At 67.9% G+C, this 57671-nt stretch carries 46 protein-coding genes and 1 tRNA gene (1 of these 47 running past the window's edge); 15 read left to right on the top strand and 32 right to left on the bottom strand.

The window, feature by feature from the left end:
• The coding region (locus tag J3P31_RS15080; RefSeq protein ID WP_210529476.1) for a GDP-mannose 4,6-dehydratase at positions 1-101 on the bottom strand (101 nt) is incomplete at its 3' end.
• Between the two features lie 468 nt (positions 102-569).
• Between J3P31_RS15080 and J3P31_RS15085 the strand changes: the two genes are divergently transcribed.
• Positions 570-2018 (top strand): mannose-1-phosphate guanylyltransferase/mannose-6-phosphate isomerase, encoded by a 1449-nt coding sequence (locus J3P31_RS15085; protein WP_210529322.1) that lies wholly within the window; start codon positions 570-572, stop codon positions 2016-2018.
• A 188-nt stretch (positions 2019-2206) separates the two neighbouring features.
• On the opposite strand, the gene J3P31_RS15090 is transcribed toward J3P31_RS15085, so the two are convergent.
• From J3P31_RS15090 to J3P31_RS15155, 14 genes are all read right to left on the bottom strand, one after another.
• Positions 2207-3685 (bottom strand): lipopolysaccharide biosynthesis protein, encoded by a 1479-nt coding sequence (locus J3P31_RS15090; RefSeq protein ID WP_210529323.1) that lies wholly within the window; start codon positions 3683-3685, stop codon positions 2207-2209.
• A complete protein-coding gene (locus tag J3P31_RS15095; protein WP_246849578.1) occupies positions 3682-5562 on the bottom strand; it encodes a glycosyltransferase in 1881 nt (626 codons plus the stop codon). Before J3P31_RS15095 ends, J3P31_RS15090 begins: the two co-directional genes overlap by 4 nt.
• Before the next feature lie 454 nt (positions 5563-6016).
• Positions 6017-7414, bottom strand: a complete 1398-nt coding sequence (locus J3P31_RS15100) for a sugar transferase (protein WP_210529325.1) — start codon at positions 7412-7414, stop codon at positions 6017-6019.
• Positions 7411-8241 (bottom strand): WecB/TagA/CpsF family glycosyltransferase, encoded by an 831-nt coding sequence (locus tag J3P31_RS15105; RefSeq protein WP_246849563.1) that lies wholly within the window; start codon positions 8239-8241, stop codon positions 7411-7413. The genes J3P31_RS15100 and J3P31_RS15105 overlap by 4 nt, the downstream gene beginning before the upstream one ends.
• A gap of 772 nt (positions 8242-9013) precedes the next feature.
• Entirely contained in the window at positions 9014-10207 is a 1194-nt protein-coding gene (locus J3P31_RS15110; RefSeq protein ID WP_210529327.1) for a DegT/DnrJ/EryC1/StrS family aminotransferase, read from the bottom strand.
• Positions 10204-11208, bottom strand: a complete 1005-nt coding sequence (locus J3P31_RS15115) for an SDR family NAD(P)-dependent oxidoreductase (RefSeq protein WP_210529328.1) — start codon at positions 11206-11208, stop codon at positions 10204-10206. The genes J3P31_RS15110 and J3P31_RS15115 overlap by 4 nt, the downstream gene beginning before the upstream one ends.
• Before the next feature lie 14 nt (positions 11209-11222).
• Positions 11223-12338 carry a DegT/DnrJ/EryC1/StrS family aminotransferase gene (locus J3P31_RS15120; RefSeq protein ID WP_210529329.1) on the bottom strand — a complete coding sequence of 372 codons (1116 nt, stop codon included), beginning with the start codon at positions 12336-12338 and terminating at the stop codon, positions 11223-11225.
• On the bottom strand, positions 12335-13357 hold the full coding sequence (locus J3P31_RS15125) for a Gfo/Idh/MocA family protein (RefSeq protein WP_210529330.1): 1023 nt from the start codon (positions 13355-13357) through the stop codon (positions 12335-12337). Before J3P31_RS15125 ends, J3P31_RS15120 begins: the two co-directional genes overlap by 4 nt.
• Positions 13354-13875, bottom strand: coding sequence for an acyltransferase (locus J3P31_RS15130; RefSeq protein WP_246849562.1), 522 nt, complete (start codon positions 13873-13875; stop codon positions 13354-13356). Before J3P31_RS15130 ends, J3P31_RS15125 begins: the two co-directional genes overlap by 4 nt.
• 257 nt (positions 13876-14132) lie before the next feature.
• Positions 14133-16475: a GumC family protein gene (locus tag J3P31_RS15135; RefSeq protein WP_210529332.1), complete on the bottom strand. Its 2343-nt coding sequence runs from the start codon at positions 16473-16475 to the stop codon at positions 14133-14135.
• A complete protein-coding gene (locus J3P31_RS15140) occupies positions 16472-17629 on the bottom strand; it encodes a glycosyltransferase family 4 protein (protein WP_210529333.1) in 1158 nt (385 codons plus the stop codon). The genes J3P31_RS15135 and J3P31_RS15140 overlap by 4 nt, the downstream gene beginning before the upstream one ends.
• Before the next feature lie 96 nt (positions 17630-17725).
• Positions 17726-18868 carry a glycosyltransferase family 4 protein gene (locus J3P31_RS15145; protein ID WP_210529334.1) on the bottom strand — a complete coding sequence of 381 codons (1143 nt, stop codon included), beginning with the start codon at positions 18866-18868 and terminating at the stop codon, positions 17726-17728.
• Positions 18865-19839: a glycosyltransferase family 2 protein gene (locus J3P31_RS15150; RefSeq protein ID WP_210529335.1), complete on the bottom strand. Its 975-nt coding sequence runs from the start codon at positions 19837-19839 to the stop codon at positions 18865-18867. Before J3P31_RS15150 ends, J3P31_RS15145 begins: the two co-directional genes overlap by 4 nt.
• Before the next feature lie 62 nt (positions 19840-19901).
• Positions 19902-21155: a polysaccharide biosynthesis/export family protein gene (locus tag J3P31_RS15155; RefSeq protein WP_210529336.1), complete on the bottom strand. Its 1254-nt coding sequence runs from the start codon at positions 21153-21155 to the stop codon at positions 19902-19904.
• A 317-nt stretch (positions 21156-21472) separates the two neighbouring features.
• Here J3P31_RS15155 and J3P31_RS21880 point away from each other — a divergent pair, with 317 nt between their 5' ends.
• Positions 21473-22807 (top strand): O-antigen ligase family protein, encoded by a 1335-nt coding sequence (locus tag J3P31_RS21880; protein WP_210529337.1) that lies wholly within the window; start codon positions 21473-21475, stop codon positions 22805-22807.
• Here the strand turns inward: J3P31_RS21880 and J3P31_RS15165 are convergent.
• Entirely contained in the window at positions 22770-23402 is a 633-nt protein-coding gene (locus J3P31_RS15165) for a NeuD/PglB/VioB family sugar acetyltransferase (protein ID WP_368373088.1), read from the bottom strand. The two genes, J3P31_RS21880 and J3P31_RS15165, sit on opposite strands and share 38 nt — an antisense overlap.
• Positions 23403-23988: 586 nt before the next feature.
• Here J3P31_RS15165 and J3P31_RS15170 point away from each other — a divergent pair.
• From J3P31_RS15170 to J3P31_RS15190, 5 genes are all read left to right on the top strand, one after another.
• On the top strand, positions 23989-24735 hold the full coding sequence (locus J3P31_RS15170) for a LuxR C-terminal-related transcriptional regulator (RefSeq protein ID WP_246849575.1): 747 nt from the start codon (positions 23989-23991) through the stop codon (positions 24733-24735).
• A 1091-nt stretch (positions 24736-25826) separates the two neighbouring features.
• Positions 25827-27797: a right-handed parallel beta-helix repeat-containing protein gene (locus J3P31_RS15175; protein ID WP_210529339.1), complete on the top strand. Its 1971-nt coding sequence runs from the start codon at positions 25827-25829 to the stop codon at positions 27795-27797.
• 309 nt (positions 27798-28106) lie between these two features.
• Positions 28107-28286: a hypothetical protein gene (locus J3P31_RS15180; RefSeq protein WP_210529340.1), complete on the top strand. Its 180-nt coding sequence runs from the start codon at positions 28107-28109 to the stop codon at positions 28284-28286.
• 624 nt (positions 28287-28910) lie between these two features.
• Positions 28911-29303 (top strand): H-NS histone family protein, encoded by a 393-nt coding sequence (locus J3P31_RS15185; protein WP_246849561.1) that lies wholly within the window; start codon positions 28911-28913, stop codon positions 29301-29303.
• A 241-nt stretch (positions 29304-29544) separates the two neighbouring features.
• A complete protein-coding gene (locus J3P31_RS15190; RefSeq protein ID WP_210529341.1) occupies positions 29545-29748 on the top strand; it encodes a VPEID-CTERM sorting domain-containing protein in 204 nt (67 codons plus the stop codon).
• Between the two features lie 68 nt (positions 29749-29816).
• Here J3P31_RS15190 and xrtE read toward each other — a convergent pair whose 3' ends face one another.
• Positions 29817-31490: an exosortase E/protease, VPEID-CTERM system gene (gene xrtE / locus J3P31_RS15195; RefSeq protein WP_210529342.1), complete on the bottom strand. Its 1674-nt coding sequence runs from the start codon at positions 31488-31490 to the stop codon at positions 29817-29819.
• 525 nt (positions 31491-32015) lie between these two features.
• Here xrtE and J3P31_RS15200 point away from each other — a divergent pair.
• The gene (locus J3P31_RS15200) at positions 32016-33269 is read left to right on the top strand and encodes a calcium-binding protein (protein ID WP_210529343.1); all 1254 of its coding nucleotides are present in this window, start codon (positions 32016-32018) and stop codon (positions 33267-33269) included.
• 1014 nt (positions 33270-34283) lie between these two features.
• Here the strand turns inward: J3P31_RS15200 and J3P31_RS15205 are convergent.
• From J3P31_RS15205 to J3P31_RS15225, 5 genes are all read right to left on the bottom strand, one after another.
• Positions 34284-34772 (bottom strand): GNAT family N-acetyltransferase, encoded by a 489-nt coding sequence (locus J3P31_RS15205; RefSeq protein ID WP_210529344.1) that lies wholly within the window; start codon positions 34770-34772, stop codon positions 34284-34286.
• Positions 34773-34869: 97 nt separating this feature from the next.
• Positions 34870-36564 carry a calcium-binding protein gene (locus J3P31_RS15210; protein WP_210529345.1) on the bottom strand — a complete coding sequence of 565 codons (1695 nt, stop codon included), beginning with the start codon at positions 36562-36564 and terminating at the stop codon, positions 34870-34872.
• 291 nt (positions 36565-36855) lie between these two features.
• Entirely contained in the window at positions 36856-37236 is a 381-nt protein-coding gene (locus J3P31_RS15215) for a rhodanese-like domain-containing protein (RefSeq protein WP_210529479.1), read from the bottom strand.
• A gap of 223 nt (positions 37237-37459) precedes the next feature.
• On the bottom strand, positions 37460-39595 hold the full coding sequence (locus J3P31_RS15220; protein WP_210529346.1) for a calcium-binding protein: 2136 nt from the start codon (positions 39593-39595) through the stop codon (positions 37460-37462).
• 102 nt (positions 39596-39697) lie between these two features.
• Complete coding sequence (locus J3P31_RS15225) at positions 39698-39895, bottom strand: YjiS-like domain-containing protein (RefSeq protein WP_210529347.1); 198 nt, start codon at positions 39893-39895, stop codon at positions 39698-39700.
• 138 nt (positions 39896-40033) lie between these two features.
• On the opposite strand from J3P31_RS15225, the gene J3P31_RS15230 reads away from it, so the two are divergent.
• Positions 40034-41890, top strand: coding sequence for a winged helix-turn-helix domain-containing protein (locus J3P31_RS15230; RefSeq protein ID WP_210529348.1), 1857 nt, complete (start codon positions 40034-40036; stop codon positions 41888-41890).
• A 563-nt stretch (positions 41891-42453) separates the two neighbouring features.
• Here the strand turns inward: J3P31_RS15230 and J3P31_RS15235 are convergent.
• Positions 42454-42530, bottom strand: a tRNA-Met gene (locus J3P31_RS15235).
• Between the two features lie 116 nt (positions 42531-42646).
• On the opposite strand from J3P31_RS15235, the gene J3P31_RS15240 reads away from it, so the two are divergent.
• Together J3P31_RS15240 and J3P31_RS15245 are read left to right on the top strand one after the other, a co-directional pair.
• Positions 42647-44059 (top strand): FAD-binding oxidoreductase, encoded by a 1413-nt coding sequence (locus J3P31_RS15240; protein ID WP_210529349.1) that lies wholly within the window; start codon positions 42647-42649, stop codon positions 44057-44059.
• A complete protein-coding gene (locus J3P31_RS15245) occupies positions 44059-45303 on the top strand; it encodes an MFS transporter (protein ID WP_210529350.1) in 1245 nt (414 codons plus the stop codon). The genes J3P31_RS15240 and J3P31_RS15245 overlap by 1 nt, the downstream gene beginning before the upstream one ends.
• On the opposite strand, the gene hemC is transcribed toward J3P31_RS15245, so the two are convergent.
• Entirely contained in the window at positions 45251-46177 is a 927-nt protein-coding gene (hemC, locus tag J3P31_RS15250; RefSeq protein ID WP_210529351.1) for a hydroxymethylbilane synthase, read from the bottom strand. The genes J3P31_RS15245 and hemC overlap by 53 nt on opposite strands.
• An 89-nt stretch (positions 46178-46266) precedes the next feature.
• On the opposite strand from hemC, the gene hemE reads away from it, so the two are divergent.
• Positions 46267-47304: a uroporphyrinogen decarboxylase gene (gene hemE, locus J3P31_RS15255; protein WP_210529352.1), complete on the top strand. Its 1038-nt coding sequence runs from the start codon at positions 46267-46269 to the stop codon at positions 47302-47304.
• Here the strand turns inward: hemE and J3P31_RS15260 are convergent.
• Positions 47301-47903: a LysE family translocator gene (locus J3P31_RS15260; protein ID WP_210529353.1), complete on the bottom strand. Its 603-nt coding sequence runs from the start codon at positions 47901-47903 to the stop codon at positions 47301-47303. The two genes, hemE and J3P31_RS15260, sit on opposite strands and share 4 nt — an antisense overlap.
• A 100-nt stretch (positions 47904-48003) precedes the next feature.
• A complete protein-coding gene (hemF, locus tag J3P31_RS15265; protein ID WP_246849560.1) occupies positions 48004-48894 on the bottom strand; it encodes an oxygen-dependent coproporphyrinogen oxidase in 891 nt (296 codons plus the stop codon).
• 88 nt (positions 48895-48982) lie between these two features.
• Here hemF and J3P31_RS15270 point away from each other — a divergent pair, with 88 nt between their 5' ends.
• Entirely contained in the window at positions 48983-49375 is a 393-nt protein-coding gene (locus tag J3P31_RS15270) for a hypothetical protein (protein ID WP_210529354.1), read from the top strand.
• Here J3P31_RS15270 and J3P31_RS15275 read toward each other — a convergent pair.
• Positions 49363-50385, bottom strand: a complete 1023-nt coding sequence (locus J3P31_RS15275; RefSeq protein ID WP_210529355.1) for a class I SAM-dependent methyltransferase — start codon at positions 50383-50385, stop codon at positions 49363-49365. The genes J3P31_RS15270 and J3P31_RS15275 overlap by 13 nt on opposite strands.
• Before the next feature lie 21 nt (positions 50386-50406).
• A complete protein-coding gene (clpS, locus tag J3P31_RS15280; protein ID WP_438270304.1) occupies positions 50407-50751 on the bottom strand; it encodes an ATP-dependent Clp protease adapter ClpS in 345 nt (114 codons plus the stop codon).
• Positions 50752-50843: 92 nt separating this feature from the next.
• On the opposite strand from clpS, the gene J3P31_RS15285 reads away from it, so the two are divergent.
• Positions 50844-51542, top strand: coding sequence for an HAD family hydrolase (locus J3P31_RS15285; protein WP_210529356.1), 699 nt, complete (start codon positions 50844-50846; stop codon positions 51540-51542).
• Between the two features lie 242 nt (positions 51543-51784).
• Positions 51785-53182: a D-alanyl-D-alanine carboxypeptidase family protein gene (locus J3P31_RS15290; RefSeq protein WP_210529357.1), complete on the top strand. Its 1398-nt coding sequence runs from the start codon at positions 51785-51787 to the stop codon at positions 53180-53182.
• Between the two features lie 52 nt (positions 53183-53234).
• Here the strand turns inward: J3P31_RS15290 and J3P31_RS15295 are convergent, their stop codons facing one another.
• The 4 genes in view from J3P31_RS15295 to J3P31_RS15310 are tightly spaced (at most 9 nt apart) and all read right to left on the bottom strand, a layout consistent with a single transcriptional unit that may run on beyond the window.
• Positions 53235-54842, bottom strand: a complete 1608-nt coding sequence (locus J3P31_RS15295) for an ABC transporter ATP-binding protein (protein WP_210529358.1) — start codon at positions 54840-54842, stop codon at positions 53235-53237.
• Positions 54839-56068 (bottom strand): ABC transporter permease, encoded by a 1230-nt coding sequence (locus tag J3P31_RS15300; protein ID WP_246849559.1) that lies wholly within the window; start codon positions 56066-56068, stop codon positions 54839-54841. Before J3P31_RS15300 ends, J3P31_RS15295 begins: the two co-directional genes overlap by 4 nt.
• Complete coding sequence (locus J3P31_RS15305; protein ID WP_210529359.1) at positions 56065-57153, bottom strand: microcin C ABC transporter permease YejB; 1089 nt, start codon at positions 57151-57153, stop codon at positions 56065-56067. The genes J3P31_RS15300 and J3P31_RS15305 overlap by 4 nt, the downstream gene beginning before the upstream one ends.
• A 9-nt stretch (positions 57154-57162) precedes the next feature.
• Positions 57163-57671, bottom strand: partial view of an extracellular solute-binding protein gene (locus J3P31_RS15310; protein ID WP_210529360.1) — the 3' end only. The gene runs 1438 nt beyond the window's last position; the window shows 509 of its 1947 coding nt (coding positions 1439-1947); the start codon falls outside the window, past its right edge; its stop codon occupies positions 57163-57165.

Genomic DNA, 57671 nt, shown 5'->3' on the forward strand with positions numbered 1-57671 from the left:
CGCTTGAGGCCATGCACCTCATAGCCTTTCTCAAGCAGGAACTCGGCCAAATAGGACCCGTCCTGTCCGGTGATCCCCGTGATGAGGGCCTTTCGAGTCAACACCACCCCCCGTCCGCTCCGGCTCCCGTTATCCTGGGTCCATCCTGCGTTGCCGAGGCCGCAGCGTCAGCCACTCCTTCCGGGGGTCGCCTCCGTCGATCGTCGAGGGCACCGCCTTCCGCTCGTCAGAAAGATGAGCCGACCGCTCCGAAAGTCGGAGGCTGCCCCGAGCGGTCAGCCTGATGGAGGGTTGATCGGGTCGGGATCCGGGGAATTGATCGTGACACCCCCCGGAGCTGCGACGTCGATGTTCGATCCCACTCCGCCTTCCCCCTCAACCAACCACCCCTTGCTGGGTGCGTGCGGGGCCGTGGAAGGATCCGGCAGGGTCCGGCAGCGCGCCTGCGGACGGCTGCGGCACCTGGACGAGCCCCGGACATGTCGCACCGATGGCCAAAGGCGGGGCCGGCCAAGGCGGGCCCAAGCCGACGAAACCACCTGCAACTCCATTCATGAGGATCGCATGCGATGACACGAGTCACGCCCGTCCTGCTCGCCGGGGGATCTGGCACCCGCCTGTGGCCGCTATCCCGCAAGAGCTATCCCAAGCAGTTCGTTTCGCTGCTCGGAGAGGAGACCCCGTTCCAGGCGGCAGCGCGACGGCTGACCACTCGAGCCGTCGATCCGGGGAGCGCCCTCGAGTTCCGGCCCCCCGTGGCGGTCACCAACTCCGACTTCCGCTTCATCGTGGCCGAGCAGCTCCATGATGCGGGGATCGACCCCGCGGCAATCCTCATCGAGCCGGAGGGGCGGAACACCGCACCGGCGATCCTGGCTGCGGCCTTGCACCTTCTGGCGCAGGATCCCGACGCCATCATGCTCGTGGCGCCCTCGGACCACGCGATCCCCGACACGAAGGCGTTCCACGACACCGTCGCCCTGGGGCTCGAGGCCGTGGCGGAAGGGCGGCTCGTCACCTTCGGGGTGCGCCCGACCCACCCCGAGACGGCCTACGGGTACCTCGAGGTGCCGGCCATGCCGAACGGCTCCGGCCGCCCCATGCCGCTCCGACGCTTCGTGGAGAAGCCCCGGGCCGAGCAGGCCGCCTTGATGCTGGCCGAAGGCAACTACCTCTGGAACGCCGGGATCTTTCTCTTCGCGGCAAAGGACATCCGGAGCGCCTTCCTCGCCCATGCACCGGACCTGTGCGGGCCCGTCGAGGCATCTGTGCGCGACGCCCGGCCCGACCTGGGCTTCCTGCGACTCGATCCGGCCGCCTGGGCGCGGGCGCGGGACATCTCGATCGATTACGCCGTCATGGAGAAGGCGGACAATCTCTCGGTCGTCCTTTACGACTCGGCATGGTCGGATCTGGGCGGGTGGGATGCGATCTGGCGGAACAGCCCGGCGGATGAGAATGGCGTCGTGCTTTCCGGTGGCGCGACGGCCATCGACTGCCACGACACGCTGCTTCGCTCCGACTCACCGCGGCTCGAGGTCGTAGGCATCGGTCTTCAGAACATCATGGCGGTGGCCATGAACGACGCGGTGCTCGTGGCCGACATGGGTAGGGCACAGGAGGTCAAGTCCGCCGTCGAGGTCCTCAGAGCCAAGGGCGTCCCGCAGGCGACCCAGTTCCCGAAGGACCACCGCCCCTGGGGCTGGTTCGAGAGCCTTGTCGTCGGGCCGCGCTTTCAGGTGAAGCGGATCCATGTCAACCCGGGGGGATCCCTGAGCCTCCAGTCCCACCTGCACCGCTCCGAGCACTGGATTGTTGTCGAAGGGACAGCGCGGGTGACCGTGGGCGACACGGTCAAGCTCGTCGCGGAGAACGAGTCCATCTATGTTCCCCTTGGTGCGGTCCACCGCATGGAGAATCCGGGACGGGTGCCCATGGTGCTCATCGAGGTCCAGACCGGCACCTATGTCGGTGAGGACGACATCATCCGCTACCAGGACGTGTACGCGCGCAGCTAGCGACAGCTTCTGCAGATCGGGCCCCGCGAGCTTGCCCCGTCGTCGGGCCTGCGCCTGCATCGGATCCGGATCGGGGGCAGGCCTCGCGAGCCCTTCCCCCGATCCGGATCCGCCCCACGCCGCAGACGCGCCGCGCCCGAGAGCGGCGATCGCCCGGTGCATGTCCGGCGGTGGGCGAAGTCCCCGGCCTAGCCTGCTCGACCGACCGTCACGGCCCCGCCACGCGGCTTCCGGGCCAGGGCGTGTCGCCAGAGATTCAGGATCTCGTCGCCGAGGGGATGCTTCGAAAGCCGGAGTCCGACCGCCCAGCCAAGGGCGCCGCCAGCGATGGCCGCCACCGTGCGGGACCAGTCGAGGTCGAGCCCCGAGGGCGAGTTCAGGACGATCACGACCGGGATCGCCAAGGTCGCCCCCGAGATGCCAAGGCTCGCGGCCGAGGCGCGGACGAGGTCCCGCCCGTTCAGGCCGATGGCGCGCCGGATGAAGAACAACGAGACCAGCATCTGCATCGGGCTCGTGACCAGGGCGCTTGTCGCGACGGCCGTCAGACCATGCGGGGCCGCAAGGATCAGGATCGCAGCCGAGGGCGGCAGGCTCAGGAGGCTGGCGTAAAGGGTGTAGCGGATGCGCCCTGCCGAGACGAGCAGCGGATAGGTCATGAAGGCCGGAGCCAGCGCGACCATGGCGACCGCCAGCAGGCGCACGAGCGGCGGGACGTCGCCCCATTGAGCGCCGAGGAGCACCCGCACGATCGGATCGGCCAAGATGGCCAGCATGAGCAAGGCGGGCCACTGCACCGCCGACATGACGGCATGGCCGCGCAGGTAGGCCTTTTTCAGATCGCTGCCGTTTCGGGCGCGTTCGGCCATGGCAGGCAGAACGACCGGCTGGAGACCGGACACGACGAAGCGGTCCGGCAATTGACAGATCGTCAGAGCCCGCGTGAAGAGGCCGACTCCGTCGAAACCGATGACCTTGCCGAGGACGAGTTTGGGCAGGAGGTCATAGGCCATGTTGGTGAGGGTCACGGCGGTCGCGATCGTCCCGAAGGACAGGAGCTGCCCCAGGCCGATCAGGGAAGGCCGGAAGATGCCCGGGTCCGGACGCGCCCTGAAGGCGAGCGCCGCCAGCGCCACGCTCGCGCCGACATAGGCCCAGATGTAGCTGACCGCGCCAAAGCCCATCAGGCCCAGGCCGATGGTCAGGACCGACGCGACGACAGCCGCGCTGACATTGACACGCGCCAGCGTCTGGAAGTCCATCTCTCGCTTGAGCAGCGAGACGATGGGACTGCCGAACGGCGCGACGACGAAGCCGAACGCCGCCACCTGCAGCAGCTTGACCAGGTCCGGATCACCATAGAAGCCGGCGATGGCGCTGGCTCCAAGATAGATCGCGCCGCCCATGACCAGCGACAGCAGCATCGTGATCGTGAACGACGTCCGGATGTGGGCCCGCTTCAGGGACGCGGCCTGGATCAGGTAAGTGTTGACCCCGAACTCCCGGACATTCTCGGCCAAGAGGATGAAGGCCTGGGCCACCAGGTAAAGGCCCGTCTCGGTCGGGGTCAGGACCCGGGCCATGACGGCCGTCGTCCCGATAGCCAGCACTTGGCCCAGGTACTTGTCGAGCAGCGAGAAGATCACGGCGAGGCGGAGCGGGCTCATGGCCGGTGGGTCGGCCGCGCCGACCGGGCGTGCAGGGACTGGGGCTCGCCCCGCTCCGGCCCCTTGAACCAGGCTCTCAGGCGGATGAGGTAGGGGCGCAAGGATTTCGGCGCCGCTGCACGGACCACGTTCCGCGCCAGGAGCCGGCCATAGTCGAACTCGGGCAAGGGCGGCACGCCTGGCCGGAGGCCCATGCCGCCGGAGGCCTGCAGGGCGCGGTCCAGGGCACGATAAAGACGGGCGCGCCGGGACCCCGATCGGCGGCGCGGGAGGCGACCCCCCAAAGCCCGGCGCTCTGGAGCCTCGGCCTGCAACCGCTGGGCGAGGTCATCCTGCCCACACCGGGACAGCAAGCGGGCCAGCCAGCACGTCCACTCCTCGGGTGAGAACGAGGGCGCCTCATGGACGCTCGGACGTCCCCGATGACCTGCCCCGGCAAGCCCGAGCTCCTCGCCTGCGGGCCCCCCGAGACGCGCGAGCGAATGCCGCACACGATCGAGCAAGGGATTGGACATCCCGGGGTAGCGGCCCAGCGAAAGCTGCGCCTGCCCGACCTCGCCGGAGGCCATCAGGGCCACAAGGTACCAGGCCAGTTCGACCGGATCCGGATCCTGCGCGCCGTAATCGGAGACGGTCGTCGCGATCAGGGCAGCCAGCCGGCGTCGCGCCGCCGCGGGGTCGCCGTCCGCCAGGTCGCACCGCGCCAGTTCCAGGCGTGCTTCGGGGAGGTAGCCGACCAAGGCCAGGCATGCCTCGAAGCTCTGGCGGGCCGTCCTGACCTGCCCTGCGGCGAACTGCGCGCGTCCGCGTTCAAGCAAGGTGCGGTCCAGCGCAGGACCGCCCGACCAGGTGGCCCGGCGCGTCTCTGCGGCGACCGTCAGGTCGGCGAACGGATGGGGCTGGACGATCCGTTCCCCAGGCCTCAGGCCCGCCTGCAGTTGGTACCATTGCAGGATCTGCGGCCGGTGGCGCAACGTATGGCGGCCATGGACGAGATCGTGACCGGCCTTCGTGATGGCCTCCAGCCGGTCCGGATGGGCAAGCAGGTGATCGACGCGGTCCACGATCTCGGCGGCCTCGGCGAAGACGCAGTTCTCCATGTCGACGAAGCCCGCCGCCTCCAGCACAGGCGTTCTCTGCGTCAGGAGGCAACAGAGCGAGCCGGGGATCTCCAGGTGCTTGCGGACGAACTCATTTCCCATTGTTCCGCACGCCGGCGCCACAAACGAGGCGTTGAGGGCGCGGGCGTAGCTTTCGCCCGACAGCATGCGCCCGGCAGAGCGGCTCTCGTAGCGGAAGGTGGGCGTCACCAGGCAGGCGTAGTGGCCGCTCAGCTCGGGATAGACGGCTTGCCGCCAGGGATAGAGCGGCCCCGCCTGCCCTGTCAGCATCACGGGCACGGTCTTCGGCAGGCCGTAGTCATGGAAGGTCCGGGGGTTGATGAAGTTCGGCCAGACGAAGACCCGGTCGGCGATGGCCGGCGTATAATCAGCCATCCGCGTGCTGATCGTGAAGAAGGTCTCGATGCGCCAATGATCCATGTCGGACAGGAAGCCGGCGCGGCGGTCGCACCACGGGTCGCCGTTATGGAACCCGAGCCGTGGCAGGTGCAGGTTCGCATCGGTGTTGCGCACCTCGATGCGGCGTGACCCATGGGTCCGGTAGCCACTCTCGAACAGGACGAGGTCTGGCTCGTGCCTGTCGCAGATCTCAGCAAAGTCGCAGTCCTCGTTGATCACGACGACGTCGAAGTATTCGCGAAGACAGGCCACATGGTCCTGCATGTGGATCACGAGGAACTGGGACGATTGCGCATTGCCCGCGTGATTCCATTGGAAGAAGGCCAGCTTCGGCCGTCGCGTCCCCGTCTCTGGCATCGTCACGGCGTCCGTTCCATGTGACTGGCCGCCACTTCGCCCCGCCTCCCGGGCCGGCCTTGCCGTGCTGGCGCTGGCTGGCCGTCGAAGCAGGGGATGGCCTGCTTCGGGCCGAGGCGGAGCGGCAGCCTGGGCTTCCAGCCAAGTCCGGCTTCGGCGGCCCGGACCCTGTCGCGCTTGCGGTACGCTGGACCCTCCCCCGCCGAGTCCTTCGGCGAGGCGGCATCACGCTGAGGGACAGCGAAGCGCCAGTCATCGCCGGGGTGCGCGACATCGCGGGGCGTCTCTGCCGGGCCGGCACCAAGGCAGGGCACGACGTGGCCCCACTCCAGAAGAGCCGCACTCGGGACCAACCCCCAGAGCTTGGGGCCCCCTGTCACCCCTATTCTTTCTGACGTGTTCATGGACCTGCCCACCCTTCCCATCTCGGGCTGAACGATCTCGATGCGGAAGTTCAGTAGGCGCCGCCGCGGCCGAGCACGGCGTGAACGGTCCTCAGCAGGATGTGCCAATCGAACCAGAAGGACTGATTGTCGATGTAGAAGTCGTCGAGCTGCTGTTGCCGGGCGAGGTCGGCGTCGCTCCGGTCCGAGACCTGCCAAAGCCCCGTGAGCCCTGGTGGAACGCTGCGGCGCTTGAGACGGAACTCGGCGTCCATGGCCTGGAGGTGGTAGTCCGGGAACGGCCGCGGTCCGACGACGCTCATCTGGCCGACGATGACATTGAAGAGCTGGGGCAGCTCATCGCAACTGGTCTTGCGCAGGAGCTTGCCGACCACCGGAAGGATCCGCGGGTCGTCCCTCAGCTTGAAGTGCGTCTCCCATTCCAGCCGCCGCGCGTCGTCGGATTCGAGGAGATCCTGAAGCCGTCGCTCCGCGTCCTGATACATGGTCCGGAGCTTGATGACGCGCACCGTGCGGCCGTGGAACCCCTCGCGGTCCTGCATGTAGAAGGCCGGCCCGCGGTCGATCAGCCGGATCGTCACCGCGGCGAGCGCCATGAGGGGAAGCGCCACCACGAGCGCGGGCACCGCAATCGCGAGATCCACGACACGGCGGAGCCGCAGCGCACCAAGCGACGGATGCGGCTGTTGCAGCATGAGGCCCACCCGGCCACCAAGGTTCATGGGCTGGAGGCCCGAAAATCTGAGATCGGGCCGATCGGCCAGGACGATCACCGAGCCATGGACCCGCAGGAGCGCATGCAGCTCCTCCCGCGGGGGAATAGAGCCGGTCAGCACAGCAGCGACCGGAGAGCGCATCGCAGGCTCGGTCGGGGACACGGGAACGAGCCCCTGCTTCCAGTTCGCCCGCAGGCTCGCGGCTGCCTTCCTGCTCAGATCAGGAGGACCCAGGACATTGACCGGCAGGCCCCAGAGGCCGCGGCGGTGCAGCTGCCGCACGACGATCGAGCGGATGAGCGTCTGCAGGGCCAGGGCCAGGAGCAGGACGGCAACGGCACCCGAGAGGGCTGGCCCGTCGCTCGAGACCACCTTGGCCACGACCACCGCAGCGAAGGTGGTCGCAACCCCGATCGTCAGGCGACGGCGCAGTTGCTCGTATTCCTGCAGGCCGTAGCCGGGGTAAAGCGATGCCGCCGCGAACTGAACCAGGCAGGTGGCCGCCACGACAGCCTCGAAGCGCCATGCGGCGGGATCGTAGTGGACCAGCCATCCCAGCCGGCGCAGCACGGTGTCGGCCGCGAGATAGCCGAGCACATCGCCCGCCAGCAGCAAGCCCTGGACCGTCCACTGCCGGGCCCGGAATCCCTCCAGGCTTGGCGACCAGCTCTCGGCTGCGGGAAGGGAGGAGGCCGTCGAAAGGTCGATCGCGTCGCCGCCGAAGGAGCTCATGGCATCCTCCCCTGCTGCAGGGGCTCGGCCGGACGGACCCGCGCCAAGGACCCCGAGGAGCCGGATGCCGCCTCTGGACCTATGGGAAATCGTCGAAGGCCCGTACCCTGCGCGACGACCAGCAGGATGAACATCGGAATGGTCACTGCATATCGCCGCCAGAGCCGCCGCGGTTCGCAGGCCAACCGGAACAGCCACTCGAGGCCACTCCGCTGGAGCAGGAACGGAGCCTGGCGGGTCACGCCGGCGTGGAAGTCGAAAGCGGCACCGACTCCGATCAGGAGCGGGGCTTCGAGGTGATCGCGCATCTCGGCCATCCATGTCTCTTGCTTGGGGGTGCTGAGGCCGACCCAGACCACATCGGCTCCTGACGCGTTGATCCGCGCGGCGATGTCACCTTTCTCTTCGGCGGTCAGATCTCGGAACGGCGGCGACCAGGTGCCGACGATGCGGGCCTGGGGGAATCTGGCCCGCAGGCGCGCCTCAAGCTTGCCCAGAGTGGCCGGGGTCGTCCCGTAGAGGAAGTGCCGGGTCCCTGATCGCTGCCCGTTCTCGAACATCGCAAGCATCAGGTCGGGCCCGTAAACCCGGCCCGCGGTGCGATGGCCGGCCGCCCTGAGGGACCAGACCAGGGGCATGCCGTCGGGCGTCACCATGTAGGCCCGGTTGTGGATGTCACGCAGCCTGGCATCCTGCTGGCACCGGACAAGGCCATGAGCGTCGCGAACGCACACGTATCCATGGCGACCGACCCGGATGGCGGCATCGAGAACGGTGACGGCCGTCGGCAGGTCGACCCCGGCCAGGCGAACGCCCAGCAGGTTCATCGATGGAATCCCGGGCGGGTCAACCGCGAGCCCAGCGTCGTGGCGGGTTGCCGGCCGTGGCGTGGAGGCCGGATCGGACTCATTCCGCATAAGCATCGCAGCACCTTCATTCCCAGGTCGAGGCGAGCGTAGCGGCTGTCCTGAGGCGCGGGTCGCTATCTCTCGGGCCACCGGCCGCTATCTCTTTGGGGGAGGGCAACCGAACGGATGAGTTGGAACAGGTTGCCGTGCGCAGACGTCGCAGGGTCTGCCGGGCGGACACGCGATGACTCCCATGCAGGGAAGCTGTTCTCGGTTCATCCGGGGCACTTCGATCGATGGGGTTGGTAGATGTCCGCTGCAAGGCCCTACCCTTAGCCAGGGGTGACAGACGCCCGCCCGCCCTGTTCACGGCGCGGTCCGGCTGTTCCGGCCGCGACGGCGTGCCAGAAGGAAGCCTACGTCGAAAGCAGGACGGACGGCGCAACGATGCCCAGACCTCGATCGGCCGCCCGACCGCAGGCGCATCGTTCTTGATGCCAGCCGGAAACCGGTTCCCCTTTCCGGGAAACGGGTGGACGGTCGTGGGTCTGCCAAAGGTCCTTGGGGCCGACCGGCCCCCCCGCCAGGTCGATCCGCCTTGAACCGCGCCCCGGAACAGGAGCCCGGTCCATCCGTGCGCGGGGGCGCTCGGCAAGGATGCGGAATGCCGTCCCTGGAGGGTCCGACGGCCAGGGGGCCACAGCCCCATCAGGGCGCGCCCCTCATGATCCAGCGGACCGGCGCGCCGCCATCAGGATGCGACCACCATCTTCGCCGGAACCTTCCGGCCAGGACGGGACCGGCCGGAGGAAGCCACCGCCTCGACCAGCGTCGCGACCACCTCGTCCTGCATCTCTCGCGTCATCTGCGTAAACAACGGGAGCAGGATGCAATGATCTCGGGCGTACTCGGATCTAGGGAGCGGATGCCGACGTGGCAGGTCCGCGTGGGCCTCTTCCATGTGGATGCACATGATCCCACGCCGCGTCGCGACGCCCTTTTCCAGCATGCGCTGCATGAGAGCCGGCTGGTCGATGCCAGGATCGAGGCGGACGCAGTAGCTCTGCCAGTTCGACCTTGCCCAAGGGACCTCCTTCGGCGCCTCCACACCCTCCACGTGCTGCAGAAGCGCCGCGTACTGGTCCGCGATGGCACGTCGGCGCGCCACGATGCCGCCAAGCCGCTTGATCTGCTCGCGGCCGACCGCCGCCTGAATGTCGGTCATCCGGTAGTTGAAGCCTTGAACCGGGTAGGTCTCGAACACGACCGAGGTGCTGCGGTGCCGCTGGACGTCCGACACGGACATCCCATGCTGCCGCCATAGACGGAACTTGGAGTCATAGGCTGGATTGCGAGTGGTCAGCATCCCCCCTTCGCCCGTGGTGATGACCTTGCGAGGGTGAAAGGAGAAGCAGACGATGTCGCCCTGAGGCCGCCCGATCTTCGACCAGGCGCCATCGATGAAGATCTCGGACCCGATCGCGCAGGCGGCATCCTCGATCACCGGCAGACGATGCGCCGAGGCGATGGCGCGGATCGCGGCAAGATCGCAGGGCATGCCGATCTGATGGACGCACAGGATGGCCCGGGTGCGCTCGGTGATGGCGGCCTCGATGCTGGTCGGGTCGATGTTGAAGCCGTTCTCCTCGATGTCGACGAAGATCGGCACGCCGCCGCATTGCCGAATGGCGTTGGCCGACGCGATGAACGAATGGCTGACGGTCACCACCTCGTCACCGGGACCGACGCCCACGGCCAGAAGGGCGAGATGAAGCGCTGTGGTGCAGTTCGACACGGCGCAGGCATGCTCCACGCCGACCAGGTCAGCGAATTCGGCTTCGAACGCCGCGACCTGCGGACCCTGCGAAAGCCAGCCGGACAGCACCGCCTGGCTGGCTGCCCTGGCCTCCTCGGGGCCCAGCAGGGGTTGTGCGATCGGGATCATGACACCGCCTCCTCAAGAACCGGCTTCGCCGTTTCGGCCATCCACCAGGAGATGAGGTCCTTCAGCCCGACCTCGATCGGAATGGCCGCGTCGAAGCCCAGTTGCTCCCGTGCCGCCCGTCCCGAGGCGAGCCGGCGCGGCACTGGATTGACCGACCGTTCGGGAAGGTGCTGCGGAACGAGGTCCGGCCGTCCCATGGCCGTCGTGAAGGCCCGGGCGAGCTCCAGCAGCGAGGTCTCCGTCTCGCTGCCCACGTTGAAGACGGCGTCGCTCGAGGCGGCCTTGGCCGCGAGGATGTTGGCTCGCGCGACGTCGCGGACATGGATCAGGTCCATCGTCTGCAGCCCGTTCCCGAAGATGAGGGGGGGCTCGCCTTTGGCGATGCGCTCCATCCAGCGGACCATGACCTCGGTGTAGCGCCCATGGATGTCCATGCGCGGCCCGTAGACGTTGAAGTACCGCAAGGCCACGTAAGGCAGCCCGAACTGATCGTTGAAGGACCGAAGCAGCCCTTCGCCAAACAGCTTGGCGGTGCCGTAGAGCGTCCTGTTGCCGTAGGGGTGATGGGACTCGTCCGTCGGGAAACTGGTGGCCATGCCGTAGATCGAGGCCGAAGAGGCCATGACGACCTTCCGCACGCCGAGCTGTACGCAGGTCCGGATCAGATCGAACGTCGCGTCGACCATCACCTCCATCGCATCCTTCGGCGCCTCCGCGCAGTGCGTGATGCGCAGCGCGGCTTGGTGGAACACGGTGTCGCAGCCGGCCACGAGGTCGTGCATCAGGGCCTGATCCCGAATGTCGCCGCGCACCAGCCTGACCCGGCCCGAGGACCGGGCCTGATCGAGGTTCGCGGGCCGCCCCCGCACCATGTTGTCGATCACGACGACCTCGCGGCAGCCTTCCGCGATCAGGAGATCGACGATGTGGGAGCCGACGAAGCCGGCCCCTCCGGTCACGAGGACCTTTGTCCCGGCCAGGCTGCTGGGCGCGATGGTCATGATGGATGTCCTTTTCAGGCCGGAACCGCCGCGCGGTCGGCGGTCGCATGGTTGACGGCATGGATGACGGTCTGGACGTCACGGTCGGAAAGTTCGGGATAGATCGGCAAGGACAGCGTCCGCCGCGCGATGTCCTCGGTGACCGGGAGATCGCCGGATTGATACCCAAGGCCGGCGTAGGCTGGCTGGAGATGAACGGGAACCGGGTAATGCACATTGGTTGCCACGCCGGCCGCCAGGAGGCGGCCACGCAGGGCATCGCGGTCTTGCGCCAGGATGGCATAGACGTGGTAGGCGTGATCGTCGGCCCCGCTGCGCAAGGCCCGCGGCAGGTCGGGAGAAAGGCCCGCGTCATAGGCGCTGGCGACCCGACGCCGGCCCGCGCTCCATGCATCCATCCGGGCCAGCTTCACGTTCAGCACGGCCCCCTGCAGAGCGTCCATCCGATAGTTGAAGCCTTGACGGACATGGTTGTACTTGCCCGCCTGCCCCCAGTCGCGCAGCGAGCGGATCAGGGCCGCGCAGTCGTCGTCGTCGGTGACCACGGCCCCGCCCTCGCCGCAGGCCCCGAGGTTCTTGCCCGGGTAGAAGCTGAAGCAGCCCATGAGGCCCATGCTTCCGGCGCGCCTCCCCTGGCTTGTGGCGCCGTGGGCCTGACAGGCGTCCTCGATGACGACCAGGCCATGGCGGGCGGCGATTTCGCCGATGGAGTCCATGTCGGCGATCCGGCCATGGAGGTGGACCGGCAGGATCGCCCGCGTGCGGGGCGTGATTGCCGCCTCGATCCTGGCCGGATCCATCGTCCAGGTTGCCGGGTCGATATCCACGAAGACAGGCGTCGCGCCGGCATAGAGGATGGCGGCCGTCGTTGCGACGAAGGTCATGGATACGGTGATGACCTCGTCCCCGGGCCCGATGCCGGCGGCGAGCAGAGCCAGATGGAGGGCCGACGTCCCGGTGTTGAGGGCGATGGCGTGCCGGCTGCCGCAGTAGCGCGCAAAGGCGGACTCGAATCGCTCGACGGGCTCGCCCAGCACGTAGGTTCCGCTGCGCAGCACCGCCAGCACGGCGTCCTCGAGGTCGGCCTCGATGGTGCGGTACTGGGCCGTGAGGTCAAGGAATGGGATCATGAGGCCTCTCTCAGCGGAACGAGTTCGATGGGCTGGCCGCGCAGCCGGACGGACCGGCTGGCGGCGGCCAGGAGATTGACCACGCGCAGGCCGCGCAGGCCGTCAGTGAGCGGGCGCGCCCCGGTCTCGATGCAGCGTACGAACTCCTGCATCTCGGTCAGCAGCGCTTCCTTGGTCGACAGGGCCGGCGCCCAGATGTCGCCCGAGCGGTAGGACACCCGGTGCTCGTAGCCCGGGTCCCCTTCGACCATCGCACCCCGGTCGTAGACCTTCACCTTCTCGCTGGTCTGCATGTCGTCATAGATGACCATGCGGCGGCTGCCGCCGATCAGGGTCTGGCGGATCTTCACGGGCGACAGCCAGTTGACGTTGAGATGCGCCATGGTCCCGTCGTCGTGATAGACCGTCAGATACGCCATGTTCTCGGGGCTGCCGGGCACGAAAGCAGCCGCGCTGGCCGAAATCGCCACGGGATCCGCGTCGAGCAGATGGTCCATGATCGCGAAGTCATGGACCGCGAGATCCCAGATGACGTTCACGTCCCGTTGGAAGAGGCCAAGGTTGATGCGGGTCGAGTCGTAATAGTAGACGTCCCCGATCTCGCCCGCATCGATCAGGGCGCGGATCTTCTGGATGGCCGGGGTGTAGACGAAGGTGTGGTCCACCATCAGGACCCGGTTCCGCCGTGCCGCCTCGTCCACGAGGGCGGCGGCGTGCGCGGAGGTGTCGGCCATCGGCTTTTCGACAAGGACGTGCTTGCCGGCCTTGAGCGCGGCCATGGCAATGTCGAAGTGGGTGTCCACGGGCGTCGCGACGACCACGGCATCCACGTCGGCAGACTTGATGAGGTCACGCCAGTCCGACAGGAGGTGCGCCGAAGGATGCCGGCGGCCGGCCCGTTGCCGCGCCGGGGTGGAATAGTCGGCGATCGCCGTGAGCTCGGTGGTCTCGAGCTCGGCCACGACGCGTGCGATGTTGGGTCCCCAGTAGCCGTATCCAACCAGGCCGATGCGGATCATGACGCTCTCCCTTCGTGGGTGCCGCTGGCCTTGGGAACGGCTTCGCGGACACGCGTGTCGCCCATCACGCGCGCCGGAACGCCTGCAACGATGGCGAAGTCCGGCACGTCGCGGGTGACGACGGCCCCCGCCCCGACCAGGGCGCCGCGCCCGACCGTGACACCACACAGGATGGTGGAGTTCGATCCGAGCGACGCGCCCTTGCGCACCAGGGTCGGCTCGCAATCCCAATCGCCCGAGCCCTTGGGCACGCCGTCCGGGTTGGCGCTCCGGGGCAGTCGGTCGTTCGTGAACATCACGCCGTGCCCCACGAAGACCTCGTCCTCGAGCATGACTCCCTCGCACAGGAAGGCGTGGGAGGACACCTTGCAGCGGGCGCCGACCGAGCAACCCTTCTGGATCTCGACGAACGGCCCCACCCGGCTGTCCGGACCGATCCGGCAGCCGTAGAGGTTGACGAGATCGGGGTGGGTGATGACGACCCCCGTCCCGATGTCGCAGCTGTTGATTGGCACCATTGCCCCCATTCCAGCGGTGTGGCGACCCTGGGGAACGTGGACGCAGCGTCCGGCCTCCAGGGCTCGCCCCGAGGATCGGTGGCCGGCACGGTCGTGGAAACCGCCTCATTGGGTGACGTCCCCGTGCAGGCTCTACGCCGAAGGGATGAAGATGCATCGTCCGGCTACGTCCTGCATCTCCCGGCGGAGCAGGCAACCCAAGGGCGCCCTCGGCGAACGCAGCCGCCGGGGCGCCGGAGATGTGGGGGGATGAAGGTCTAGGCTCGACCGGCCCTGTAGGTCTGCAGGGCTGGGGAGTAGAGGTCCGAGTCCACGAAGCTGTACCGGGCATGCCGCCTTGGATCGACCTGGTTCACCACGACGGCCACGGGGCTCCGGCTCTGGGCGAGCAGGCGATCGAGGGCCAGCTCCGCCATTCGGAGCGGCGTGCGGCCCCAGCGGGCCACCAGGACGCACTGCTCCACGAGAGTCGCCAACTGCGCAGTCTCGGTCGAGGCGAGGATCGGCCGGCTGTCGAAGAGGACCACACGGTCGGTCGCCTGGGCCTGCTCCAGCAACGCGGTCACGCCGGCTGGATCAAGGAGCGGCCGCCCGGGGTCGGCGCCCCGGGCAAGGAACTCGACGCCCGAGATCGAGTCGACCTGGACCGCCGCGTCCAGAGTGGACCTGCCGCACAGGACGTCCGCCAGCCCGGGACCCTCCTGCCCGCGGAAATGCGTGTGGACCGTCCCTCCCCGCAGGTCGGCATCGACAAGGAGCACGCGCTGCCCGGCGGCGGCAAGCTCCAGGGCCAGGGCGACGGCTGTGAACGACTTGCCCTCGCCGGGCAGCGCCGAGGTGAGCAGGATGCTACGCGGCATCGCATCGCCGCCGCCCTGCCGCAGGGAGAGCGCGAGCCAGCGGATGGAGTCCGGGAACGGGCCGTCCTGGTCGAGCCGAAGCTGCTCTGGCAGCGTCGCCGCGCCGCGCATCTTCATCGATGGAACGAGGCCCGCCGTGATGACCCGAGACAGGCCCCAGAACTGCTGCTGGCTCCGCACCGATCGGTCCAGGAGCTCGCGGATGCACGCGGCCGTGGTCGCGAGGCACAAGGCGGCGATGATCGCCACGGCAAGATAGAACTTGCGCCCGCGCCCGTCGGGACCCAGGGGCAGCGACGCGGGAGACAGGATCTCGGCCTCGGCGACCGGCAGGACCGCTTCGCTGTCCAGCCGGCGAAGCTGATCCTCGAGCGCCGCCAGCGTGGCACGCTCGCGGTCCAGATCCCGCAGCATCGCCTCATAGTCGGCGGCCTTGGCGCTGGTGACCAGCGCCCTGCTCCTGGCGTCGTCCATGGCGCTGCTGACATCCAGCCGCTCCCGGTTCAGGACCGAGATCCGGACGCGCACGGAATCGGCCAGATGCTCCGCCTCGGCCTGAACCGCGGCTTCGGTTTCCTCGACCATGGCGCGGTAGCTCACAACTTCAGAGTGGTTCTCGCCATAGATCTGCCGAAGGCGCGTGAGTTCGCGCCGCTGAACCTGAAGATCCCGCCGAAGCTCGGCCAGCAGGGGCGAAGCGACCGCATCGATCGCCGCGGAGGTGGTGTTCCCGGCCTGAAGTTCCGCCAAGGCCGCCATGAGCTCGCCCCGGCTTCTCGTCAATTCGGCAAGGTGGTCCGTCAAGGTGGCGATCTGCGCTCCCGGTCCGGCCTCTGCAGCCTGAAGATCGACGTCGTTCTCGGTCCGGAACCGCGCCGCAGCGGCGTCCATCTCCTCCACGCGGCCGCGTTGAGCGTCCGCCCGGGCGATCAGCCATGTCCGGGCGCGCGCCACCTCGTCCTGCACCTGAGCGCGACGCTGGGCGAGGTACACCTCCACCAGATGATTTGGCACCTGCGCGGCCAGGCTCGGGTCCTGGGAGGTGAAGCCGATCTCGATGACGTCCGAGGAGCCGGTCCGCCGGATGCCGAAGGCCTTGTAGAAGTTGAGCACGACCGGATCCATCTCCTGTTCCGGCTCCCGCTCCTGGGGCGCCGAAGACCCCGCGAGTCGCCGCAAGGCCTCCATGATGGGGGTCAGCGGCCCTGGCTCGGGCGGCGGTGGATTGAACTCCTGAAGACTGGCGAGGTCGAGGTCACGGATCACCTGGCGCACGGTCGATTGCGATTGGAGGCGCTCGATCTCGGCCGCGAGATCCAGCGGACCCGCCAGGGCCGCATCCGGCGACGCCAGGGCAACGGTCTCCGGACGATCGATCAGGAGCCGCATCTGCGCGGAATACGTCCGCTTCATCGCGAGGATGGGCGGCATGAGCGCCGAGAAGACCAGACCCGCCGTCACCAGGATGAAGACCATCCGGCGCCGCAGCAGCCGGCCGAAGGCGCGCAGGTCCACATCCTCGCCCATGGATCGCGCCGGGAGGGTCGAGCCGCCCAGGCCCGGAGCCGAGGGAGAAGGCGCTTCGGGCGGGGGCCGGCCCGCCGCAGCGGCGGGAACAGGCTGCAGACGCCGCTCCGCTCCGAGCGCGGGGATCCCGGTGACCAGCGACGGCTCTCCATCCGCGCGAGGCTCGACGGCAGCGGCACCCCGTGGGCCCACCAAGGGCGCCTTGGCGGTCATCGCGCCTCCAGGACGTTCAGCTTCGGGGCCGTCAGGCTGCGATAGAGACGTTCGAGCCGCCCCATGTAGCCGTCGATGCCGAAGCGCTCCTGGTAGAGGGTGCGGCCCGCGCTGGACAGGCGTGCCCGCAGGGCAGGATCGTCCAGGAGCCTTGCCAGCGCCTGGGCCAGGGCATCCGGGTCGCCGACCGGCACGAACAGGCCCGTGACCTCGTGCTGCAGCACCTCCTCGTGCGCGCCGACCCGCGTGGTCACGACGGCTAGGCCCTGCGCCAGCCCCTCCAGCACCGCCATGGCCAGGCCCTCCGCATGAGACGGGAGCACCAGGATGTCAGCTTCCTTGCCGAGGGCGTCCACTTCGGCCTCGCCCAGCCACCCGGGCATGACGACGCGATCGCCGAGCCCGAGCTCGGCCGCCCGCGCGCGGTAGGTCGCGACCGGACCATCGCCGGCAAGGACAGCGCGCCAGGACCGGCTCAGCATCTCGGGATGCGCGAGCGCCTCGAGCAGTTCGGGCACGCCCTTCCTGTCACTCAGCCGCCCCAGGAAGAGGATCGTCGTCGGGCCGTCCGGCGGCCTCGGACCGCGTGCTCCAGGGTCGGGAACACTGTTCGGCAATGTGGCGACCCGGTCCTCCGGAACCCCGAGCTGCCGCATCAGGACATCGCGGTCCCTCCGGCCCAGCACGATGACGCGATCCGCGGCCTGGAACATGGCGGCAATCCTTCGTTGCAACCAGGCGGGCCGACGCAGCACATCCGCCGCATAGTCGTAATCGTGGAGATGGAGAACATGGCGGCACCCCACGCCGCGCGCCACGGCGGCCAGGACCAGCTTGCGGGCGGTGCTTCCCCGCCCGGCGACATGGATGTGATGGACGCATTCCGGAGTGGCGACCCGAGCCCAGACCAGATTGGCCGCCGCCATCATGAGGCGGGCCGGCGATCCGACCCAGCTCCAGCGCGGCCCGCGGGTGTCGACCACGGCGTGCAGCCACCCCTCCCGTCCCGCAGCGTCCTGGATGCCGCCGACCATCCGGCCGATCCCGCCACCGTGCTCCCGGCCACCTGGACAGTAATGGACGACGGGCACCGGACCGCGGCGCTCTTCGATCCGGCCCGCCAGGGGCTGCCTGCGCCGCTCCGCTTGCTTCATGGCCCGGGGTCCTTCGCCTGGATCTTCGCCGGGGCACCTTCGAACGCGGCCAGCCCCAGCACGTCTTCAGTGCCGCGCCTGGCGGCGCCACTCAACTCAACCACCTGGCGAAGAGTACATCCTTTCGACGTAGGCCTCCTTTTGTTTTCGGAGGATGCCGTCGTAGATGGTCAGCGCGCGTGCGCCGATCGCTGCGGGCGCATTGGGACCCTCGGCCCAGCGGCGCGCGTTCCGGCCGTATTCGCTGCGGGCCGCTGCGTCCTCCGCCAGCCGGGCGATCGCGTCGGCCATGGCCTGAGGGCTCCCGGGGGGAACCACGAGCCCGACCCGATGCGCCTGGACCGTGGCGCCGATCTCTCCCACATCGGTGGCGATGACCGGGCGGCCGAAGGCGGCCGCGAGATTGAGCACCCCGCTCTGGGAGGCTTCCGCGTAGGGCAGCGCCACGGCGCTCGCGTTCAGGAACAGCTCGGCCACCTCGCGGTCTTCGATGAAGCGGCTGCGGATGTCGTACCGGCCGGGATCGCCCATCAGATCGCGCAGCGCCCAAGGGTCGTCGCCCCGCCCTGCAACGACGACGCGAAGCCCGGGAACTCGGCCACCGAGCGCCGCTTCAGCCCTCAACAGGAGATCGAGCCCCTTGTAGGCAAAGATCCGACCGAACATCAGCAACGTGAACGATCCGTCGTCGGCCCGAGGCTCCAGCCCCTCGGACCGGGCCAGCTCGACGTAGCGGCCGATGGCGGGGTGCGAAAGGACGTGAATGTCGTCCATGGGCCGTCCGAAGCGCTTGGCCGCATGACGCCGCAGCCCCTCCCCATGCACGACGATCGCATCGGACTGGCGCACGGCCAGTTGCGTGGACCAGGAGGGAAGGCTCTTCGTGTCCCGGTCGCCGGGATGGACCTCCACGTCATGAACGGTGGTCACGATGGGAACAGGCCGCCAGAACGGCATCGTGAGGTTCAGCCACAGGACGTTGTTGCTGAGAAGGTGGATGATGTGGGGCCGCTCCCTGCGGATCAGGCGCGTCAGTGCGATCAGGAAGCGGACGTTGCTCGGGCTGCGGTGCCGGGGCCATTCGAGGAGCCGCACGTCTATGGACGGATCGAGCCAGCGCACCATCCGTTCGTAGCGCCTCCGCGGGACGCAGAGCACCACCTGCCCCCGCCCAGCCAAGCCGTTGGCGAAGGCGACCGTGTAATCCTCCAGTTCGGAGACCAGCAGGAGGATTTTCATGGATGTCCCGCCCGCGCCCTGTCGGCTCCGGCCCGGGCCTCTCTCTCCATCAAGGCCCCGGCCCTGAAGGCTGCCAACGCGCGCGCCACATCCCGGGCCCGGCGAAGGTGGTTCGGCTCGCCCCCGAAGGTCAGCCCTTTGAGGGTCAGGCGGACACAGGCCCGCAGGTCGGCTCCTTGGAGCCGGGCGCGTGCGACCTGATAGGGCAAATGATCGTCGATCGACAATCGCCCGGTCCCGCCCCGGTGGGCCAGGAACGTGTTCGTCGCCTCCACGGTCGACGCCCAGTGTGCCATCCGCCGTTGCAGCATCGCCGCGTCATCCGTTTCCCGATACCAGTGATTTTGGTGCAGCCGATAGAAACCGAGGCTGTCCGGACTCGCCGCGACCCGGCCAAGGAACGGATAGATGCCGACCAGCCAGGCGTCGGCCGAGATACGGAACGTCTCCGGAATGTCGCCGGCGGCCTCCCAGGCCGCCCGGCGAACAGCCACGGCCGACGTCATCGGAAAGGGCCACCACCCCGCGGAGCGTTCCAGCCGCCGCTGCAGATCGCCCCGGCAGAGCGTCCGCGGAATCGGTTTCAGCGTCGGTGTTCCATCGGCCCGGACGGGCTGCAGCCGGTGGTAGACCAGTGAGCAGCGCGGGTCAGACCGGAATTCGGCGACGACAGAGGTCAGCTTGCCGGGCGCCCACCAGTCGTCGGCATCCAGGAAGCACAGGATGTCCCCCGAACTGGCTCTCACGCCGGCGTTGAGAGCGCTTGCCTGGCCGCCGTTCTCCTTGAGAACCGCGGTGATGCGACCGGCGTATTGGCTCAGGACCTGCCGCGAGTGGTCCGTTGAGCCGTCGTCCACCACGATGGTCTGAACGATGCCGTCATAGTCCTGCCCCAAGGCACTTTCGATCGCGCTGCCAAGGTAGGTCCCATAATTGTAGTTGTTGATGACGACACTGATCGAAGGAGGCATGATCGCCCTGAGCTAAGGTCGGCCGGGTTTCGAAGGTGGGGTTCGCGGGTGCGTCGGGCCTCTCAGCCCTGAGGCGGATGTGGAAGGCTCACCTCAAGGACGTCGCCCGGCAGGATCTCGGTTTCCATCTCGGCGGCGATCTCCTCGAAGCCTGATGCGGCCCGGCGGTGGATCAGGATGATGCGGTCCGGGCGGGCAGCCAAGTCTTGCGCCCCCAGCGCCAAACCCAAGTTGTACATGCGGTCGCGCATGGACTCGATGTCGGCCGAGAGCCTGGCGCGCTCCAGCATCGCCGCCCGCAGCTCTTCCTGAATCTGGATCACGCGGTCCGTCGTGGCGGCCTCCAGCTGGTGCTCCGTGGCGGCCCGCTCCTGCTCGGCCCGGGCTGTGAACGAGCGGTTCTCCAGGAGATCGCGGGAAAGCTGGGATGCCTCGCGCTGGAGGGCCTGAAGCTGCGAGCGCGGCATTCGTCCACGGTCGACGAGCGATCTCGCGCTCTCCAACTCCTGCTGCTGAAGATCCTGCTCGCCTTCCTGAAGCTCGGCCTGCCGTTGCAGGATGTCGATCTCCGCCTCCACGAGCGACAGGGCTCTCCGCAGGTGCTGCTCATTGGCGCCGCGTGCCGCCAAGCGGGTGTCGAGCAGGTCGGCATCGAGCGCCAGGAGGCTCCGGGCCTCCTCCTCGGGCACGAGACCTGGATCGGGCGCGGCCGCGTCCGTCTCGGGCCTGTTCGCGAGTTCCGCACGAAGTCGCGCAATCAGGCTATCGATCTGCAGGAGCTGGTAGGAGCCGACCTGCATCCTCACCCTCAGGTCATCGACGTCCTGAAGCGTGGCTGGGCCGCGCCCTTCGGTGGCATCAAGGCCCCCAGCCAGAATCAGGGCATGCCGCACCGTCAGACCCGGCTCGAAGGCAATGGCGCCGGGATGGGCCACGGCCCCTCCGACATAGAAGGGCCTGTAGCTGGCGAACTCCACGAGCACCGTGGGAGAGCGCAGGATTCCCTGATCGCGCAGGGCCTCCTCGATCGCCGCGCGGACATCCGACAGGACCTGGCCGGCGACCTCGATCTCCCCGAGCCGGGGCAGCACGATGGTGCCGTCCACGCTGACCGGCGCCTCGCGGCTGAGCTGGGCATCTTCCAGGATGGACACCCGGAGAACATCGCCCGGCCCGATCGTCATCGCGGCCCAGGCGCAGGGGACCACGCCGATCGAGACCAGAAGGTAGAGGAGTCCTTTCAGGATGCGAACCGCCCGCATTCCTGCCGCGGGCCCAGCCCGCCGGGCCGTACGGTCCTCCACGCGTCCTTCCATTCCGAGCTCCCGTAGGGTGACCACCGTGCGTCACGGCGAAGCATCGGCCCGGCTGTTCGGTCCTATCAAGCCGCCCATCCTCATGGGCGCGCGGCGGATTCCCACCCCAAGGGTGGGCCCCTACCCCGAAGGAGGTAAGATCCCTCGGCCGAACGGCTGAGCCCGCCCACCGCTGATCGGGTTGGCCCCAAGTCCTGAGTAGGACAGGATCGGTCCATGACCTCCGGCCTCCTCACGCCACCCCTGCCCGCTCCGGTCCGATCGGCAGGCCCGATACGTCCCGGGCCCGGGTCCCGGCAGCGTGTCCGGGGGCGGCCGTGACAGCGCTCGCCGGGGCCAGGCCTCGGGCGTCGCCGGGGGACCGCGTCCGGCGGCTGGAGTGGTGGGGCGCGGGCATGGTGCTCCTCCTGCAGTCGGGCGCGATCTTTCCGCTTCTGCTGTCATCCCCGGATGGAAGCCTTGACGGCCACGCGCGGTCGCTTCTCCGTCTCGTCACGCTGCTGGCCGCGGGGCTCTCGGCCATCCTGTTGGCCGCGCACTATCGGCAGGCGCTCAAGGCGGCGGGTCGTGGCCTGCACATGGCGGCCCTGATCGCGCTGCCCTTTGTGTCCGTCATATGGTCGATCAGTCCCTCAAGCACGCTGAAATCCGCGATCAGCTTGGGCCTGAGCATGCTCCTTCCTGTCTTCATCGCCATCCGCTTCACACCGCGTCAGCTTCTCATCCTGGCTGGCGCGGTCCTGGGGGCCTGCATGGCGCTGAGTCTCGGCATGATCGCGGTCATGCCCGGACGGGCATTCATGCCAAGCGAGCCCGAGCTCCGGGGCATCTTCCTCCACAAGAACGTGCTGGGCTGGGCGGCGACGCACTGCTGCATCATCGCGGCCGCGATGATGCGCGATCGAGACAGGCGACTGGCGCGCCTGGGCGCTCTGCTGCTCGTTGCGAGCCTCGCTTGCCTGTTGCTGTCGGGCTCGGCCACCGGGCTTCTTTCTGTCGGGCTGGGACTGGTCATCGCGATCTTTCACATCGTGCTGGCGCGTCATCGCGGACTGGGGCGCACCGTCACCGTTCTGGTCTTTCTCCAGCTGGTCGGCCTCCTCCTGATCTTCCTTGGCAGCTTCCTGGTGCCGATGCTGGAAGCGCTGGGCAAGGACGCCACCCTCACCGGACGCGTTCCGCTCTGGCGGCTGGTCGACCACGAGATCGCACATCACCTGCTGCTGGGCTTTGGCTATGAGGCCTTCTGGACCGAAGGCAACGACGCCGCCTGGGAGATCTGGAGCCGGATCGGCTGGCAGGCGCCTCATTCCCACAACGGCTACCGCGACATCATGCTGTCCCTCGGGCTGCTGGGCCTGATCCTGCTGGCAGTCATGGTCGTGCGCGCGCTGACGCAGGGCACCCGCCTCAATCTGGCTCGCCCGGACGAGAGCTGGCTCTGGCTCAACGTGCTCGCCGGGGTCTTCCTGTTCATGAACCTGACGGAAAGCGTCTTCCTGGACCCAGGCGCCTTTCCATGGACGCTGTTCGCCACTGCGGTCCTCATGTTCGCCGTTCACGCCCCGACGCTCCGCCCAGCGCCCGCGGGCCTGCCGCACCTGGTCGGGGCCGCTACCCGGTCCGTAGGATCCGGGCCGGGTTTCCGATGACGGTCGCGCCCGAGGGAACATCGCGGAGCACATTGGCGGCCATGCCAACCAGCGCTCCGTTCCCCACCGCTACGCCATTCTTGATGGTCGACCCGCTGCCAAGATAGCATCCCTCCCCGACACGAACGCTCCCGGCGATGATGGCGCCCGTTCCGATGAGGCTGTTGTCGCCGATCGACGCGTCGTGATGGACCACGCTCTGGGGCAGCATGATCACGTGCCGTCCGACGACGGCGTTGGATACGATCTGAGCGCCGGCCAGGATCACCGACCCCGCTCCGATGCGGGCCAGGCGCGAGACGTGGGCCGAGGGGTGGATGACGGTGGCGAAGCGCGAATCCGGGCAGCCTAGCCGGCTGATGATCTGAGCGCGCTGGCGAAACGAACGTTCGGAACCGATCAGGCAAAGGACACGCGCTTCAGGAAAATCAACCAGCGCGGTCAGGGGCAAAATCGGAGCGCCTTCGAATTCCTGGCGCTCGAGCCTGGGTTTATCGTCAAGAACCGCAACAAGGCGAAACGACGCTTCGATTGCGGAAAGGGCATCAAGTGTATTTCCGCTAAGACCCACCACGACCAGCGCAGGCTTTTGCACGTTTCCCTCTTGGACGCTCGACAAGTCAGGTTGTATCAGCACCATACAAACGCGTTCGACCCATCCTAGTCACACGGGTTGGCGCCACCAAGGGATAATAAAACTATTTGGCGGCATTCCAACGCGAACTCCCGCCCGGCCAAGGGCCGATACCCCATTCGCGACGCTATCTCTTATATGCTGCCCTACGAGGACGTCCCAAGCGAGCAGATTTGCAATCTTTGGTTGAATTGCGTCTAAATTGTGGCGTTACCGCCTTAAGCCTCTTGACTGATGGGGGTAATCATTAGAGCATGACATGTAGGGCAATCTAACCCGTTTATGCGATCGTCGGCTTTTCGAGCCTGAGAAGTCCGAGCGGATTGGAGCATCATGGAAAACTGCTCTCATCCGATATGTGCAGTCTGAACCTGGACATCCTGGTCGGCCAATATGCGATGTCCGAACACCTTCGATGTCATACCAAAGCTATCGCTTCTTTAGGAATGCTCAAAGTTCGGAGAGCAATCGGCAGCCTTATTCGGGAATGATGGCGCAGGCCGCCCGCAGTTTGCTCATCGGTGAAAGGATGTGTGTCGTGAGTAACATGAGCGCCAAGAACTTCATGAGATCCTCCCAGCACGAGGTTGGCGAGGCCGTCCGGGCCGCTGCCACGCCGGCTCCCGCACTGGCGGACGAGGCGGGAGTTGTGGCTGTCATCGATCACAGGACCCTGGACCGGGAATGCCTGGTCAGGGCGATCGGCCTGGCGTCGCCCGACGTGCCAGCCCTCGGCTACGACTCGGTCGACGCGTGGCTACGGGCCGGCAGCGCGCCCGACACCAGGGTCATCCTGTATCGGGCCGGACACAACACGCTTTCAGAGGCCGCTTTCGCCGAGAAGATCGCACGTCTCACCAAGGAGGCGGGGGACATCCCGGTGATGGTGATCGGAGAGTCCGAGGACATCCGCGAGATGATAAAGGCCTTCGACAGCGGCGCGCGAGGCTATCTCCCTTCTACGGTCGGCATCGAGACGATCGTGGAAGCCACCCGGATGTCGCTCGGTCACGGGGTCTTCCTTCCCATGACCAGCCTTCAGGCGCTCAGAAGCGCCTTCATCAGCAGCCCGCAGCCCAGCGCCGAGCAGTTCGGGCAGTTCACCGAGCGCCAGCTCGCGGTCTGCGAGGCGCTCCGGCGCGGCAAGTCCAACAAGACCATCGCCTATGAGCTGAATCTCTGCGAAAGCACGGTGAAGGTGCATATCCGGACGATCATGAAGAAGCTGCGCGCGTCGAACCGGACCGAGGCCGCCTTCAAGCTGAACACCGTCTGCTTCGGCAACGATGGCTGATCCCGCGCCGCGGGACGCAGCCAGGTCCGTTGCACCAGGGAGTGCCGGCTTGGGCAGGGGTACCGTTGCGGACAGGTGGCGGCCCTGTCCGGCATCCCTGGGCGGGCCAGGCCCCTGACGGTTGCTCCCGCTTCCGATCCGCGGCCCTGCCTTGGCGCCGCGCGGCGGCACGCCGTTCTTGCGCCGCCGATGACAATGGTGGCGATCCTCGACGACCCGTCGTCCCATCGCAGCCCACCAGCCGCAGGCGCTCCGCTCCTGCGGCCCTGCTGGCTCGTTCTCGAGGCGAACCCTCCCCCGGACAGATTCCTGCCCCGTCGGATTGCTGCCGCCCCTTGAGCCTTGAGCTCGCCCCGGGCGAGATGGCCTCTCCCGGGCTCGAAGCTCACCTGCACCATCGCGGGACCAGACGTTTCGAACACGCCGAAGGCCCTGGGCAGCTTCTGAACCTTACCCAGACCCACCAAGGCAGGAACCGCGTCCGGGCCACTGGCAGCGCGTCAGGTGCCCCCCAGCCGCCCTGGCGCTCTCTCGCGCTGAGGTCGGCTGAGCATCGAGCCGGTCCGGATCCGGACGCTGTGGACCGTGACTTCACGTCAGAACCGGCCTCCAGGACCTGGCAACCGGCTCTTGGGGCGGCAAATGGCAAAGAGCCGCCATTTGGCGGCCGGGGGCAAGCACGGAACCGCTTGCCCGCCGAGTCTCGGTTTGCTCCCTGCGCCGATCCGCTTTAGCAGCGCCTGGTCCGACGTTCAGCACAGGATCAATAGCAAGCCAAGTTCCCAGGCCGCCCCGGGCCGGGCGGGCCTATGACATGCCCACTGCGCGGAGAACAGCCAGTCGATGTTCCATCGTCGGCAAGGTCTCGCCTGCAGTCTCGGAGTCCAATCTCAACCACATTTGTGACCAGTCCCCGTCTCTCCGGGGTCTCAAAGCCATGACTCAATTCACGCACTGCTGATCTTGGCGGGCCCGGGAACGGGAACGCCTGAAGAGAAACAACCACGACAAACCTCAGCTCCCGCCGTGCCCCCACGGCGGAACGGTAACGCGCTGTCCATAACATGGCGCGTACGGAAAGGACAGAAGCAATGACGACCTACTATGTATCCACGACCGGCAGCAACAGCGGAACCGGAACCTCGACGTCGCCCTGGCGCAGCATCAATTTTGCCATGCAATCCAACCTCAAGCCAGGCGATGACGTGGTGGTGCGGCCCGGCACCTACAACGAGAGCATCTCGATCGACCGGGACGGGTCCTCAGCGGGCTACATCACCCTGCGCTCGGAGGTTCCCGGCGAAGCGCTGATCCGGCCGCCGGCCGGCGCCTGGAACGCAATCAGCGTGAACGCCAACTACGTCGCCATCGACGGTTTCGACATCAAGGGCGGCGGCGGCGACGGCATCGAGGGCAACAGCGTCCATCACGTCAAGATCCTGAACAACAAGGTTCATGACGCCGGCGAGTCGGGGATCCAGTTCAACGGGTCCGAATTCATGACCATCGAAGGCAACGAGACCTACGCCAATGCCAGCAGCGGCTGGTTCTCGGGCATCTCGATCTATCAGGCCCGCAACATCACCGGCGACACGGCAACGGATGGCTTCCGCACCATCGTCCGGAACAACGTCTCGCACGACAACGTCACGAAGAGCGGCCAGCATACCGACGGCAACGGCATCATCATCGACGATTTCCAGAGCACCCAGACCAGCGGCCATCCGAACTATACGTTCCCGACCCTGGTCGAGAACAACCTCGTCTATGAGAACGGCGGCAAGGGCATCCAGGTGACCTGGAGCGATCACGTCACCGTTCGCAACAACACCGCCTATCACAACAACCAGGATCCCTTGAACACCGGGACCTGGCGCGGCGAGCTCAGCAACTCGCAGTCGAGCAACAACACCTGGGTCAACAACATCGCCGTGGCCGACCCGAAGCTGAACTCGAACAACACCGCGATCGATAACACCTCCTATGGCGGCTACACCAACAAGGGCACGGTCTGGCACAACAACATCACCTACAACGGCACCTCGGGCCAGGCCTCGGTCAAGACCGACGGCGGCAACGCGATGCCGACGACGGCGGACGGCAACAAGCTCGGGGTCGATCCCAAGTTCGTCCAGGCGGGGACCGACTTCCATCTCCAGGCCACTTCGCCGGCGGTCGACGCCGGAACGAACGACTTCGGCCTTGGAGCCAAGGACCTCGACGGCCAGACCCGAGCCAACGGCACCGTCGATATCGGGGCGGATGAGCTGTCGGGAACGTCGGCCCCGAGCCCGTCTGCAAACGATGCGCCCCACAGCATCGTCCTGCAAGGCACGACCGTCTCCGAGACAGCTGCCGCCGGCACGGTGATCGGGCAGATTTCGGCCACCGACCCCGATGGCGACCGGATCGTTTTCAACGTGAGCGGCGATGCGCGCTTTGCCGTGAACAGCAGCAACCAGCTCGTGGTGGCCTCGGGGGCAAACCTGGCCGTCACCAGCGACCAGCGGGTTTCACTGACCCTTACGGCCAACGATGGCCATGGGGGCACGGCCTCGGCCGGGATCGCGGTCACCATCCAGGATGCCGCCACGACCGGACAGACGCTGGAAGGCGATGCGGGGAACAACAAGATCTACGGCGGCAACGGGAGCGATCGCCTGTTCGGTTACGCGGGCTGGGACACTCTGTCCGCAGGCGCAGGCAATGACATGCTGCAGGGCGGGACCGGCAAGGATGCCCTGACCGGCGGCGAAGGTGCCGACACGTTCGTCTTCCTGTCTCGCGGCGAGGCGGGCCGCGGCTCCGTGCGCGACGTGATCACGGACTTCAGCCATGACCAGGGCGACGTCATCGATCTCCACGTGATCGATGCGGACTCGGGCAAGGCCGGCGATCAGGCGTTCACGTTCGTCGCCGCGACTGCGTTCTCGGGACATGCTGGCGAGCTTCGGTACAGCAACGGTCTCCTTTCGGCCGATCTCGACGGCGACAAGCGGGCCGATCTCCAGATCGAGATCGCCAACTCGGCTCATCTCGGCGCCACGGACTTCATGCTCTAGGTCGTCCCGGCAAGTCGGACTGACGCGACAGACCGTCCGACCATGACTGCTGACGCCCACCGGCCCCTTCGGCCGGTGGGCGTATGCGCGTTGGAACCATGTCCGCGCCCCGCGGGTCAGCAGGCTGCGGGGTGGGGTGTTCCTGATCGTTGGAGTCGGAGCAAGACCAGCCACAGCATGTCAGGACCTGCGAACCCACCCCCAAGAGGCAGGAGGTCGTGCCGGGACACGCTTCCGCCAAGTTGTGCCGCGTTCATGGCGATCCTGGGTCTCGGCGAGCGGTCGGCGGGGCCTTTGCGGGAGGTCAGGATGACGCAGACGGCAGCCGAGATGTCTCCAGAGGCCGAGGACGGGGGACAGGTCATCTCGCCCGAGGAGATGTCCCAGATGGACAGCATGGTCATCGTGGACATGCTCAATGTTCCCGAGGTCGCGGCCAATGGTCGGTCGGGTGCCAGAGGCGGCCCACATGCCCCGGGGCATGCTTGAATTCCTCCCCGATCCTGCAGCCACTCCCTTGGCAAGAGCCTCGATCCCGCGAAGGCGATGATGCTTCGCTGCGTCCCGGGAGGGCGTCCGGCGTTGGCCAGGGCCATGCTGCCGGAGGTGGGCTGCTGGGATCCGCGCAACGGGGGCCCAAGGATCGGACCGGGATGGGCCGGCCCGACGAGTGATGGCATGCCACCCCCTGTCAACCTGCCGGCGGCTGGCTACACTCCAGCCGAGGTCGAGCGGCGTTCCCCACATCATGGAGTTCTCGGCTGGAGCTACGTCCAACGATATTCCTTCGATTCACCTAAAGTTGTAACAGTCCCGTCCTTCTATTCTCGCCCATGAATCGACGACCACTTTGAACGTAACTCGACCATTCTCATGGTCAGGTAGTCCGCTCAGCCCGACCGGTTCATCTTGCGACCCGGAGCCTCCTGCTTGCTGTTCCCTGAACCGGATTGCAGGACGAGGCGCGCAAGGCCGCAGATCAAGACCAACTCTGCTGCTCCGGGGCCCCGCACTCCTGCTCGCGATGACGGGCTGATTGGGATCGCCTTGGATGCGCAGTCATGAATTCTGGGAGACCTCTCCGAAGAAGCCGCAATGGACGGGATGGAATGCATGATGGACCCTGACCTAACCGCGCAAATCGCCGTCATGTCGAGGGCAGAGTTGAAGCAGCTCAAGCAGCAGGTCGAGCATGCCTTGGACAGGAACGAGCTGCGCCATATGCAGGACGCAATTGCCGCGGTCACCCAGGCGGTCCATGAGTTCGGCTTCAGCCTACAGGAGATTCTGGATTTCCAGGAGGAAGCGGAGCGCAAGAGGCTCGCCCTTTCCCGGCAGTCGTTGGGATCGAGGCTCTACAATCCTGAAGATCCCCTGAAGTCCTGGTCAGGGCGAGGACGACGGCCGGCATGGCTCGTCAGGCACCTCAAGGCCGGCAAGAGCCTCGACGACCTCCGGGCCTGGCAGGCCCATTCCGGGCGTGAGGACCATCCCCAACCACGCTAGTAGACGGCCCCAGGGCGAACTCGAGCGTATGGGTGAGCTGGCTCGGCCCGTCCGAACGGTGCCTGGGCTGCGGCCAGGGAAGTCCTGCCTTGGACGGCCCGCCCGGCTGGACGTTGGCGGGGTCCGAGGTCATCGGCCGCCTCGGCTACGTCCAATGGATAAGACGCCCCCCGAAGGGGCATGCATCGCCGGAGAACGAGTTGTCTTAGCAGGTAAGGCCTAGTGCGTTGGGAGCTCAACAATGATTCGGACCAGACTGGCCCTGGCGGTCGCATCGCTTGCAGCTGCGGCGCCCGCCTATGCTCACCACCGGCCATGGCATGCCGGCGGGCCACCCCGCGCCGTCGTCGTGCCCGAGATCGATGCCTCGGCCGGCCTGCTCGCGATCGGGGCGCTGGCGACGGTTGTGCTGTTCATGTGGGAACGCCAGCGCCGGAAAGGTTGAGCTGGCCGCCTCGTCAGCCTCCGGCGGTCTGACCACCACGGTCGGCCCGGCCCGGCGCCGGGCGGACATCACAGGCCCGACCAATCGCCGCGGGATGCGGCCCAAAGCGCGATCATGCCGTTCGCGACCGCGTGGGCAACGATCGCGTCCGCCAAGTTGTTGCGCCGAAGCATGACCCAGGCGAAGGCCACGCCGGCCAGCCAAGCCTCAAGCCATCGCCCGTGCAGGACGGCGAACAGAACGCTGGACGCACCGATGGCAAAGGCCTGCCCGAACCTGCCACCCAGGTCGAACCGGGCCACGAGATACCCCCGGAAGAAGAGCTCCTCGACCATCGGCACCAGCACTGCCGTGCCAAGGATGCGCAGCCCCACCCAGATCGCCAGAGCCACGCCTCCGAGTCCGGACAGGGCCTCTCCAAGCACAAGATCCGTCTCGCTGGCCTCGGGCTCGGTCAGGATCCACAGCACGGCCACGAGGCCGCCGGCCATCACGACGACCGGATCGCGACTCCAGCGGAGATGCCGATAGCTTGGCCAGAAGAAGCCCAGGACCAAGGCCATGCCCAAGGCCCGGAACGGAAAGGCCAGGTCCGGGTGCATCGTCAGGGCGGAGCCCACCGTCCCCGTGAGGAGGAACACCGAAAGCGGCAGGATGCGGGCTGCGAGCCAGTCCTTTCGGAGGGAGGGTGCCACAATCGACGGCAGGGGTCGTTCCGGCCGCGCTTGCAGGGCGGGCGTCGCGTGCGCCAAGCCTATCAGCGCCAGCGCAAGCAGGGTGAAGAACATCCAGCCCGCGTAGCTGTGGAACCCGTTGACAGCCAGTTCGGGCGAGGCCCAGGCCCCGATCAGTATCAGCGCGGTGATCCGGAGCACGTTGAAGGTCCAGCTCAGCATCAGCCCCAGCGGCAGCATGACAAGCCAGTAATGAGGAAAGCGAAGGCTGTTCCGGAACAAGCCACCGTAGAGCACGACAAAGGCGGTGATCAGGAGAAGACCTTCAAGGCCAGAGCAGGCCTGTCCGATGTTCACGTAGAAGCCGTCCAAGCCGATGATATAGTCTTGGCGGCTCAGGTAGATGCCCGACCCGAACACCGACAGGCAAAGTTGCACGGCAGCAAAGGTGAGCGAACTCAACGGCATCCAGGCCCAGAGGGGCAGGACCAGATTGGTCAGGTCCAGAAGGAGGGCGGCGGCGGCGCCGACCAGCGCCGCGTGGCGTCCCTCCCTTCGGAGCCAATCTCCCCAGGCCCGACGGGGCGCGGCCCAGAACATGGCGCCAACCGCCGCGAGCGACGCCCCCGTCACCCAAGGCAGGGCAAAGGCCCAGAGGAATGACACCGATGCGGCGCCGGGCGGGCCAATCAATGGAAGAACCAGCAGGGCCAGGCCGACGAAATGCAGAAGCATCCACCGCCACGCCGGTCCCACGGCATCGGATGGTCCGGAAAGGGCTGGAACAGCGTGAAAGGCGCCTGCGACCCACCTGGGAGCAGGGGCCGGCACCTGAGGAGCGCCGGGCGCGAGTTCCACTTGCCGCCACGCCGGCGGGCGGGACCAGACGAACAGGCTGAGAGCCAGCAGGACGGCCGTGGCTCGGCCCAGCAGGCTGCGCAGCACCCCGCAGGCCAACTCGGCACTGACCTGCGTGCAGTCCAGGTCGATCAGGAACTGGTAGGCCAGAACCAGGCCACCGAGTTCGCAGGCCAGAAGTCCAGCCAGGACGTTGACGCGCGGAACCAATGCGGCATCCCTCCCCTACAGGCGGTCGGCCGGTTCGCAGATCCCCTGACTCGACCGCGAGCAGCGGGAGTGTAGTCGCAGGCGATCGCGCCTGCGGATCCCCCATTTGGGCGTCGCCTCGCTCATTGGTGGTAGCGGAGTGTCATGAGGGATGAAGGGTCGGCCCCATGAATGGTCGAGCGCATGTCCGACCCGGCCGCCCACCCGCACCGGATCGGCCGCATCCATCCGGCGGGCCGCACCGACAGCCATGGCGACGCCGCCCCCTTGGGCTGCGCCCTCCCTGCCTCAACCGGATCGGGGGACCCGGCTACATGCTCTTAGGTGGATCCGGTTGCTGGCGACCACCCGCTTTGGTCGAGTGACCAGCATCCGTTTGGCCAAGAGAGCGGTTGTTGCCGACGAACTGATAACACTACGGGGTGAGTCCCCGGGGCAGATACTCTTGGCATATGGCCACTCGTCATAGGGCCATGACATGCAACAGACGTTCGCGCCTGCCAATCCGGACGGGAGGATCGTACCATGCCACTGAACATGATCATCGGGACCAACGCCGGGAACTCGCTCTTTGGAACGCGGGGCGGCGACGTCATCCTTGGCCTGCCGGGCGACGACTGGGTCTTCGGAGATGGACGGCCGGTCCAGGCCGATGATCCCACGGTCTTCACGCTGATCGGGGCCTCCGACATGCTCTTCGGCGGTGACGGCAACGACACGCTGTTCGGAGAGGGCGATGTAAGCTCCCCGGAATCCGGCCTGACCTATGTTCTCATCGGAGCCGCCGACAGCATCACGGGCGGAGCCGGGGACGACGTCATTCGTGGCGAGGGGACAGCCGGGGCAGCGTTCTCAACGGGCCGGCTGACCGGGGCCGACGATATCCTGGACGGTGGGACCGGCAACGACAGCGTGTGGGGTGATGGCTGGGCCGCGTTCGGGCGCGGGCGCGGGACGCTGGACGGCGGAGATGATCGCATCGGAGGTGGCGCAGGGGACGACGAACTCTTTGGCGACGGCGAGGCAGAGCGGCTGAACGGCGGCGATGACACCCTTGTTGCCATGGACGGCAACGACGTCCTGATGGGCGACGGCAAGGCGCACCCGACCATGCAGGGAGGTGACGACCTTCTTTATGCCGGCTCAGGCAACGACCAGCTCTTTGGCGACGGCCAGGTCTCGGTCTTCTACTTCGGCCCCGCGACGCTGGTTGGGGGTGACGACACCATGTTCGGAGGGAGCGGTCGCGACACCCTCTGGGGCGATGGGACGACCGACGGAGCGGGCTATCGGGGTCTCCTCACCGGCGGCAACGACATCCTGAACGGAGGCAGCGGCGCGGACCTGATCTATGGAGACGGCTCCGCAACGGGGGCCCCCGACTCCGTCGTGGCCGGGGGCGACGACACGCTGATTGGAGCCAAGGGCGACGACACCCTCTGGGGCGACGCGGCCCCGCCGAGCCCCGGATACGTCGTCAGTCTCACCGGTGGGGCCGACACCTTCGTGTTCGGGGCCAAGGACGGCAAGGATACGGTCAAGGACTTTCGTGCGGCCGATGGCGACCTACTGGACCTGACCGCGACCGGCCTTGGTTTCGGCGATCTCGACACCGACGGTTCTGGCGTTCTCGATGCCGCTGATCTCTTCATCCTGAGCGATGGCAGCTCGATGGTCATCGACCTCGGCGCCGCCGCCCAGGCCAGTCCTGCCGGTCAGAACATGCTGACCCTGACGGGCGTTACGGGGCTGACCGCGAGCAATCTTCTGATCTCCTGAAGTTGCATGGCCCTCGGTCATCTCGCCACGGTCGGGGCGATCAAGTCACGGACTGACAGGGACGCATCTACACGCTCCCCCTGCTCAGGCCATGCAGCCGCGGTTGCCGCCCGGCATGGTCCGAGACTCCAGCAGCGCGAGAAGGACTCCCGGGATCGGACGCCCCCACCTCTCGGCTGCAAAGTCACATAAGGCCGGACCCGATGTGAGAGGATCAGCCAAGCCCCGATCCGGGCGATCGCTCGACCTCTCAGGACACGAAGGCCGCCGAGACGGTGCCTCGGCGGGCAGACACGCCGAGAGGCGGCCCACGTCTCGAGCGCGACGTTCCAGATGAAGCCCCGCCCCCAAGACCAACCCCGCCCCTGCTCCCGACACGGCGATCGCCAAGTCCAAGGACAGCGGTCTGGCGTAGCGCGCTACAGCTCCTTCATGGCTGGCGACGTGGAGCCCCGATACGTGGCTTCACCGTCCGCACCCAGCCCAGAAGGAGGTGGCCCGCGATGGTCGCCTTGGCTCCACGCTCATGCAGGACAGCTCGGTCGGCCCTCAAGAGGCGCCGCGGCCCGCCATGGCACACCCCTCCCGCGGCCCAGCACCACAAGGAAAGACGTCTCCGACCCCGGACAGGCATGCGCCTGAATCTGAACGTCGAAGTCCTTCAGGAATTTAACTGGCAGCGGAGGAGGCTACCTGATTACTGTATCTACCGGCCTCTATCCGCCTCAACGCAGTCCACATTTTCTCAATATTTCATCATCTTATTTGTCATCATGGTGGATAATTCCCCATACAATTCTTTGCTAAATAATGGAAAAGATGATGGAGAAAATTCTTGCCGAAGTTAACCGCGATAAGAGTAAAAACCTTAAAAGGTAGTGCTAAGCCGCATAACGTAAATTCTGGCAGCGTTGCATCAGGCAGTCCACTTCAGGATCCGTCAACGGTTCCAAACCTCTGCTCGACCGACCCGGTTCGAGCGGCAGGAGGGGGCACCCCATCTGCACACCTTACTTAGGAGGCTTCCCATCGCCAGACCCGTCCGACCTCGTCGTCGATGGCGTCCCCGACATGCCGGAAGCCGATGCGGTCGAGCACGGACGCGGACGCGTTGCGCTCGGGAAGCGTGTGAGCGAACACCTTCGGGAAAGGAGCGTGCGACTGCGTGAGCGAGACCAGTCCCGCCGCCATGGACCGTGCGAAGCCCCGACCCTCGGCGTGGGGAAAGGTGAAGTAGGCGATCTCGACGAAGCCGTCGCGGGGAGGACCAACGAAGCTGCAAGATCCGATGACTTCTCCGGTCTCCGCGCTGCTCCCAAAATAGCCGATCCAGGGCTCCACCGTCCTGGTGCGGTCGTACAGCGCCAGCTGCGCACGGGCGACGTCGCGAACCAGCGTGGCTACGTCACTGCCGGGCAGGATCAATCCCGCCTTGCAGGGGTCCTCGCCGGTCCGCAGCGCCAGGTCACGTGTCAGCGGAATGAGGTTGATGTCGGAGGTCATGATGGGTCCTGTCAGGTGGCCGGTTGTACGGCAGGGTTGGCGTCGCGCATCCGGTCCCGAGGAGCGTTTGGCCTGACATCTACCCGGTGGCGGGCCACTAGAGCACGAAGTCGGCCTCGGTCAGGGTGATCGCGTGCGCGGCGTCGGTGAGCTCGATTGCGAAGTCTGCGGCGCCATCGCCGTTTACATCGCCCTGCACCCTTTGGCCTGTCGCGGTCCAAACGGACCTCAGCTCCCCCGCCCGACCACTGAAGCCCACGTTGGTGCCGATAAAGGTGAACGTGTCGTTTGCGGTCGTGCCCGCCTTGGCGTCGATGCGGTCGAGGGCGATCACGTCCTGGCCGCCACCCGCGAAGTCGGTGACGAGGTCGCGGGTGGTGGAGGTGGTCCCGCTGTCGCCCGTGCCAATGAAGTGGAAGTAGTCGGCCCCCGCGCCGCCGGTCAGCACGTCGCGGCCCGTGCCGCCGGTTAGGTTGTCAAGCCCGGCCCCGCCGGCGAGCCGGTCGTTGCCCCCATAACCGAGCAGGTGGTCGGCGCCGTCATTGCCTTCGAGGACGTTGGCCCCGCCTGAGCCGTAGAGGATGTCGGCGCCGCTGCCGCCCTTGGCGTTTTCGAAGCCGCTGATCCTGTCGGCGCCCGCTCCAGCCAAGGTGCTGCCCTTGGCCGAGCCGGCATCCATACGACTCGATCCGGGGAAGTAGGGCGACAGGTCATGGACCACGGTGTCGAGGTTCACGGTGGCGGAGTAGAACGCGGAGCTTGCATCATAGGTGTCGATGCCGGTGCCGCCCGAGATGGCGTCAAGGCCGTCGCCGCCGATGGCAGCACCTTGGCCAACATAGATGTCGTTGCCGCCCCCGAGCGCCACGCTGTCGGCGCCGTTGCCATCCTGGACCGTCTCGGCAGTGGCGCCGCCCAGGAACCGGTCGTTGCCGCCGCCCAGGATGATCCGGCCCACGACCGTGCCGCTCACCACGACGCCGTCCACGGTGGCGTAGTTGGTGAACACGTCGGCGCCGCCGTTGAGGGAGACATGATCGGTGACTCGGCTCCCGATCTGGCCAGTGTTGATGATCGTGTCGCCGCCATCGGCCAGATAGATGGAGCCGTCCATCAGGCCGCTGTTCTCGATCCGATCGGCGCCGCCGCCGTGGTCGGACACATTGATTTCGATGGTTCCGGTGTTCACCAGCTTATCGGTGCCGGCGCCCAGGTCGATGGCGTGGGTCCCGTCGTGATCGCCGATCAGCCCGGAGTTGGTGATCGTATCGTCGCCACCCGCGAGGTGCATGGCGCCCAGGAGGGTGCCCGAGTTGGTCACCTGCTCGTGGCTGAGCTCACCGCTGTCCCTGATCGAGATTGTGGCGTCAATAGTCCCGGTGTTCGTGATCCTGTGGGTGCCCGGCCCCAGGATGCTGATGCCGAAGCCGACCAGGCTCGTGGCCGCGATCAAGCCGTGGTTCGTGACCGTCGAGGCGCTTTCAAGACGTAGGCCTTCCCAGTTGCCGGTGACCTCGCCTTCGGTGCCAACGGTGATCGTCGAAACCGCAGCGTTGCCAGCCGCGAGCACAAGCCCGCTGCTCCGGTCGGAGGCGACCGCGCCATTCACGACAACAGTCCAGGCGCCGGTGGGACCCAGGCGCGTCCCGTCGGCATTCGCGCCGGCGGCGATCAGGAAAGCGCCGGCATCGACGGTGAGCGAGTCATCGCCCGGGGTGTCCAGGTCGAAGGCGTGGTCGCCGTCGGCGCCGGTGAAGATGCTTCTGGCAGGGGTAATGCGGAAAGCCGTCATGAGAATGTCCTATGCGCGAAGAAAACCTGGAAAGGTCAGGCGGCGAGGAGCGCAGGCCCGCCGGTTCGGCCGGCCCGCCGGGTCGCAGCAAGTGACGAAAGCCCCAGCGGGCCCGTGGTGCCGATCGTGCCATGCCCGTCATCCAGGCCGAGGTCACGTAGAGGGGTGCTGGCCTGCATGGCTGGGCTGGGCCGTCGGCGCCGACGACGAGGTCGCTGCGGACGTTTGGGCCATCCCGCCGGCGGAACCGTCGGGTCCCTGGCCGGCAGGAGAGCCTTCGGTTCGGGAGTGTTACTGATCGTGCTCAACAGGCTCGCCGGCCGCAGCCCAGTCTTTGAAGCCGCCGAGGTTGAAGACCTGGGCGTAACCCATGTCTTTGAGTGTCTTGCCGGCGAGGGCGGACCTTCCGCCTGAAGCGCAGTACAGAACCACGGCTCGCCCCTTGTCGAAGCGGCCGTCGAAGTAGGCGCTCTCAGGATCGGCGCGAAACTCGAGCATGCCGCGCGAGACGTGGATGGACCCGGGAACACTGCCCGAGGCCGCGCGCTCGGGGGCGTCGCGAACGTCGAGCAGCAGGGCGCCTTCGGCCTGTAGCCGGCGCGCCTCGGTAGCGTCGATCCGGGGCACAGCGGCAGCCGCGTCGGCGAGAAGGGTGGCAACGGAGTGGGTCATGATTTGATCTTTCGAGGATGAAGGTTGGTTCGGGCCGCCCTTTAGGGGCCCTGTCTGCTGGTGGTGTGGTTTCGTGTGGCCGGCCTCGTCGACCAGGCAGAGGCGTGGCAGGCTGTGAGCGGTCGGGGTCATGGTGGATCTCCGGGAGAGGGGAGTGGTCAGGATGGCCAGCGGGCTCTCTCGCGACGGCCACTCGGCGGAGCGCCGGACGTCGCCCAGCCGCTCAGACGATAAGGACGTCGGCTGCCGTAATCACCGCGCCGCCCGAGAAGACGGCGAGCTCCGTAACTCCGCCCGCGGCCGAGCCGTTGGCATCAAAGCGCAGGACCCCAGTGTCGGTCTCGTAGACGAAGCGCTGGTTCGAAGTGGTCGCCAGCCCGCTGGTGTTGGCGACGAAGCGGCCTGCAGCGAGCGCCCCCTCCGCGAGCCCGCCAAAGGCGTCGCCCTCGAAGACAAGCCGGTCGTCGTTGCCGACGAGGCGGTTGAAGTCGACCACTGTGTCTCGGCCCTCGTTGCGGGCGGTGAAGACAAAGATGTCGTTGCCCTCCCCGCCCAGGAGGGTGTCGGCCCCGCCGCCGCCGATCAGCGTGTCGGCGCCGCCGTAGCCATAAAGGTTGTCCTGCTCCAACCCCCCGGCGAGCGTGTTGGCTCCGTTGTCGCCGTGGAGGTTGTCCCGGAAGTCGGAGCCGGTGAGGTTCTCGACACCCACGTAGACATCCCCCAGGGCGTCGCCGCCGAAGTAGATCGAGTTCCCGGTCAGGCGGGCGTCGACCCCTCCGGTGGTGGCCGAGGCGTAGGACACGGTGTCGATCCCCGCTCCGCCGGCCAAGAGGTCCGCGCCGGCGCCGCCCAAGAGCGTATCGTTGCCGCCCTCGCCATGGAGCCGGTCGGCCAAAGCACCTCCCGAGATGGTGTTGCCAAGGCTGTTGCCGACGCCGGTGAAGCCGCCCAAGCCGTAGAAGATCAGATCCTCGACATTGCCACCGAGCGTGTAGCCGGACATGGCCGACCACACGGTGTCGGTGCCGGCGTTCGCGCCTTCCATCACCTTGTCGCCGAAGTCGTCGACGAGGTAGGTGTCGTCGCCGGCTCCCCCCCTCATGTCATCGGCCCCGGCTCCGCCGTCGAGCATGTCGTTGCCGGATCCGGCGTAGAGGTAGTCGCTCTGCGTCCCGGCGTAGAGGACGTCGTCGCCCTCGTCGCCGACAAGCCCATCAAGCCCCGAGCCTCCGTAGAGGACGTCGTTGCCGGCGTCGCCGTCGAGTCGGTCGTTGCCGTTGCCACCGGTGAGCCGGTCGTCGCCACCGACGTTGCCGTTGCCGCCGTTGCCGTAGTCACCATGGACCTCGTCGTCGCCCGAGCCGGCATCAATGACATCGTGGCCGCCGGTGATCGTGCTGTAGCCATCCGCAAAGTAGCTGTCGCCGTATATGGTGTCGTTGCCGCCGTTACCCTCAATGGCGTCGTTGCCACCGATCAGCCTTCCGCTGGCCAAGCGGTACACGTCGCCGATGATGACCTCGCCCAGCTCGCCGCCCCGGATCGTGTCGGCGCCGCCCCGCACGAGACTGTCGGCGTATTGATCATGTACGTCGCCGACCAGCTTGCCGTTGAAGTTGAGGCCGGCCGTGATCTGGTCGTTGCCGCCGACCACCTGCGTCAGGGTGCCGCCAGCGCCTCCGACGCTGAGGGCATCGCCCACGGCGTAGGACGGCAGCGTGGCCCGGATCAGGATGGTGTCGTGGCCGCCGGTGAGCTTGCTTCCCGCGTGAACGCTGCCCGCGTCGCCTGTCAGGTGCCTGAACTTTGCGGTCTCCAGGCTCAGGATCTCATCATTGCCGCCGCGGTAGTCCGATGTCCGCGTGCCAGCGACAGGGCTGCCGACGGTTTCCACGTCACCATAAGCGACGACGCGGCCGTCGCCGGTGTGGATCACGTCACTGCCGCCGGCTTGGCGACCGGGCCGCGCCGCCCCGCCGTCCCCGACCATGTAGATGGTCGCGTCCAAGGCGCCCTGCGCTACGGCAGGACCAAGAAGTACGTCGTTGCCCTCCAAGAAGCGCCAGAAGTCAGTTGGCCCGTTGTCGAGAAGCGCCGCCGGGGCGCTGATGCCGGTGATCGTGACATCAGGCGAGCCGTTGTTGCCCAGGTCGAAGGAGATGGAGGTCACAGTCCCGGTCTTCGCCCGCCCGGACGCGTCGTAGGTGAGACCGCTGCCGTGGAGCGTGACGGTGTGACCGCCAGGCGTGATGAACTGCCAAAGGTCGGGCTGGATCGTGAGAGCGGTCCTGAAGCCGACGAACTGGGGGTCGGTCATCGAGAACCAGTGTTTCGATTGGGAAAAGTCGAGGGTTGCCATGAAAGGTCTCAACCAATTGGTCAAAAGGGAAAGTGCTGCGGCAGCCGAGCGAGGCCGCCGGGCGTGGTTGGCTGGGTAGTCCGAGGCGGGTCGCGGCCGGCCTTACGGGCGGCGGACAACGCCGCGCAGGACGTCGTCGATCTGATCGCGCAGGAACCCCATGTCGTTCAGCATATGGTCGGACAACGCATGGAGATGGACGCGATCCTCGTGAGCCCTGAGCGCTCGGGAGATCCGGCCAATGCGGGCCCAAGTCCCATAGGTTCGGGGCTGGGCGGGGGTAGAGAGGATAATGCTCATGGTATCAGCTCTGGTCAAAACACCACGCGTGCCGCATGGCCCGTCCTCCATACCTGCACGCGGCGCTTACCGTCCTTACCGGAACCTTACCGTTCGTGTATCATAGGGCCGCAGGTGCTTATCCTTCAGGTGAAGCTCATGGCAGCTTTCGTGTTCGGAGACTTCGAGCTGGATGAGGCGGCCCACAGCCTGCGGCTGAAGGGCGAGGAGCTTCCCATCCAGCCATTGGTGCTCAGTCTCCTCGCCTACCTCGTGCGACATGCTGGGCGTGTGGTGCCCAAAGATGAGCTGATGGATGCGCTCTGGCCGGGCCTGCACGTTACCGAAGCCTCGGTTCAGCGGGCGGTGAGCCTGGCGCGAACGGCCCTGAAGGCCGGCGGGCTGGAGGGTGCCCTGCGCAACGTCCCACGACTGGGCTACCGCTTTGCGCTGGATCGTGCGACGCTGGCAGAGATCGGCCCCACCCAGAGCGCCGGGATGTCCCTGGCCTTGGACCGCGCCCGGCAGGCAGCCGAGGCGCGCCGCTGGACCGAAGCCTCGTCTCGCTTCGCCGAGGCCGACCAGGTCAACCGCCTCGGCCCAGAGGACCTCGACCTTTGGGCCTATACCCTCGAATGCCAGGGCCGCCTCAACGCCTCCCGGCCGCTTCATGCCCGCGCGGTTGAAGGTCATCTGGGTCAGGGGGCACCTTACAAGGCGGCCCGCTCGGCCGTCAGGCTTGGCACGGTCAACTTCGAACTGGGCCACGCCGAGGCGAGCAGGGCTTGGATCGCCCGGGCCGAGGAGCTCTTGGGCTCGGATGGACCAACGGAGGTCGAGGCGTTCCTGCTTTGGATGAAGTCGCGCCAAGCCGCGTTCGACGGGGAGCCGGATGCAGCCCTGGACCTGATCCGAAGGGCGGTGCAACTGGCGGAGACGTCGTCCTCGATCGCCATGCGCGCCCTCGCGATCGCCTACGAGGGCTTCTACCGCATGACCCTGGGGGATGTGGAGACGGGGCGGGCGCGGCAGGATCTGGCCGCCGCCACGGCGCTGTCGAGCGAGATAGACCCGCACACGGGCAGCGTGATCTACTGCTCAATCCTGTGGAGCTGCCGCATGTTCGCCGACTGGTCGCGCGCGGCGCAGTGGAGCCCCGGCTTCGAGTTCTGGTGCAGCATGGCCTACGCGGGGATCACGGGCGCGTGCCGCCTCCATGGCGCGGACGTCTTAGCCTCGGTTGGCCGCTTGGCGGAGGCCTTGCGCGAGATCGACATCGCCATCCCCGCGCTGATCGAGGAAGGCACTTGGGAACTGGGTGACGCCTACCGGGTCCGGGGTGACATCCGGGCAATGATGGGCGAGCCCGAGGCGGCCCGCGGCGACTACCAGCTGTGCATGAGTCTCGGCTGGGACGGCGAGCCCGGTCTGGCCCGGCTCGTGGCGGAGGCGGGGGATGTGCCGAGCGCCCTGGCCGCGCTCGACCGTTCCTTGGAGGGGGGGTCCTGGCACGCGCGCCAGCGCCGGGGCTGGCTCCTGGCCAACAAGGCACAAATCGCGGCCGGCGCGGGTCTCGTCGAGGAGGCGGCTGCGGCGCTGGCCGAGCTGGGCGGCCGCCGCGACGCAACGCCCATCCCCGCCATCCAGGCCATGGCCCTCGAGGCCCAGGCCGAACTCATGGTCCACGACGGCCAGGTCGCCGCCGCGATTACCACGTGCCAGCTGGCTCGCCAGCTTTGGCTCGGCGTGCGGCACGAGTTCCATGCCGCTCGCCTGCACCTCCGGGTTGCGGAACTGATGGAGCAGACCGGCGACGGCGCGCGCGCACATATGGAGCGCGCGGCCGCGCGCATGGTGGCTGAGCGGGTCGGAGCGAGACGGCTCTTGGCGCGGCTGGACGCGATGGAGGAAGCCCAAAGCAGTGTGGACGCCCAAGGCGCGTTGCCAGGATGGGAGCCTGAAGGCACGATCGTGTTTGACAAGTCTCGCAGAGGCGTGCGTTCGTCGGCAGCCTAAGACCAAGTTGTCGGCCGAACAGTCCTGAACTCGCTTTGGTCGCCTCAACGCTCGAAGCGAAGCGCGATGTTGTCCAAGAAGGTGCAGTGATTTTGACCGCGGATCCATCTTGAAGCGCAGATTGCCTCGTGGCTGGAAGGCAACCACGCCACCGACGAGTTCGCGCTAGCTGAGGCAGGCCTCAGACAGGACCATGGGACCGACGCGACCGACTGCGAGCGGCTTGAGCACCTTGTCGACCTTCCCGAGGCCAGTGCCACTCCACTGCTCAGAGTGCCCGTCGCCGATGCATCGCCAGTGTTGGAGGAACCGAGGCAAGACAGGCATGAGACGCAGCGGCAGAGCGTCGGGCGCCTCGGCAGCCTAACAGGCCTGCGCCGAGCTGAGTTCCCTCGATTCGAGGAGCCACCGCCTTCGTTGAGAGGCTGTTCGCTACCACTCGCTGCGTCACAGCCAATGCATTCTGTAGCCCGGGCGTACCCCAGACCAGTGAACGAGAGTCTCCATAGCATGATGGAGCCAGCGTTCTAACTACTTTATTCCCTACAAATCAAGGTTTGGGGTGGTAGCGGAGGAGGGATTTGAACCCCCGACACACGGATTATGATTCCGCCGCTCTAACCAACTGAGCTACTCCGCCACGGGGGTTGCACTTAAGCCCTGGGAGAGGCGGCGTCAACCGCCAAAGTGGATGCGCCCCCCTTCCGGGCGCTGCCGAAGTCGTTCATCAAGGCGGACGCGTGACGGGAGGACCCCATGGACATCATCGACCCCATCGCCCGGATCGTGGGCGCCGCCAATGTGCTCGCCGGGGACGCGATGGCCCCCTGGGGGCGGGACTGGACCGGCGCCTACAAGGGCACGCCCCTGGCCGTGGTGCGTCCCGGCTCGACCGCCGAGGTGTCTCAGGTCATGAAGCTGGTGCATGCAGCCGGGATCCCGGTGGTGCCGGCCTCCGGGCGGACCGGCCTGACCGGAGCCACCCAGGCCGAAGGACGGCTCGTTCTCTCGCTCGATCGCCTGAACCGGATCCGCGCGGTCAAGCCGGGTCCCCGCCTCATCGTGGCCGAGGCCGGGGTCATCCTCGACCGGCTCCACGCCGCGGCCGAGGAGGTGGGGCTCCTGTTCCCCCTTACCTTCGGGGCGCGCGGCTCGGCCATGGTGGGAGGCGCGCTGTCGACCAACGCCGGGGGCTCCAACGTGCTGCGCTACGGCTCCGCGCGGGAGCAATGCCTCGGCCTCGAGGTCGTGCTGGCCGACGGGCGGGTGCTCGACCTCATGACCGAGCTGCACAAGGACAACTCGGGCTATGCCCTGCGCCACCTGTTCATCGGCGGCGAAGGCACGCTCGGCATCATCACGGCGGCGGTGCTCAAGCTCGTCCCGCGGCCAAGGGCCTATGCCACGGCGATGGTCGCGGTGCCATCCATCACGGCGGCGCTCGATCTTCTCGCCCGCCTGCGCGAGGCCACGGGGGGCGCGGTCGAGGCCTTCGAGTACATGCCGAGGAGCTACATCGAAGCCCACCTCGCCCACATCCCCGGCGCCCGCGAACCCTTTGCCGACCCGCACGAGCACAACATCATGGTCGAGGTCGGCGCCACCGCGGCGCGCGACGCGGAACCCGGACCGGACGGGACCGTTCCGCTGGTGGGGCTGGTGGAGCAGGTGCTGGCGGATCACATGGAAAGCGGACAGGTCCTGGACGCGGTCGTCGCGCGGTCCGAAGCGCAGCGGCGCGAGATGTGGGCGCGGCGCGAATCCGCCGCCGAGATCACCTTTACCCAGCCCTTCTGGGTGGACACCGACATCGCGGTGCCTCTCGACCGGCTCGAGGATTTCCTGGGCACGATCCGGCGGCGGCTGGCCGAGGTGGACCCCGAGGCCACCGATTTCGTGGTCTCCCATCTCGGGGATGGCAACATCCACTACACCGCCTATCCGACCCGGGGCGACAAGGACCACCTCGCGACCATCCGGGCCCTGGTGGACGACACGGCCGTCTCCCTGGGCGGCAGCTTCTCGGCCGAGCACGGCATCGGCCTGTCCAAGCTGCCGGCCATGAGGACCCACAAGGACCCCGTTGCCCTTGAGGTGATGCGCAGCCTCAAGGCCGCGCTCGACCCCCAGGGCCTCCTGAACCCCGGCAAGACGGTCCCCGCCCCCTGATGAGAGCCGTCCCCGGCCTGATCCTCCGCGACCCCAGCCTCCGGATGGTGGCGGGGGGCGTGTTCCTCTTCGGCACGTTCTCCGCCTCCCTGGGGATCCACCAGTCGCTGATCGCCGTGCGGGTCTTCGGCCTGACGGACCCGGAATATGCGGTGGTCCTGTTCCTGGCCATGGCGGTCTCGGTCACGGCCTCGGTGGGGATCGGCATCGTCTCGGACCAGCAGCCCCGGCGCAAGGCCATGGCCGTCCTGTCGGCCGCCGCCGGGGTGCTGGGCCCGCTCCTGGTCTGGGCGACGGACCGGCCGCTGGCCTTCGTCCTGGCGCACATCCTCCTGATGCCCGTCGCAGGCACGCTGTTCGGGCAGTTCTTCGCCCTGGCCCGGCTGGCGTCCAGCCGTTACGCGCCCGCAGAGCGGGACGGCATCCTGGCCGTCCTGCGCGCGCTGTTCGCGGTGCCCTTCACGCTCGTCCTGCCGCTCTGGGGCCTGGCCTTCCGGGACGAGGTGCCGCTCATCACCATCTACCCGGCCATCGGCCTGGTCGCGGCCGCGCTCCTGGCCCTGATCCTGCGCGACTGGCCTCATGATTCCCGTGCGCCCTGGCGGGAGGACCGCTCCGGCCTGAGCCTCCGCGCCGCGCTGGGCGAGATCGCCTCGGGCCCGGTGATGCTCCGCACGGTGCTCATGGGCGCCGTGCAGGCGGGCGGCGCCATCTCGGGCATCGTCCTGGGCCTTCTTTTCGCCCGCGCCGGGCGCGGGGCGGGCGATCTGGGCCTGTTCTTCGGGCTCTTCGTGGTCGTGGAGATCGCGGGCACCCTCCTGGCGGGGATGCTGGCGCGCCACGTGCCCCGGCTCTGGCTGATCGCGTCGGGGGTCGCGACCTACGCGCTGTTCCTGGCGCTCCTGCCGTTCCTGGCCGGGACGCGGTGGCTTTGGCTCCTGATCCTTCCCGCCGGGGCGGGCGGAGCGCTGATCTACACGCTGGCGATCGCCTACCTGCAGGACCTCCTGCACGCGCGGCCCGGCGCCGGGGCCTCGCTCATCGCGATCCAGCGGGTCTCGGCCGAAGGGCTGTCCACGGCGATCTACGGCTTCGGCGCCTGGGCGCAGGGCTACGCGACGGTCTCGCTCCTGGGCGCGGTCGCCACGCTGACCGCCATGGGCATGATCCTGCGGCTCGACCGCGGCGGGCTCAGACCTGGAAGAAGTTCGGTCCCACCTCGTGCCGCATCTGGCACGCCATGATCCCGCCGATCTCGGCCCCTTCCTCCAGGGGTCCGGTGGTGTCGTCGGACAGCACCCGGCTCCCGTCGGGCTTCAGGATCTCGCCACGCATCCGCAGGCGGTCGCCCTCGATCTCGGCCAGGCCGGCGATGGGGGTCTGGCAGGACCCGTCGAGCCCCGCGAGGAACGCCCGCTCCGCCGCGAGGCGCAGCCCCGTGTCCCGGTCGTGAATGAGCCGGAGCATCTCGTGGACGCGCCCGTCGTCGCGCCGCCGCTCCACGCCGATGGCGCCCTGGGCGATGGCGGGCAGCATGGCGTCGGGCGGGATCGGGCGTGCCGGCACCTCGGTCAGGCCCAGCCGGTTCATCCCCGCCATGGCCAGGAACGTCGCCTGCGCCACGCCCTGGGCCAGCTTGGAAAGCCGGGTCTGCACGTTGCCCCGGAACTCCACCACGGTCAGGTCCGGCCGCCGCGCCAGCAGCTGCGCCCGGCGGCGCAGCGACGAGGTTCCGACCGTGGCCCCCTCGGGCAGGTCGGCCAGGCCCGCATGTTCGTCCAGGGTGACGAAGGCGTCGCGCGGATCCTCCCGCGGGAGGAAGCAGTCCAGCGCCAGCCCCTCGGGCTGGAGGACCGGCATGTCCTTCATCGAATGGACCGCGATGTCGACGTCCCCCGCCAGGAGCGCCTCCTCGATCTCCTTGGTGAAAAGGCCCTTGCCGCCGATCTGGCTCAGCGGGCGGTCCTGCACCGCGTCGCCGGTGACGCGGATCACGACGATCTCGAAGGCTTCCAGCGGCAGGCCCGTGGCGGCCATGAGGCGATCGCGGGTTTCGTGGGCCTGGGCCAGCGCCAGGGGCGAGCCGCGGGTGCCGATGCGAAGGGAGGCTTGGGTCATGCGCCGCTTCTAGGCCGCAGGCCCGCGCGGGGCAATCGTCCCCTGCGCCGACTTGACATTCCCGTCAACGAATGGGCACCGGAACAGACATGAGCACGCCCCAGAAGACGATCCTGCGCGCCCTCGCCGGCGAAACGCTGCCCACGCCGCCCATCTGGATGATGCGGCAGGCCGGGCGCTACCTGCCCGAGTACCGCGCCACGCGCGAGCAGGCGGGCGACTTCCTGTCGCTCTGCTACAACCCGGACCTCGCCGCCGAGGTGACGCTCCAGCCGATCCGGCGCTTCGGCTTCGACGCGGCGATCCTGTTCGCCGACATCCTGCTGGTGCCGCAGGCCCTGGGCCTCGACCTCGCCTTCGAGGCGGGCGAGGGGCCGCGCCTGTCCACCATCACCACCCGGGACGACCTGGCCCGCCTGAAGCCCGTGGAGGCCATCCACGACACGCTGTCCCCGGTCTACGAGACCGTGCGCATCCTGTCCGGCGCGCTTCCGCCCGAAACCACGCTGATCGGCTTCGCGGGCGCGCCCTGGACGGTGGCGACCTACATGATCGCCGGGCGCGGCACGCCCGACCAGGGCCCGGCCCATGCGCTCAAGGCCGCAGACCGCCCGCTGTTCGATGCGATCCTGGACCGGCTGACCCTCGCCACGATCGATTACCTGTCCCGCCAGGTCCAGGCCGGGGCCGAGGTCGTCAAGATCTTCGATTCCTGGGCGGGCTCGCTCCGGGGCGACGATTTCCACGCCTATGCGCTGGAGCCCGCGCGCCGGATCACCGCCGCGCTGAAGGCGCGCCATCCCGGCCTGCCCGTCATCGCCTTTCCGCGCGGCGCGGGGGAACGCTTCGCCGGCACCCACGCCGCCACCGGGGCCGACTGCATCGCCCTCGACGACGGGGTCGCGCCGGAATGGGCGGCCGCGCAGGTCCAGACCGGCGGCTGCGTGCAGGGCAACCTCGCCTCGGCCCATCTCGTCAGCGGCGGCCCCGCCCTGGTCGAGGACACGCGCCGCGTGGTCCGCGCCTTTGCCCACGGCCCGCACATCTTCAACCTCGGCCACGGCATCACCCCGGACGCGAGCATCGACAACGTCCACCGGATGATCGACACGGTGCGCGGCGCCTAGCTGCGCCAGAGCAGCCAGAGCGCCACGCCGGCCAGGGCCGCCGACAGGACGCGACGCAACCGCCGCTCCTGCCGGGCGTCGGTCAGGATGCGCTTGGCCTGTCCGGCCAGGGCGACGATCGCGGCATGAACCGTCGTCGCCACGGCGACATAGCCGAAGGTATGCGCCAGGGTCTGCGGCAGCACGGAGATGGACGGGTCCAGGAACGTGGGCAGCACGGCAACGTAGAAGATGCCGGCCTTGGGGTTGAGGAGATTGGTGACCAGGCCCCGCCGGAAGGCCCGCAGCCCCGCGCGGCCCGGCACCAGCGACGCCTCCTCGCGGCTGCCCCGCCAGCCGTCCCAGGCCAGCCAGAGCAGGTAGGCCGCGCCGCCCCAGCGCAGGAGCTGATACAGCGTGGGCGAGGCCGCCACGATCGCCGCGAGGCCCAGGGCCGCCGCAAGCCCGACGGCCCCGAGGCCGAGCGCCACGCCCGCGACCGCGGCCAGGCCGACCCGGCTCCCCTCGCCCGCCGCCACGATGGCGAGCCAGGCCATGTTCGGCCCGGGCGTCAGCTCGATCAGCAGCGCGGTGAGCAGGTACGCGCCCCAGCCCGTCATCTCGGCCTCCTTTCCCGGTCCGATTCGCGACCCAGGCTAGGGAACTTCGGCGGCCGTGCCTTGATCTGGCTCCAGTCCGAAGGCGCGGAAGGATGCCGTCTCAGACCCACTTCGCCAGGGGCGGCAGGCTCATCAGCACGGCCTCGGCGTCGTGGCCCGAGGCGAGCCCGAACTTGGTCCCGCGGTCATAGACCAGGTTGAACTCCGCATAGAGCCCCCGATGGATGAGCTGCCGGTCCTTGTCGGCCTCGGTCCAGGGCTGCGCCACGCGCCGCTCCGCGATGGGGAGCCAGGACGGCAGGAAGGCCCGCCCGATGTCCTGGATCATGGCGAAGTCCCGCTCCCAGTCGCCCGAGCACTGGTCATCGAGGAAGATGCCCCCCACGCCCCGCGCCCGTCCCCGGTGCGGCACGAAGAAGTACTCGTCGGCCCAGGCCTTCTGGCGGGGATACTCCTCCGCCCCGTGGGGATCGAGATGGGCCCTGAGGACCTGATGGAACGCGGCGGTATCCTCGTCGTACTCGATCGCGGGGTTGAGGTCGGTGCCTCCGCCGAACCACCATGCGCCCGGCGTCCAGAACATCCGCGTGTTGAGGTGGACCGCCGGGACATGCGGGTTGCGCGGATGCGCGACGAGGCTGATCCCCGAGGCCCAGAACCGGGGATCCTCGGCCACGCCCGGCACGCCGCGCGCCGCCATGGCCTTTTGCGCCTCGGGGCCGAGGATGCCGTGCACCGTCGACACTCCGACCCCCATCTTCTCGAAGACCCGCCCGCCCTTGAGCGTCGCCATCAGCCCGCCGCCCGCGTCGCCGCCGTCCGGCGCGCTGCGCCGGGTCTCGCGGAAGGCGAATCGGCCGGGGGCGATGCCGTCGGCCCCCGCGGCGGGACCGTTCTCCAGGCCCTCGAAAGCCGCGACGATGCGGTCCCTCAGCTCTCCGAACCAGGCCGAGGCGCGGGCCTTCTCGTCGGTCATCCCCATCCGGTCCATCAACCCCTCCGTGCTATCGAATAGCAGAGCTAGCACCCTTCCCGGGGCGTCTCCACGGGGTTACGACAGGGCAAGAATGGAGTTCGCCATGCGCCCTGTGCCCGCCGCCGCCCTGCTGTCCGTCCTCGCCCTCGCCGCCTGCCAGACGCCGAGGGAAAGCTGCATCTCGAACGCCTCGCGCGAGTTGCGGGTGATCGACTCGCTGATCGCGGAAACGCAGGGCAACCTGTCCCGCGGCTACGCCATCGAGCAGGATCAGGAGGTGCGGGTGGACCGCGACTTCTGCCATGTGGAGTTCGAGAACGGCGAGGACGCCCTCGTGCCCTGCCAGGACACCGACGTCGTCAACGTGGAGCGCCCGGTCGCCATCGACCTTGGGGCGGAGCAGACCAAGCTCGAGGGCCTCCTGGACCGCCGCTCCCGCCTCGGGCGCGAGCAGCAGGCCCAGGTCCGGGCCTGCATCGCCGCCTATCCGGAGTGAGCCCGACGGGTCCGCGTCACGGCGCGGGCCACGCCGCCCGGCTTGGCCTTGAGCGGCTGCGCCGCATGGAGGAGCTTGAAGCCGGGCGTTCCGCCGATCTCGGTGACGTTGCGGAACGTCTCGGCCAGCACCGCCTCGTAGGGCAGGTGGCGGTTCGCCACGACCCAGAGCTGCCCCTGGGGGGTGAGCGCCCTGGCCGCCGCCTGGAGAAAGGCCGAGCCCAGCCGGGGGTCGGCCTGCCGGGTCGTATGGAACGGCGGGTTCATGACGATGCCGTCATACGGCCCGCGGGCGCCCTTGGTCGCGTCCTCCCACAGGAACCGCGCCCGAGGGTCGTTGACGTTGAGCCGCGCGCAGTCGAGGGCGAGCTGCTCGGCCTCGATCAGGTCGATCGACTTGACGCCCTCGCGCGACAGCGCGGCCAGCGTCAGCACCCCGGCCCCGGCCCCGAAATCGGCCATCCGCGCCGGCAGCTTCGGCGGCAGCGCCTCGGCCAGGAGGAGCGACCCCCGGTCCGGCCCGTCCGCGCTGAACACGCCGGGCTGGCTGAAGAGGCCGTCCTCCCCCTTTTCGGGCGCGCCCAGCGCCCAGTCCTCGAAGCCCGCGCCTCCGGCGAACCAGAACAGCCGGCCGTGGCCCTGGGTCAACCCCTGGACCTCGTCGCGCCGCGTCCGCACCTCGCGCCAGACCGCGTCCACGCCGTCGGTGCGCTGCCCGTCCACGACCACAAGGGGCGCGAGCCGCGCCGCCTGGGCGATCAGCGCCCGTGCCAGAGCCTTGGAGCGGGGCACGCAGACCAGCGCGGCCTGCGCCGCGGGAACGTCCTCGGCAATTCGGTAGCCCGCCCCGGCCCAGGCGTCCCGGTCGGGCCGGAAGCCGTGGAGGATCGTCACCCCCTCGCGCGGCAGGGCGGACAGGTCCATGGCCGCGGGCGGACGCAGGACCAGGAGGCCGTCGGACGGCAGGTCGAGCCCTTCATCGAGGGCGGTGGCGAGTCTTGAACGTGACATGAGGCCGGGCGAGGGGCGCCCTTATTCCTTTTCCATGGTGCATTGCAGCGGATGCTGATGGCGCTGCGCGAAGTCCATCACAAGGGCGACCTTGGTTTCCGCGATCTCGTAGGAGTAGACGCCCACGACCGCCAGCCCCTTCTTGTGGACCGTCAGCATGAGGTCGAAGGCCTGCGCATGGCTCATGCCGAAAAAGCGTTCGAGCACATGGACCACGAACTCCATGGGCGTGTAGTCGTCATTGAGGATCAGGACCTTGTACAGCGGCGGCCGCTGCGTCCTGGTGCGCGTCTCGAGCTTGACGCCCGTGCCGCCGTCCTGGTCCCGGCCGGGCCCGCCGGCCATGATATGAGCTTGACCCGTCATCATGGGGCGCTGCCGATCTGCCAAAGATGGATTTCCGTATCCTGTGTATATAAGGCCACGAGCGGCACAAGAAAAGACGCGAGGGCAAGCGCATGGGCTCCTGGACCATCGGTTTCGACGCGGACGATACCCTTTGGCACAATGAGCGCTTCTTCCGCGTGACCGAGGACCGCTTTGCGGAGCTCCTCGCAAGCCATGCGGAAGGCGAGGGCCTGCGTGCGCGCCTGCTCGAGGCCGAGAGGCGCAACCTGGGCATCTATGGCTTCGGGATCAAGGGCTTCGTGCTGTCGATGATCGAGACCGCGATCGACGCCACCCAGGGGCGCGTGCCCGCCACCACCCTGGGCGAGATCCTGGCCATGGGCCGCGAGATGCTGGCTCATCCCATCGATCTCCTGCCCCAAGCCCGCGAGGCCGTCGAGGCCGCCGCCCGCGAGGGCGAGGTGGTGCTCATCACCAAGGGCGACCTCCTGGACCAGGAGCGGAAGCTGGCGCAGTCGGGGCTGGGCGACCTGTTCGACGCCGTGGAGATCGTGAGCGACAAGACGCCTGCGACCTATCTCCGCATCTTCGCGCGCCATGGCGGGCGGCACGCGATGATGGTGGGCAACTCGCTCAAGTCCGACGTGATCCCCGCCCTCGCCGCCGGGGCCTGGGGCATCCATGTACCCCATGGGCCCATCTGGGCGCTCGAGGCGGCTGAGCCCCCTCACGACCATCCCCGGTTCCGGGAGATTCCCTCGCTGGGCGCCCTTCCCGGACTCATCGCGGAACTGGGCGTGGAGCCCTGAGGCAGCAGAGCCACAGCCCATATTTCCTTGTATTTGAAGGGATCCAGCTCAGGGCCCTGGACCCCCTCCCTATAGTGGGACTCTGCGCGGCAGGCCGCAAATTCTAGAGGAAACCTTCCGTTAAGGATCGCGCCGCAAGCTCCCAAGACGCTTTCTGCCCGCAAAGGCCCATGCTATCCTTCACGAACACAAGAGGCGGACGGGCATGCATCCGTCCCCCGGGGCTGAAAAGGGGCAGTGTCATGGGCAGTCGTATCGGGCGGTCAGCCTGGCTGGCGGTCATCATCCTCACGAGCGTTCTGAGCGCGGCTGCGGCACGGGCCGTGCCCTATGCGGCGTTCGTCATGGACGCGCGCACCGGCCAGATCTTCTACGAAGAGAACGCCGAGACGCCGCTCGCGCCGGCGTCGCTGACCAAGATGATGACGCTCTACCTGGCCTTCCAGGCGATCCAGCAGGGCGAAATCTCCCTCGACACCGTCGTGCGCATTCCTGCGGATGCGGCCGACGAGCCTCCGTCCCGCCTCGGCCTCCGCACCGGCCAGGAGATCAAGCTCCGCTACCTGCTGCGGGCCGCCGCCGTGAAGTCGGCCAACGATGCCGCGATGGCCATCGGCTATGCGCTCGGCGGCTCCAAGGAAGGGTTCGCCGCCCGCATGAACGCGATGGCGCAGGCGATGGGCATGACCCACACCCACTTCATCAACCCGAACGGGCTGACGGCCGACGGGCACTACTCCTCGGCCCGCGACATGAGCATCCTGGGGCGGCACCTGATCTATGACTTCCCCCAGTACTACAACCTGTTCTCGCGTCGGACCGCCGATGCGGGCATGGCGCAGGTGAGCAACACGAACCGCCGCTTCCTCGACGCCTACGAAGGGGCTGACGGCATCAAGACCGGCTTCACCAACGCGGCGGGCTACAACCTCGTGGCCTCGGCCCAGCGCGGCGACGTCCGGATCATCGCGACCGTGTTCGGCGGGACCTCGACGGCCGACCGCAACGCCCGCGTCTCCAAGCTGCTGGACCTGGGCTTCGCCCATGCGCCCGCCCATGCGCAGGTGGTGATGACCAACCCGCCCGTGGCTCGGCCGCAGGACGCGGCAACGACGCAGGTGGCCGCCAACATCGACGCGCCGCCGTCGGACGCGCCCGCCCGGGTCAGCGGCCCCATCGAGACCTCGCTCCGGCCGCAGCCCCGTCCCGGCTCCACGGTCGTGACCTTCGCCGCCGCCGTCCCGGCCAAGGAGATCGAGGATGCGCTGACCGCCGCCCTGGCCGCCCCCGCCAAGGAGGCGCCGACCGAGATCATCATGACCGCAACCGCCATCGCGCCCGGCTCCGCACCCCTGGTCGAGCCCGAACCCGAGGTCGTGACCCGGCTCTCGACCTCCGGGGGCTCGCTCTGGGGGATCAACCTGGGCAGCTTTCCGTCCCGCGATTCGGCGGAACGGGCGCTGATCACGGTGGCGCTGTCCGAATCCACGACCCTGAACGGCGGGCTCCGCCGGGTAATCCAACGGTCGGGCGGGTTCGACGCCAACGTCATGGGCCTGACCCGGGACGAGGCGGACCTGGCCTGCCGGCGTCTCCAGGCCCGCGGCACCACCTGCTTCATGGTCGGCACCGACGAATGACCCGGTCCGGCCGGTTGGTCGGGCTGACAGGGGGGCCTTCGGGCCCCCTTTCCTATTCCGCCGCCGCGGCCGCCGGGAACGCCGCCGCCATGAGGGTCCGGGTGTAGGCGGTCCTTGGACTCCCGAAGACCTCCGCCGCCGGCCCGGCCTCGACCACGTCCCCGTCCTTCATCACCATGACCCGGTGCGCCATCGCCCGGATCACCTTGAGGTCGTGGCTGATGAACAGGAAGGCCAGCCCGTGCTTCTGCTGCAGCCCCCGCAGCAACTGCACGATCTGCACCTGCACCGTCATGTCGAGCGCGCTCGTCGGCTCATCCAGGACCATCAGCCGCGGCTTCAGCACCAGCGCCCGGGCGATGGCGATCCGCTGCCGCTGCCCGCCCGAGAACTCGTGCGGGTAGCGGTCCATCGTCGCCGGATCGAGGCCCACCTCGGCCATCACCTCGGCCACCATGGAGCGGCGGTCCCGCCCGGGCTCCACGCCATGCACGCCCAGACCCTCGGCGATGATCTCGCCCACCGTCATCCGGGGGCTCAGGGATCCGAAGGGATCCTGGAACACCACCTGCATCTCGCGGCGAAGGGGCCGCATCTCGCGCTGGGCCAGGTCGCCGATGTCGCGCCCCATGAACACGATCCGCCCATCGGTCTTGGGCAGCAGCCGCATGATCGCAAGGGCGAGCGTCGTCTTGCCCGAGCCGGACTCCCCCACCACTCCCAGAGTCTCGCCCGCGCGGACCTGCAGCGTCGCGTCATTCACGGCCTTCACATGGCCGACCGTGCGGCGGAGCAGGCCGCGCTGGATCGGGAACCAGACCCGCAGGTTCCGGGTCTCGGCCACCAGCTGGGCGGTCGGGGGCACCGGCGCGGGCAGGCCCGTCTGCTCGGCCGCGAGGAGCTTGCGGGTGTAGGGATGCTGCGGGTTCGCGAAGATCTGCGCCGCCGGCCCCTGCTCCACGATCAGGCCGCCCTGCATGACGCAGACCCGGTCCGCGATCTTGCGGACGATGCCGAGGTCATGGGTGATGAAGAGCATCGAGAGCCCCTCGTCCCGCTTGAGATCGGCCAGGAGGTCGAGGATCTGCGCCTGGATCGTCACGTCGAGCGCGGTCGTCGGCTCGTCGGCGATCAGCAGCTCCGGCCCGTTCGCCAGGGCCATGGCGATCATCACCCGCTGCCGCTGCCCGCCCGAAAGCTGATGCGGATAGGCCCCGAGCCGCGTCTCGGGGTCGCGGATGCCCACCCGGGTCAGCAGGTCGATGATGCGCGCCTGCACCGCCTCGCCCCGCAGGCCCTGATGGAGCTCGATGGATTCACGCAGTTGCCGCTCGATCGTGTGCAGCGGGTTGAGCGAGGTCATCGGCTCCTGGAAGATGAAGCTGATGTCGTTGCCACGAACGCGGCGCAGGTCGCGTTCGGAGGCGCCGACCATCTCGCGGCCCTCGTAGCGGATCGAGCCGGTCACCCTGGCGTTGTCGCCCAGGAGCTGGACGGTCGACAGGGCGGTGACGGACTTGCCCGACCCCGATTCGCCCACCAGCGCGACGGTCTCGCCCCGCTCGACGGCAAAGCTCACGCCCCTGACGGCATGGACCTGCCCGCCGTCCTGGGCGAAGTGGACATGGAGGTCGGTGACCGTCAGGACAGGTTCGCTCACCGGAAGGTCTTTCTGGGGTCGAAGGCGTCACGCACGCCTTCGAAGATGAAGACGAGCAGCGCCAGCATGATGGCGAAGGTGAAGAAGGCCGTGAAGCCGAGCCAGGGCGCCTGGAGGTTCTGCTTGGCCTGGAGCGACAGCTCGCCCAGCGACGGCGCCGAGGACGGCAGGCCATAGCCCAGGAAGTCGAGCCCCGCGAGGGTGCCGATCGCCCCCGTCACGAGGAAGGGCAGCATCGTCACCGTCGCCACCATGGCGTTGGGCAGGAGGTGGCGGAGCATGATGGTGCCGTTCGACACGCCCAGGGCGCGGGCCGCCCGCACATATTCGAAGTTCCGCGCCCGCAGGAACTCGGCCCGGACCACGCCGACCAGCGCCGGCCAGCCGAATAGGATCGTCAGCCCCACAAGGAGCCAGAAACTTCGCCCCAGGATCGCGAAGACGATGATGATGACATAAAGCGAGGGCGTGCCCGACCAGATCTCGATGATGCGCTGGAAGATCAGGTCCACCCAGCCGCCGAAGTAGCCCTGCAGCGCCCCCGCCAGGATCCCGACCACGGAGGACGCGGCCGTCACGATCAGGGCAAAGACGACCGACAGGCGGAAGCCGTAGATGACCCGGGCCAGGACGTCGCGCTTGGTATCGTCCGTCCCCAGCCAGTTGTGCCGGTCGGGGGGCGAGGGGGCCACGCCCCGCACGTCCACGATGGTGTCGTAGCTGTAGGGGATCAGCGGCCAGAGCATCCAGCCCTTCTGGAACTCCGGATCGTCGATGGTGCCGGCCTTGGCCGCCGCGATCAGCCCGTCGGGATCATCGAAGCAATCGACGAGTCCCCCCGTCTCGATCAGGCATTTCACCTCGGGATCGGTATAGGCCGCCTCGGAGGGGAAGTCGCCGCCGAAGGCCCGCTCGGAGTAGAACGAGAAGATCGGCATCCGCAGCTCGCCCCGATAGCTGACCAGGATGGGCCGGTCGTTGGCGATGAACTCGGCGAAGAGGGAGGCCACGAACAGGACCGAGAAGATCACGAGCGACCAGAACGCCCGGCCGTTGCGGCGGAAGTTGCGCCAGCGCCGCTGGTTCAGGGGCGACAGCCAGGGCCGGCGCCCGGCCCGCACCGGGACCGGGGCGTCCAGGGGCTCGCGCAGCGGCTCGACCGGGGCCGGGACGGCGCCCGGCATGGGCTCGGGGATGGCGGGGGGTTGGGTGCGGGCGTCGGTCATCCGCGGCTTTCGAAGTCGATGCGGGGATCCACGAGGACATAGGTGATGTCCGAGATGATCCCGATGATGAGGCCCATGAGCGAGAAGGCGAAGAGCGTGCCGAACACGATCGGGTAATCCCGCGCCACGGCCGCCTCGAAGCCGAGCCGCCCGAGCCCGTCCAGCGAGAACAGGGTCTCAATGATGAGCGACCCGCCGAAGAACACGCCGATGAAGAGCCCCGGGAACCCGGCGATCACGATCAGCATGGCGTTGCGGAAGACATGGCCGTAGAGGACCTGCCGCTCGGTGAGGCCCTTGGCGCGGGCGGTCATCACGTACTGCTTCTTGATTTCCTCGAGGAAGCTGTTCTTCGTCAGCAGCGTGAGCGTCGCGAAGGCCGAGATGGTCGAGGCGATCACCGGCAGCGCGATGTGCCAGAAGTAGTCCAGCACCTTGCCCACGAGGCTCAGGTCCTCCCAGTTGTCGGAGGTGAGCCCCCGCAGGGGGAAGACGCGCCAGTAGCTGCCGCCCGCAAAGAGCACGATGAGCAGGATCGCGAACAGGAAGCCCGGGATCGCGTAGCCCACGATGATCGCGCCCGAGGTCCAGGTGTCGAAGCTCGACCCGTCCCTGACCGCCTTCCGTATGCCCAGCGGGATGGACACCAGGTAGGCGATCAGCGTGGACCAGAGCCCCAGCGTGATCGACACCGGCATCTTCTCGAGCACGAGGTCCACGACGGATTCGGACCGGAACCACGATTCGCCAAAGTCGAACCGCGCGTAGTTCCACATCATCAGCAGGAACCGCTCGAGCGGCGGCTTGTCGAAGCCGAACTCCTTCTCGAGCTGGGCGATGAACTCGGGCGGGAGGCCGCGGGCGCCCACATAGCGCGTGTCCATCGCCTGCGCCTCGGTCGCGCCGCCGGCGTCCCCTCCCCCGCCGGCGATGGTCTGGAACACGTCGCCGCGTCCCTCGATGTCGGCGATGATCTGCTCGATGGGGCCGCCGGGCACGAACTGCACCAGCACGAAGTTGATGATCATGATCCCGAGCAGGGTCGGAATCACCAGGAGAAGCCGGCGGAGGATGTAGGCGCCCAAGGTCCCGGCCTACTTGAACGCGCCGGCGGACCGGAGCTCGGCCGCCTTGTCGGCGTCGAACCACCAGAAGTCGAGGCTGCCCAGCGCATATGGCGGCAGCGGGTCCGGGTGCCGGTACATGTCGTAATAGGCGACCCAGTAGTTCGGGTTGTACCAGGTCGGCACGACGATCATCTCGCGCCGGATGATCCGGTCGATGGCGCGCACGGCGGCCGCCATGTCGTCGTAGCTTTGCGCCGCCACGACCTCTCCGATCAGCTTGTCCACCGCCGGGCTGGAGTAGCCGGCCGGGTTGAACACGTCGCCCACCCCCTGCGAGCCGTAGCGCTGCTGGAGTCCCAGGCTTTCCTCGAGCGAGTTGTCGTAGCCGTCGTAGATCATCTCCCAGTCGAAGTTCCGCTCCCGGTCCGTGTACTGGGCGGGGTCCACCACCTCGATGCTGACCGTGCCGTCGCCCAGCAGGCGCCGGAGGTTGTCGGCATAGGGCGTCAGCACCCGCTCGAGCGAGGGGGCGTTGA

Source organism: Rubellimicrobium arenae (genome assembly GCF_017916275.1).
In the GTDB taxonomy this organism is placed as follows: domain Bacteria; phylum Pseudomonadota; class Alphaproteobacteria; order Rhodobacterales; family Rhodobacteraceae; genus Rubellimicrobium; species Rubellimicrobium arenae.

Excerpts from the sequence above, each read along its gene's own strand:
- J3P31_RS15095 (WP_246849578.1), bottom strand. The coding sequence starts at position 5,562 with ATGCCAGAGACGGGGACGCGACGGCCGAAGCTGGCCTTCTTCCAATGG.
- J3P31_RS15230 (WP_210529348.1), top strand. The coding sequence starts at position 40,034 with ATGGCAGCTTTCGTGTTCGGAGACTTCGAGCTGGATGAGGCGGCCCAC.
- J3P31_RS15290 (WP_210529357.1), top strand. The coding sequence starts at position 51,785 with ATGGGCAGTCGTATCGGGCGGTCAGCCTGGCTGGCGGTCATCATCCTC.
- J3P31_RS15285 (WP_210529356.1), top strand. The coding sequence starts at position 50,844 with ATGGGCTCCTGGACCATCGGTTTCGACGCGGACGATACCCTTTGGCAC.
- J3P31_RS15245 (WP_210529350.1), top strand. The coding sequence starts at position 44,059 with ATGAGAGCCGTCCCCGGCCTGATCCTCCGCGACCCCAGCCTCCGGATG.
- J3P31_RS15210 (WP_210529345.1), bottom strand. The coding sequence starts at position 36,564 with ATGACGGCTTTCCGCATTACCCCTGCCAGAAGCATCTTCACCGGCGCC.
- J3P31_RS15175 (WP_210529339.1), top strand. The coding sequence starts at position 25,827 with ATGACGACCTACTATGTATCCACGACCGGCAGCAACAGCGGAACCGGA.
- J3P31_RS15105 (WP_246849563.1), bottom strand. The coding sequence starts at position 8,241 with ATGAACCTGCTGGGCGTTCGCCTGGCCGGGGTCGACCTGCCGACGGCC.
- J3P31_RS15180 (WP_210529340.1), top strand. The coding sequence starts at position 28,107 with ATGACGCAGACGGCAGCCGAGATGTCTCCAGAGGCCGAGGACGGGGGA.
- J3P31_RS15150 (WP_210529335.1), bottom strand. The coding sequence starts at position 19,839 with ATGCCTCCTTCGATCAGTGTCGTCATCAACAACTACAATTATGGGACC.
- J3P31_RS15225 (WP_210529347.1), bottom strand. The coding sequence starts at position 39,895 with ATGAGCATTATCCTCTCTACCCCCGCCCAGCCCCGAACCTATGGGACT.
- J3P31_RS15145 (WP_210529334.1), bottom strand. The coding sequence starts at position 18,868 with ATGAAAATCCTCCTGCTGGTCTCCGAACTGGAGGATTACACGGTCGCC.
- J3P31_RS15220 (WP_210529346.1), bottom strand. The coding sequence starts at position 39,595 with ATGGCAACCCTCGACTTTTCCCAATCGAAACACTGGTTCTCGATGACC.
- J3P31_RS15100 (WP_210529325.1), bottom strand. The coding sequence starts at position 7,414 with ATGAGCTCCTTCGGCGGCGACGCGATCGACCTTTCGACGGCCTCCTCC.
- J3P31_RS15110 (WP_210529327.1), bottom strand. The coding sequence starts at position 10,207 with ATGATCCCGATCGCACAACCCCTGCTGGGCCCCGAGGAGGCCAGGGCA.
- hemE (WP_210529352.1), top strand. The coding sequence starts at position 46,267 with ATGAGCACGCCCCAGAAGACGATCCTGCGCGCCCTCGCCGGCGAAACG.
- J3P31_RS15185 (WP_246849561.1), top strand. The coding sequence starts at position 28,911 with ATGATGGACCCTGACCTAACCGCGCAAATCGCCGTCATGTCGAGGGCA.
- hemC (WP_210529351.1), bottom strand. The coding sequence starts at position 46,177 with ATGACCCAAGCCTCCCTTCGCATCGGCACCCGCGGCTCGCCCCTGGCG.
- J3P31_RS15140 (WP_210529333.1), bottom strand. The coding sequence starts at position 17,629 with ATGAAGCAAGCGGAGCGGCGCAGGCAGCCCCTGGCGGGCCGGATCGAA.
- J3P31_RS15120 (WP_210529329.1), bottom strand. The coding sequence starts at position 12,338 with ATGATCCCATTCCTTGACCTCACGGCCCAGTACCGCACCATCGAGGCC.
- J3P31_RS15155 (WP_210529336.1), bottom strand. The coding sequence starts at position 21,155 with ATGGAAGGACGCGTGGAGGACCGTACGGCCCGGCGGGCTGGGCCCGCG.
- J3P31_RS15215 (WP_210529479.1), bottom strand. The coding sequence starts at position 37,236 with ATGACCCACTCCGTTGCCACCCTTCTCGCCGACGCGGCTGCCGCTGTG.
- J3P31_RS15200 (WP_210529343.1), top strand. The coding sequence starts at position 32,016 with ATGCCACTGAACATGATCATCGGGACCAACGCCGGGAACTCGCTCTTT.
- J3P31_RS15130 (WP_246849562.1), bottom strand. The coding sequence starts at position 13,875 with ATGGTGCCAATCAACAGCTGCGACATCGGGACGGGGGTCGTCATCACC.
- J3P31_RS15275 (WP_210529355.1), bottom strand. The coding sequence starts at position 50,385 with ATGTCACGTTCAAGACTCGCCACCGCCCTCGATGAAGGGCTCGACCTG.
- hemF (WP_246849560.1), bottom strand. The coding sequence starts at position 48,894 with ATGGACCGGATGGGGATGACCGACGAGAAGGCCCGCGCCTCGGCCTGG.
- J3P31_RS15205 (WP_210529344.1), bottom strand. The coding sequence starts at position 34,772 with ATGACCTCCGACATCAACCTCATTCCGCTGACACGTGACCTGGCGCTG.
- J3P31_RS15300 (WP_246849559.1), bottom strand. The coding sequence starts at position 56,068 with ATGACCGACGCCCGCACCCAACCCCCCGCCATCCCCGAGCCCATGCCG.
- J3P31_RS15085 (WP_210529322.1), top strand. The coding sequence starts at position 570 with ATGACACGAGTCACGCCCGTCCTGCTCGCCGGGGGATCTGGCACCCGC.
- J3P31_RS15270 (WP_210529354.1), top strand. The coding sequence starts at position 48,983 with ATGCGCCCTGTGCCCGCCGCCGCCCTGCTGTCCGTCCTCGCCCTCGCC.
- J3P31_RS15090 (WP_210529323.1), bottom strand. The coding sequence starts at position 3,685 with ATGAGCCCGCTCCGCCTCGCCGTGATCTTCTCGCTGCTCGACAAGTAC.
- clpS (WP_438270304.1), bottom strand. The coding sequence starts at position 50,751 with ATGACGGGTCAAGCTCATATCATGGCCGGCGGGCCCGGCCGGGACCAG.
- J3P31_RS15260 (WP_210529353.1), bottom strand. The coding sequence starts at position 47,903 with ATGACGGGCTGGGGCGCGTACCTGCTCACCGCGCTGCTGATCGAGCTG.
- J3P31_RS15115 (WP_210529328.1), bottom strand. The coding sequence starts at position 11,208 with ATGACCATCGCGCCCAGCAGCCTGGCCGGGACAAAGGTCCTCGTGACC.
- J3P31_RS15240 (WP_210529349.1), top strand. The coding sequence starts at position 42,647 with ATGGACATCATCGACCCCATCGCCCGGATCGTGGGCGCCGCCAATGTG.
- J3P31_RS15135 (WP_210529332.1), bottom strand. The coding sequence starts at position 16,475 with ATGACCGCCAAGGCGCCCTTGGTGGGCCCACGGGGTGCCGCTGCCGTC.
- J3P31_RS15190 (WP_210529341.1), top strand. The coding sequence starts at position 29,545 with ATGATTCGGACCAGACTGGCCCTGGCGGTCGCATCGCTTGCAGCTGCG.
- J3P31_RS15170 (WP_246849575.1), top strand. The coding sequence starts at position 23,989 with ATGAGCGCCAAGAACTTCATGAGATCCTCCCAGCACGAGGTTGGCGAG.
- J3P31_RS15125 (WP_210529330.1), bottom strand. The coding sequence starts at position 13,357 with ATGATCCGCATCGGCCTGGTTGGATACGGCTACTGGGGACCCAACATC.